Below are 56,262 nucleotides of genomic sequence, written 5' to 3'. Positions count from 1 at the left end.
CAGGCGCTTGATGTAGCCAGCCTGGTTGAAGTCGCCCTGGGCGTTGAAGTCGGTGACCGGGAAAGACAGCAGGCCGTGGGAGAGGATGGATTTCAGTTCTTGTGGAGTCATTGTTGTAGGCATCCTGTGGCGCTTGGGTGAAGGGTGTTGTTCTGCGTTGGAGGTAAGTTATCGTACAACATGTACGATGACTAGTCCCCTTTGCAGAAATTTTTGCGGGATTCCATGGGGTACGGATCGGGATGTGTGTGGGTGCGCATACCGCGCCGCCCGCGCGGCGCATCGCGGATATATCCGCTCCTACATCTGTTTCGGGCCAATCACGCCTGTGGGGTCAGCGCTGTCCGCCTTGTTTGTAGGGCTTAAGACATGCGCCAAGGCAGGCGACCATGGCGTAACAGGTTCGGCACGTTGCAACAAATGTAGGAGCGGATTTATCCGCGATGCGCCGCGCGGGCGGCGCTCGATCTCACAGGCGCAGAAAAACCTACGACAACCACTCCGCAGTCATCGTATCTCTAAAGGGGAAAGGAAAAAAAGATCGCGGAGACAGGCACAAGCCCGCCGCCCGCTTCCACGGGAAGTGTTCTGGGACCAGCAGAGGGTGACCGGGGAAGCGGGGGCGGCCTTGCGCCGCCCCGCGATCAAAGCTAACGAAGCTGAAACCGAGTGTCAGGCGGCCTGTTGGCGCTTGATCTGGCTTTTGCGCACCTGGGCGCGGCAGGCATCGCCGAAGGCCTGGAAGATCTTGATCGAATCAGGGTTCTTCGCCGCTTGCCATTCCGGGTGCCACTGCACGGCAAACAGGAACGGCGAGATGCTTGGGGCGTGGATCGCCTCGACCAGGCCGTCTTCGGCGTGGGCGATCGGCTCGATGCCAGCGCCGAGGTTGCGCAGGCCCTGGCCGTGCAGCGAGTTCACACGGATCTCGTCGGTGCCCAGGGTTTCACGCAGCCAGCTGCCTGGCTTGATCTTCACGCCATGCACCTGGGCGTACTGCACATCGACCGGATCTTCCGGGTTTTCCCGGTGGTCGTTGAAGCCAGGCTCGGCGTAGACCTTCTGGTAGATGTCGCCGCCCAGGGCAACGTTGATTTCCTGCATGCCACGGCAAATGCCGAAGATCGGCAGGCCGCGCTTGAGCGCTGCCTTGACCAGCGGGATGTCGAACAGGTCGCGGTTCTTGTCCTGGCCCTTGCCGGGAGTCTCGTTTTCCTGGCCGTACAGGGTCGGGTCGATGTTGCTGCCGGCACCGGTCAGGTACACGCCGTCGGCCATGTCCAGATAGGTCTCGAGGTCTTCGATGCCACAGCAGGTAGGCACCAGTACCGGGACGCAATCGGCGAAGTCGACCAGCGGGGTGATGTATTTGTGGGTCATGACCTGATAGTCATGGCCTTTGCGCTCTTGGCTGCCCATGGTCATCAGGACGACGGGTTTGCGCAGGGAAGGTTGCTTGTTGCCAATGTTGCTGTTGGACATATGTCACCTTATGACAGGGCTCTGCCTGTCGTTGTTGTGCAGGTGCACGGCACGTGGCCTGGATGTGCTACCTGAAGTCCCGAGCACTGCCGGCTCATCACTGGACGATTCCGGTCGGGGCTTGTAGATAGCTTGCCAGAGCCGTTCGATATGTCAAACGAGCAAAAGGCGGTTAAGGCGCCGAATTACGGGGCCTGAACCCTTGCGAGCCTGAGCCGGCAAGGGTTTGGCAGGGGGTAAGGTCAATTATATTTAACGACGCAGTTGGATCATTGCAGCGCTGCAATGATCGACCGCTCAGTGCAGTATCTGCGCCAGGAAGGCCTTGGCCCGCGCTGTGCGCGGCTGGTTGAAGAACACCTGGGGCGGGCTGTCCTCGATGATCTGCCCACCTTCGAGGAACAGCACCCGTTCCGCCACCTGCCGGGCAAAGCCCATCTCATGGGTGACGCAGAGCATGGTCATGCCAGTGCCGGCCAGTTGCACCAGTACGTCCAGCACTTCGGCAACCATCTCCGGGTCGAGCGCCGAGGTCGGCTCGTCGAACAGCATGATGCGTGGCTTCATGCACAGCGCCCGGGCGATCGCCACGCGCTGCTGCTGGCCGCCGGACAACTGGCTGGGGTACTTGTGTGCCTGGCTCTCGATGCCGACCTTGCTCAGGTACAGGCGCGCCCGTTCCTCGGCGTCCTTGCGCGACAGGCCGCGCACGCTGGTGGGGGCGAGCAGGCAGTTGTCGAGCACGCTCATGTGCGGGAACAGGTTGAAGTGCTGGAACACCATGCCGATCTCGCTGCGCACCTGGACTGCCTGGCGGGTGTTGGCGGCCAGGTCGGTGCCGGCGACCCGGATGCTGCCTTGCTGGGCGATCTCCAGGCGGTTGATGCAGCGGATCAGCGTCGATTTGCCCGAGCCGGACGGGCCGCAGAGGACAATGCGTTCGCCCTCGCGCACCTGCAGGTCGATGTCGCGCAGCACATGGAAGGCGCCATAGTGCTTGTTCAGGCCCTCGATGCGGATCAGCTCCGGGCGAGGGTCAGGTTCGGGGGCAAGGCTGGCAACGCTCATGGGGGCGGTCATGTTGTTGTTCTCCCGCTGGATGTCAGTCGAAACGTGCCGCGCTGTAGGGCGCAGGGTCGGTGAAAGGGTGTTCGCCGGTGAGCATCTCGGCCACCAGGCGGCCGCTGACCGGGCCGAGGGTGAGGCCGTGGTGGGCGTGGCCGAAGTTGAACCACAGGCCTTTGTGCCGGGGCGCCGGGCCGATCACCGGGCGCATGTCGGGCAGGCACGGGCGGCGGCCGAGCCACGGTTTCTCATCAAGGCGCTCGCCCAGGGCCGGGAACAGCTTGCGGGCCAGGGCTTCGCAGCGTTTAAGCTGGATTTCGTTGCCCGGCGCGCCGCTGGCCGCAAACTCGATGCCGGTGGTCAGGCGCACGCCGCGGGCCATGGGCGCCAGTACATAGCCGCCCTGGGTGTCGCAGATCGAATGCTGCAGCTGTGCGCCGTCGCGGGTGCCGTAGTGCATGTGGTAACCACGCTTGATGCCCAGCGGAATCCGGTAGCCCAGGCGCTCGAAGAGGTCGCCCGACTGCGGGCCCAGGCAGGCCACCACTTCGTCCGCGGTAATCGGCCCACGCTGGCTGTCGACCTGCCATTGGCTGCCAGCCTGGCGCAGGCTGCGCGCATCGCCATGCAGGAACTGCCCGCCTCGCTGCACGAACAGCGCGGCGTAGCCACGGGTGAGGGCGCCTGGGTTGTTGACGGTCTTCGGGTCGAGCCAGTGGATGCCGCCGACCACCGCACTGTCGAGCTGATGCTCGCGTGCCTGCAGTTGCCCACGCTCGAGGATTTCGTATTGCAGGCCATAGCGGGCCAGGCCCTTGAGCTCGGCCTTGGCCTGTTCGAACAGCGCCGGGTCGCGATAGACCTCGATCCAGCCTTTGGCCTGGACCAGCCCTTCAAGGCCGGCTGCGTGGATCAGCGCGTCGTGTTCCTCGACGCTGCGCTGCACCAGCGGCAGCATGTCGGCCGCCGCCCCGGCCAGGCGCCCAGGCGCCGACTGCTGCCAGTAGCGCAGCAGCCACGGTGCCGCCTTGGGCAGGTGCAGCAAGCTGTAGCGCACGTCTGGCTGGCGGTTCAGGCCATAACGCAGCAAGGCGCCAAGCTGCCGGGGGAAGGCATAGGGGATCACGCTGGAGCGCTCGATCAGCCCGGCGTTGCCATGGCTGGTGCCGTTGCCGGGGTCGTCACGGTCGATCAGGATCACCTGGCGCCCTCGGGCCTGCAGGTGCAGTGCGGTACTGACGCCGACGATGCCGGCGCCGAGAACAAGGGTCTGGCAATGCATGGATGTATCCTTCGGTCAGTTCAGGTGGCGGCCCAGGCGGGCTTCCAGGTGTTTGAGCAAGCGCCGGACCAGTTCGACGATCACCAGGTAGAGCACTGCGGCCCACAGGTAGATCTGGAAGTCGAAACTGCGCGAGAACGCCAGTTTGGTCACGCCCATCAGGTCGTAGATGGTCACCAGCGAAGCGATGGCGCTGGCCTTGATCATCAGGATCAGCTCGTTGCCCAGCGGGCCGATGGCCACCAGCAACGATTGCGGCAGGATCACCTTGAAGAAGGTGGTCGAGCGCTTCAGGTTCAGCGCGCGTGCCGCTTCGTACTGGCCTGGCGCCACTGCCATCAGGCTGCCGCGGAAGATCTCGGCCTGGTAGGCGGCGGTGTTCAGGGTGAACGCCAGCAAGGTGCAGAACCAGGCTTCGCGGAAGAACCACCAGAGGCCGACGTCCTGCCAGAAGCCCTTGAGCGAACCCAGGCCGTAATACAGCAGAAACAGCTGTGCCAGCAGCGGCGAGCCGCGGAAGAAGTAGATGTAGCCCGCCGCCATACGCTGCAGCAGCAGGTGCCGCGACATGCGCGCCAGGGCCAGCAGCAGGCCGAGCACGGCGCCCAGGCTGAAGGAGATCGCCACCAGCTTGGCGGTCACCAGCAGGCCATCGACGAAACGCGGGCCGTAGCGTTCCAGCAGGTCCGGGTCCAGCACCAGGCCCAGCAGTTGTTCGGCACTCATGCGCGTGCTCCTTGCAGGTGGCGGTTGCTGCGCCGCTCGATATAGGCGAATACCCGTCCCGAGACGGCCGAGAACAGCAGGTAACCCAGGCAGGCCACGCCATAGAAGAACATCGGCTCCTTGGTCACGCTGACCGCCAGGTTGGTCTGGCGCATCAGGTCGACCAGCGAGATGGTCGACACCAGCGAGGTGTCCTTGAGCAGGGACAGCCAGTTGTTCGACAGGCCCGGCAGGGCGATGCGGGTCAGTTGCGGCAGCACCACCTTGAAGAACCCGGTGCGCTTGCTCAGGCCCAGCGCCGAGCAGGCCTCCAGCTGCCCTTTGGGCAGGGTCTTGAACGCGGCCAGCCAGATTTCGCTGGAGAACGCTGCGAATACCAGGCTGAAGGCGATCATTGCGGCGAGGAAGGTGTTGATCAGGAACTCGCCTTCATAACCCATCGCCGCCAGCAGCTTCTGCGCGGCGATCTGGCAGCCGTAATAGATGATCAGCAAGGTCAGCAGCTCGGGCAGGCCGCGGAACACCGTGGAGAAGGTCGTGGCCCAGGCCCGTGGCAGGCGTTTGCGCGAACGTGCCGCCAGGGCCACGGCCAGGCCCAACGGCAGGCCGACAGGCAGGCAGGCGAGGGCCAGGGAAACGGTAACCAGCGCGCCGGCCAGCAACGCCTGGCCCCAGCCTCCGCTGGCGAAGGACAGCAAGGACAATTGATCGAGCATGACGAACCCCTTGGATGGGCTGCGCGGCTTCTGTGTAGGAGCGGCCTTGCCGAGGCGTCGGATCGGTCGGAAAAGGCTGCGTAGCGGCCCCAGGATTTATGCAACAGCACAGATTGCTGGGGGCCGCTCTGCGGCCCTTTCCGACCGGTCCGACGCCTCGGCAAGGCCACTCCTACAGCGATAGCGCAGTTTCCGAAGATCAGTTGTAGATATCGAAGGCAAAGTACTTGCTGGCGATCTTCTGGTAGGTGCCGTTGGCAACGATCTCGGCCAGTGCGGTGTTCAGCCGCTGGCGCAGGGCATCGTCGTCCTTGCGCACGGCAATGGCAGCGTCGGCCTTGGTGTTGGCAACGTCGCCGAGGATCTTGCAGCAGTCCTGGCCGTTCTTGTTCATCCACTCATGCAGCGGGAACTTGTCGGCAATCACCCCGTCCAGGCGGCCGGCGGCGAGGTCGGCATTGGCCTCGTCCATGGTCGGGTACAGCTTCACGTCGGCGCCAGCCTTGGCGTACACGTCTTCGGCATAGATGGCCTGGGTCGAGGACGACTGGGCGCCGACGGTATAGCCGTCGAAGCGGGTCTGGGCGTCGCTGATCTTGCTGTCCTTGGCCACGGCGACGGTCAGCGGGGTGCGGTAGTAGTGGTCGGTGAAGGCGATCTTCTTGCGCCGTTCCTCGGTGTCGATCATCGACGCCACCACGGCATCGTACTTGCGCGCCATCAGCGCCGGGATGATGCCCTCCCAGTCCTGGGCGACCAGGGTGCACTCGACCTTCATCTGTTCGCACAGGGCGTGGGTGATGTCGATGTCGAAGCCGTGCAGCTGGTTATCGGCATCGACATAATTGAAGGGCGGGTAGGCACCTTCGGTGGCGAAGCGCAGGGTCTCGGCACTGGCGTTACCTGCCAGCAGCAGGGCACACGCACCCAGCAAAGCCATGGTCTTGTTCATCTCGCACCTCTTGCACTCTTGCTATTGTTGTTTGTTGGCCGGCCACGAGGTGTAGCCGACGAACTCGTTATGTAGAGCGGCAGTTGCTTCCAAGCGTTTTTCAACATCAGGCCCGAGCTTCTTGCAGACCTCGTTGACCATCAGGTGCACCCACGACAGCATGGTCGCGGTGGATTCCCAGAACAGATTGAATTCGGTGGGGATGCGGAACACTTCGTCGGCATGGGCATCGGCCCAGTCGCAGAAGGTATCGGTCACCAGCGTGACCGGGATGCCGGCGGCGCGTGCCTTCTGGCACAGCAGCAGGGCATGGCGCGAATAGCGGCGGGCCTCGAACACCACCAGCGTGGTGGCCTCGCTGCGGCCGAGCAGCACGTCGCCGAAGTGCCCGGCGCTGCCATCGACCAGTTGCACGCCGTCGCGCAGGTATTGCAACAGGTGGCTCATGCACATGGCGATGCCACGCTCGGTCTGGAAGCCGGCGATGCATACCCGCGGCTTTTCTGCCAGGCGCTGTGCCACGGCGTGCCAGGCGTCGCTCTGGCGGTATTCGTGGACGCGGACCAGGGCTGCCATTTCCAGCTCCAGGCTGCCGGCGTTGTCGCTGACGTCCTCATTCTGGCGATATTCTTGCAGGCGATCCCCCATCAGCCACGGCCCGTCGCCGAGGTCGCTCTGCAGGTCTTGCTTGAGCGCCTTTAGATGGGCATAACCGAGGGAACGGCAGAAGCGCCCGACGCTGGATTCGCTGACGCCCAGCTTGGCGGCAATGCTGGCCGAGGTCTGGAACGGCAGTTCGTGCAGGTTGGCAAGCATGTAGCTGGCGATCTTGCGGCCCGAGGCAGCGGCCCCTTGCAGGCTGTTTTCCAGGCGTTGCTTGATCGGTTGGCTCATGCTGCTGCTCCAGGCGAGGCGTGGAATAGAAAATGGCTGTTTTCTGTCATCTCGTCAACGTTTGACAGATAGCTGTCACTTATCGGAAAGTTTTTGTCGTTGCACACGCTGTTGCCATTCCAATTCCAAGAAAGGAGCTACAGATGTCCGCACCTTCCACCAGCCCGCTCGTGCGCGTGCCCTTCGTCGAACTGCAGGGGCTGTTGCAAGCGATCTTCCAGCGTCACGGCTGCAGCGAGGCAGTGGCCGCCGTGCTTGCCCACAACTGCACCAGTGCCCAGCGCGATGGCGCCCACAGCCACGGCGTGTTTCGTATCCCCGGTTACGTTTCGACCCTGGCCAGCGGCTGGGTCGATGGCCGTGCCACGCCGCAGGTGACCGATGTGGCGCCCGGCTACGTGCGCGTGGATGCCGCCGGTGGCTTCGCCCAGCCTGCCCTGGCTGCGGCGCGTGGGTTGCTGGTGGAAAAGGCCCGCAGCGCCGGCATTGCCGTGCTGGCGATCCACAATTCGCACCATTTCGCCGCGCTGTGGCCCGATGTCGAGCCGTTCGCAGAGGAAGGCCTGGTGGCCCTTAGCGTGGTCAACAGCATGACCTGCGTGGTGCCGCACGGTGCGCGCAAACCGTTGTTCGGCACCAACCCGATCGCCTTCGCCGCGCCGTGCGCGGGGCATGATCCGATCGTCTTCGACATGGCCACCAGCGCCATGGCCCACGGCGACGTGCAGATCGCTGCGCGTGCCGGCCAGGCATTGCCCGAAGGCATGGGCGTGGATGCCCAGGGCCAGCCGACCACCGACCCAAAGGCCATTCTCGAAGGCGGCGCGCTGTTGCCGTTTGGCGGGCACAAGGGCTCGGCACTGTCGATGATGGTCGAGTTGCTGGCAGCGGCGCTGACCGGTGGGCATTTCTCCTGGGAGTTCGACTGGTCAGGGCACCCGGGAGCGAAGACGCCGTGGACCGGGCAATTGATCATCGTCATTGACCCGAGCAAGGCCGAGGGTGAGCGGTTTGCCCAGCGCAGCCGCGAGCTGGTCGAGCACATGCAAGCCGCGGGGTTATCGCGGATGCCGGGCGAGCGGCGCTACCGCGAGCGGGAGCAGGCCGAGCGGGAAGGGGTGGCGGTGACCGAACAAGAGTTGCAAGGCCTGAAGGAATTGCTCGGCTGAACCGGCCCTTTCGCGGGTAACCCGCTCCCACAGGTGCAGCGCAGGGCTCAAGGTGGGTGCGGCCCCTGTGGGAGCGGGTTTACCCGCGAAGCATCCAGTGCAAATCTTCCCTGTGCAAAGTTGCATAGACAACCTTGCACTTATGTGATGTTCCTTGGGCCCGACTCCGGGTATCCTCAGGGCAGTCTTTCCGAACTGTCCTGATCCAAGGAGCTGCACGCTGTGTTCAAACATGTCGATGCCTATGCCGGCGACCCGATCCTCTCGTTGATGGAAACCTTCAAGGCCGACCCGCGCGCCGACAAGGTCAACCTGAGTATCGGCCTGTATTACGATGAGGCCGGTGTGGTGCCGCAGCTGGCAGCGGTGGATGCGGTGGAAAAACGCATCGCAGGCCAAGCCCATGAAGCCTCGCTGTACCTGCCGATGGAAGGCCTGGCCAGCTACCGCCAGGCGATCCAGGCGCTGCTGTTCGGTGCCGACCACCCGGCCGTGACCGGCAAGCGCGTGGCCACCGTGCAGACCGTTGGCGGTTCCGGTGCGCTGAAAGTCGGCGCCGACTTCCTCAAGCGCTACTTCCCGCAGTCGGAAGTCTGGGTCAGCAACCCGACCTGGGACAACCACCGCGCCATCTTCGAAGGTGCCGGGTTCAAGGTGCACACCTACCCGTACTTCGACCAGGCCAGCCGTGGCGTCGACTTCGACGGCATGTTGCAGGCCCTGCAGGCCCTGCCAGCCAACAGCATCGTGCTGCTGCACCCGTGCTGCCACAACCCCACCGGTGCCGACCTCGAGCAGGGCCAATGGCAACAAGTGGTGGAAGTGGTCAAGGCACGCCAACTGATTCCGTTCCTCGACATCGCCTACCAGGGCTTCGGCGAAGGCCTGGTGGAAGACGCCTACGCCATCCGCGAAATGGCCCGTGCCGGCGTGCCGTGCCTGGTCAGCAACTCGTTCTCCAAGATCTTCTCGCTGTACGGCGAGCGGGTAGGGGGCCTGTCGGTGGTCTGTGACGACGAAGCCACCACCCAGAGCGTGCTCGGCCAGCTCAAGGCCACCGTGCGCCGCAACTACTCCAGCCCACCTAACTTCGGTGCCCAGCTGGTGGCTGGCGTGCTCGGCGATGCCGAACTCAATGCCCAGTGGGCGGCAGAAGTGGAAGTGATGCGCAAGCGTATCCTCGACATGCGCCAGGCACTGGTCGATGCTTTGGCGGTACTGCTGCCAGGCCAGGACTTCCAGTTCTTCCTGCGCCAGCGCGGCATGTTCAGCTACACCGGTTTCAGCGTCGAGCAGGTGCGCCGCCTGCGTGACGAGTTCGGTGTGTACCTGATCGACAGCGGCCGGGTGTGCATGTCCGGCTTGCGTCCGGCCAACCTGCAACGGGTTGCCGAAGCCTTCGCCGCCGTTCAGAAGTAAGGCCGCACGGGGCCGCTTTGCGGCCCATCGCCGCGGTTCGTCGCCACGACAAGCGCGGCTCCCTCAGGCACAGCGCACGCCTCAAGTTCTGCTCAGTGGGTGTGGGAGCCGGCTTGCCGGCGAATGGGCTGCAACGCAGCCCCTGGGCACAACCTGCTTGTAAAGACAAGTGCAACCGCTCCTCGGAAAGGGGCTTCGCAAGTGCAACCTTTCCGTGCACAATCGCGCCCCTCTTCCCCGGTTGAGTTGGGCGAAACGTCTATTTCGCCATTCTCAGCCTGTTGCAGTCTTGCGAGTGGAGCTTCACCCGGAATGAATGAGCAGGCCCCAAGCGTTGAACAACGCTTTGTAGAATCGACCCCCGCCACCCTCGGCAGCTGGTCGCGTAACGACACTACCTGGATGCTGGGCCTGTTCGGCACAGCCATCGGCGCAGGCACCTTGTTCCTGCCGATCAACGCCGGCCTCGGCGGCTTCTGGCCGCTGCTGATCCTGGCCGCGCTGGCGTTCCCGATGACCTATTTCTCCCACCGTGGCCTGACTCGCTTCGTGCTGTCCGGGCGCAGCGGCGGCGACATCACCGAAGTGGTCGAAGAGCATTTCGGTATCAAGGCCGGTGCGTTGATCACTGTGCTGTACTTCTTCGCGATCTTCCCGATCCTGCTTATCTATAGCGTGGCCCTGACCAACACCGTCAGCAGCTTCATGGAGCACCAGCTGCACATGGTGCCTCCACCCCGCGCGATCCTGTCGTTCGTGCTGATCCTCGGCCTGCTGGCGATCGTGCGCTGCGGCGAGCAGGCCACGGTCAAGGTCATGAGCCTGCTGGTGTACCCGTTCATCGTTGCCCTGGGCCTGCTCGGCCTGTACCTGATCCCGCACTGGACCGGTGGCATCCTCGACAGCGCCGCCCAGGTGCCGTCGGGCTCGGCGTTCCTGCACACCCTGTGGCTGGCGATCCCGGTGATGGTGTTCTCGTTCAACCATTCGCCGATCATTTCGGCCTTCGCCGTCGACCAGAAGCGCAGCTATGGCGAGCACGCCGACGAGCGCAGTGGCCAGATCCTGCGCCGTGCCCACCTGTTGATGGTGGTGATGGTGCTGTTCTTCGTGTTCAGCTGCGTGCTCACCCTGAGCAGCGCCCAGCTGGCCGAAGCCAAGGCGCAGAACCTGTCGATCCTGTCGTACCTGGCCAACCACTTCAGCAACCCGACCATTGCCTTTGCCGCGCCGCTGATCGCCTTCATCGCCATTGCCAAGTCGTTCCTCGGCCACTACATCGGTGCCAGTGAAGGCCTCAAGGGCATCATCGCCAAGACCGGCGCACGCCCGGGTGCCAAAGCCCTGGACCGCCTGGTCGCCGCACTGATGCTGGTGGTCTGCTGGATCGTCGCCACCCTCAACCCAAGCATCCTCGGCATGATCGAATCGCTCGGCGGCCCGATCCTCGCCGTGCTGCTGTTCCTGATGCCGATGTACGCCATCCGTCGCGTGCCATCGATGCGCAAGTACAGCGGTGCACTGTCGAACGTGTTCGTCGTGGTGATCGGCCTGGTTGCGCTGACCTCGGTGGTGTATGGCCTGATCAGCTGATTCATTGCCCGCAATAGGAAAAGCCCGGAGCGTTTGTCGCCATCCGGGCTTTTTTTTGTCCACAGGAATTGTCAGGTAATAGAACAATTTCAATGTACCCATAGGCACCCGACCGCCTTCATGATTAACTCAGTGTCCTTTTCAAAACCCCGCATAAGGATTTCGTCATGGCTCAAGTGACTCTCAAAGGCAACCCGGTTCAGGTCAAAGGCAACCTGCCACAGGCCGGCGCCCAGGCTCCGGCTTTCTCCCTGGTCGGTGAAGGCCTGGCTGACAAGTCGCTGAAGGACTACGCCGGCAAGCGCAAGGTGCTGAACATCTTCCCAAGCGTCGACACCCCGACTTGCGCCACGTCCGTGCGCAAGTTCAACGCCCAGGCCAACGACGTGGCCAACACCGTGGTGCTGTGCATCTCGGCCGACCTGCCATTCGCCCAGGCGCGCTTCTGCGGTGCCGAAGGCCTGGACAACGTGAAGAACCTGTCGACCCTGCGTGGTCGCGAGTTCCTCGAGAACTACGGCGTCGCCATCGCCGACGGCCCGCTGGCCGGCCTGGCTGCCCGTGCCGTGGTGGTGCTGGACGAGAACGACAAGGTGCTGCACAGCGAGCTGGTTGGCGAAATCGCTGACGAGCCTAACTACGATGCAGCCCTGGCTGTACTGAAGTAAGGATTGCGTGGAGCAGGGGCGGCTGTTTCAGCCTGTTCCGGCCCTTTCGCGGGTAAACCCGCTTCCACAGGTACGGCGCAGCCCTTGAAAGCTGTGATACCCCTGTGGGAGCGGGTTTACCCACGATAGGTCCGGGGCAGGTGAAGGAACTCTTCTGCCTGGCTCCTCTCCAAGCAACACCCTGTAACGGCCCGGAACGCTTTCCGGGCCGTTTTCATTTAAAGTTCAACCTTTTGGCAACGTCAGGCAAAGGTAAACCTCTGGTAAAGAGCCTTTGCTATAACGATGCCAGTGCTTATCGTTCAACCTCCCAAGCCGCCATTTCTGAACAAGGTTCGTTCAACCCATGCAAGTGTCCAATTCCCGATCCCCTCGTCGCTGGCTCGTCGGCCTGCTGATCCTGCTGCTGGTGGCCCTGCTGGCCTGGTGGCTGTGGCCCGCGGCAACGCCTGCCCACAAAGCGGCCGGTGGAGGGCGTGGCGGCAAAGGCATGGGCATGGGAATGGGCGGCCGGCCTGGTTTCGGCGGTTCCACCGACCCGGTGCCGGTGCGCGTCGAGCCGGTGCGCGTGGGTGACTTCCCGCTTTACTACAAGGCGCTGGGCACGGTCACTGCGACCAACACGGTGAATGTGCGCAGCCGTGTGGCAGGCGAGCTGGTGAAGATCCTCTTCAAGGAGGGCCAGCAGGTCAAGGCCGGCGACCTGCTCGCCGAAATCGACCCACGTCCTTACCGCATCGCCCTGCAGCAGGCCGAAGGCACCCTGGCGCAGAACCAGGCGCAACTGAAGAACGCCCAGGTCGACCTGGCGCGTTACAAGGGCCTGTACGCCCAGGACAGCATCGCCAAACAGACCCTCGACACCGCAGAAGCCCAGGTCGCGCAGTTCCAGGGGCTGGTCAAGACCAACCAGGCCCAGGTCAACGATGCCCGCCTGAACCTCGACTTCACCCAGATCCGAGCGCCGATCAACGGCCGCGTGGGCCTGCGCCAGCTCGACCTGGGTAACCTGGTGGCGGCCAACGACACTACCGCCCTGGTGGTGATCACCCAGACCGAGCCGATCACTGTTGCCTTCACCTTGCCCGAAACCGAGCTGAACACCGTGCTCGACCGTTACCGCAGCGGCGCCAGCCTGCCCGTCGAGGCCTGGGACCGCACCGACAGCAAGCTGCAGTCGACCGGCGTGCTGGGCAGCATCGACAACCAGATCGACACCACCACCGGCACCCTCAAGTTCAAGGGCCGCTTCGAGAACAAGGACCATGCGCTGTTCCCCAACCAGTTCGTCAACGTGCGCCTGCTGGCCGACACCCTCAAGCAGGTGGTGATGGCTCCGGCAGCGGCCGTGCAGTTCGGCAACGACGGCACCTTCGCCTATGTGGTCAACGAGCAGAGCACGGTCAATATCCGCAAGCTCAAGGTCGGCGCCAGCGATGGCCAGAACAGCGTCATCCTCGACGGGCTCAAGGCAGGCGAGCGCCTGGTGCTGGAAGGCACCGACCGCCTGCGCGAAGGCACCAAGGTCGAAGTGGTCGAAGACAGCTCGCAAGTGCCGACCACCCCAGGCCAGCACCTGCAGGGCCAGGACGCCAAGGGTTCGGCCCAGGCCGATGAAGCGCCTTCCGGCAAAACGGCAGCCAAGGCGGGCGCATGAACCTGTCGCGCCTGTTCATCCTCCGCCCGGTCGCTACCACGCTGACCATGCTGGCCATCGTTCTGGCCGGCCTGATCGCCTACAAGCTGCTGCCGGTGTCGGCCTTGCCTCAGGTCGACTACCCGACCATCCGCGTCATGACCTTGTACCCAGGCGCCAGCCCGCAGGTGATGACCAGCGCGGTGACCGCCCCGCTGGAGCGCCAGTTCGGCCAGATGCCGGGCCTGGAACAGATGGCCTCGACCAGCTCCGGCGGCGCCTCGGTACTGACCCTGCGCTTCAGCCTGGACATGAATATGGACGTCGCCGAGCAACAGGTGCAGGCCGCGATCAACGCCGCCAGCAACCTGCTGCCCAGCGACTTGCCGGCGCCGCCGGTGTACAACAAGGTCAACCCGGCAGACACCCCGGTGCTGACCCTGGCCATTTCCAGCAAGACCCTGCCGCTGCCCAAGCTCAACGACCTGGTCGACACCCGCGTGGCGCAGAAGCTCGCGCAGATCAGCGGCGTGGGCATGGTCAGCATCGCCGGCGGCCAGCGCCAGGCAGTGCGGATCAAGGTCAACGTCGATGCGCTGGCCGCCAACGGCCTCAACCTGGAGGACGTGCGCACCCTGATCGGCGCGTCCAACGTCAACCAGCCGAAGGGCAACTTCGATGGCCCGACCCGGGTGTCGATGCTCGACGCCAACGACCAGCTGCGCTCGCCCGAGGAATACGCCAACCTCATCCTCGCCTACAACAATGGCGCGCCGCTACGCCTGAAGGACGTCGCCGAAATCGTCGACGGTACCGAAAACGAACGCCTGGCCGCCTGGGCCAACCAGAACCAGGCCGTGCTGCTGAACATCCAGCGCCAGCCCGGTGCCAACGTCATCGAGGTGGTCGACCGCATCAAGCAGTTGCTGCCATCGATCACCGACAACCTGCCGGCTGGCCTCGATGTGTCGGTGCTCACCGACCGCACCCAGACCATCCGCGCTGCGGTCAAGGACGTGCAGCATGAACTGCTGATCGCCATCGTGCTGGTGGTGATGGTCACGTTCGTGTTCCTGCGCCGCTTCAGCGCCACCATCATCCCCTCGATCGCCGTACCGCTGTCGCTGATCGGCACCTTCGGCGTGATGTACCTGGCCGGCTTCTCGGTCAACAACCTGACGCTGATGGCCCTGACCATCGCCACCGGCTTCGTGGTCGACGATGCCATCGTCATGCTCGAGAACATCTCGCGCCACATCGAGGAAGGCGAGACGCCGCTGCAGGCGGCACTCAAGGGCGCCAAGCAGATCGGCTTCACCCTGATCTCGCTGACGTTCTCGCTGATCGCCGTACTGATCCCGTTGCTGTTCATGGCCGACGTGGTTGGCCGGTTGTTCCGCGAATTCGCCATCACCCTGGCGGTGGCGATCCTGATTTCCCTGGTGGTGTCGCTGACCCTGACGCCGATGATGTGCGCGCGCCTGCTCAAGCGTGAGCCCAAGGAAGACGAGCAGGGCCGCTTCTACCGCGCCAGCGGTGCCTGGATCGACTGGATGATCGAGCACTACGGCCGCGGCCTGCAGTGGGTGCTCAAGCACCAGCCGCTGACCTTGCTGGTGGCCGTGGCCACCTTGGCGCTCACCGTGCTGCTGTACCTGGTGGTGCCCAAGGGCTTCTTCCCGGTGCAGGACACCGGGGTGATCCAGGGTATTTCCGAGGCGCCGCAGTCCACCTCGTTCGCCGCCATGAGCGAGCGCCAGCAGGCCCTGAGCAAGGTCATCCTGCAGGACCCGGCGGTGCAGAGTCTGTCGTCCTACATCGGTGTCGACGGCGACAACGCCACGCTCAACAGCGGCCGCCTGCTGATCAATCTCAAGCCCCATGGCGAGCGGGATGTCACCGCCGGTGAGGTGATCAGCCGCCTGCAGCCGCAACTCGACAAGCTGGTCGGCATCCGCCTGTTCATGCAGCCGGTGCAGGACCTGAGCATCGAGGACCGGGTCAGCCGCACCCAATACCAGTTCAGCCTGTCGTCGCCCGATGCCGACCTGCTGGCGCAGTGGAGCGGCAAGCTGGTGCATGCCCTGCAGCAGCGCCCGGAGTTGCAGGACGTGGCCAGCGACCTGCAGGACAAGGGCCTGCAGGTGTACCTGGTGATCGACCGTGACATGGCCAGCCGCCTGGGCATCAGTGTGTCGCAGATCACCAACGCCCTGTACGACGCCTTCGGCCAGCGGCAGATTTCCACCATCTACACCCAAGCCAGCCAGTACCGCGTGGTGCTGCAGTCGCAGGATGCGGCAGTGATCGGCCCGCAGGCGCTGGAGTCGATCCACGTCAAGGCCACCGACGGCGGCCAGGTGCGGCTGTCGGCGCTGGCGCGCATCGAGCAGCGCCAGGCGCAGCTGGCCATTTCCCACATCGGTCAGTTCCCGGCGGTAACCTTGTCGTTCAACCTGGCCCATGGCGCGTCGCTGGGCGAGGCGGTCAAGGTGATCGAGCAGGTGCAGCAGGACATCGGCATGCCGCTCGGCGTGCAGACCCGCTTCCAGGGCGCCGCCGAAGCCTTCCAGGCCTCGCTGTCGAGCACCTTGCTGCTGATCCTGGCGGCGGTGGTGACCATGTATATCGTGCTGGGCGTGCTCTACGAGAGCTACATCCACCCGGTGACCATCCTCTCGACCTTGCCGTCGGCGGCGGTCGGCGCCTTGCTGGCGTTGATCCTCAGCGGCAACGACCTGGGCATGATCGCCATCATCGGCATCATCCTGCTGATCGGCATCGTCAAGAAGAACGCGATCATGATGATCGACTTCGCCCTCGAGGCCGAGCGTAACCAGGGCATGAGCCCGCAGGATGCGATCTACCAGGCAGCGCTGCTGCGCTTCCGGCCGATCCTGATGACCACCTTGGCCGCGCTGTTCGGCGCCGTGCCGTTGATGCTGGCCACCGGCTCCGGTGCCGAGCTGCGTCAGCCGCTGGGCCTGGTGATGGTCGGCGGCCTGCTGGTCAGCCAGGTGCTGACGCTGTTCACCACGCCGGTCATCTACCTGTACTTCGACCGCCTGGCGCGCCGCTGGCGCCCGGCCGCTGACGCGCAGCAGGCCGAGGCATGAACCTGTCCGGACCTTTCATTCGCAGGCCCGTGGCGACCATGCTGCTGAGCCTGGCGATCATGCTGCTCGGCGGCGTCAGCTTCGGCCTGCTGCCGGTGTCGCCATTGCCGCAGATGGACTTCCCGGTGATCGTCGTGCAAGCCAACCTGTCCGGGGCCAGCCCCGAGGTCATGGCCGCTACCGTGGCCACGCCGCTGGAGCGCAAGCTCGGCAGCATCGCCGGCGTCACCACCCTGACCAGCAGCTCCAACCAGGGCTCGACGCGGGTGATCATCGGCTTCGAGATGGGCCGTGACATCGACGGCGCCGCGCGCGAGGTGCAGGCGGCGATCAACGCCACGCGCAACCTGCTGCCCAGCGGCATGCGCAGCATGCCCACCTACAAGAAGATCAACCCGTCGCAGGCGCCGATCATGGTGCTCTCGCTGACGTCCAGCGTGTTGCAGAAGGGCCAGCTGTACGACCTGGCCGACACCATCCTGTCGCAGAGCCTGGCCCAGGTCAGCGGGGTAGGGGAAGTGCAGATCGGTGGCAGCTCGCTGCCGGCGGTGCGCATCGCCGTCGAGCCGCAGCTGCTCAACCAGTACAGCCTGTCGCTGGACGAGGTGCGCACGGCGGTGGCCAACGCCAACCAGCGCCGCCCCATGGGCTTTGTCGAGGACGCCCAGCGCAACTGGCAGGTGCGCGCCAACGACCAGCTGGAAACCGCCAAGGACTACGAGCCGATCGTGATCCGCCAGTCGAACGGCACGATCCTGCGCCTGTCGGACGTGGCCACCGTCACCGATGGTGTCGAAAACCGCTACAACAGCGGCTTTTTCAACGACCAGAGCGCCGTGTTGCTGGTGGTCAACCGCCAGACCGGCGCCAACATCATCCAGACCGTCGACCAGATCAAGGCCCAGCTCCCGGCCCTGCAGTCGCTGCTGCCGGCCAACGTGCAACTGAACGTGGCCATGGACCGCTCGCCGGTGATCAAGGCCACCCTCAAGGAGGCCGAACACACCCTGCTGATCGCCGTGGTGCTGGTGATCCTGGTGGTCTACCTGTTCCTCGGCAGCCTGCGCGCCTCGCTGATCCCCAGCCTGGCGGTACCGGTGTCGCTGGTGGGCACCTTCGCGGTGATGTACCTGTGCGGCTTCTCGCTGAACAACCTGTCGCTGATGGCGTTGATCCTGGCCACCGGCCTGGTGGTGGACGATGCCATCGTGGTGCTGGAGAACATCTCGCGGCACATCGAGGACGGCCAGCCGCCGATGCGCGCGGCGTTTCTCGGCGCCAAGGAGGTCGGTTTCACCTTGCTGTCGATGAACGTCTCGCTGGTGGCGGTGTTCGTCTCGATCCTGTTCATGGGCGGCATCGTGCGCAACCTGTTCCAGGAGTTCTCGATCACCCTGGCGGCGGCGATCATCGTCTCGCTGGTGGTGTCGCTGACCCTCACGCCGATGCTCTGCGCCCGCTGGCTCAAGCCCCATCGCGCCGAGCAGACACGCCTGCAACGCTGGAGCGACAAGGCTCACCAGCGCATGGTCGATGCCTACGACCGCAGCCTTGGCTGGGCCCTGCGCCACAAGCGCCTGACGCTGATCAGCCTGCTGGCGACCATCGGCCTGAACATCGCCCTGTACGTGGTGGTGCCCAAGACCTTGATGCCGCAACAGGACACCGGCCAGTTGCAAGGTTTCATCCGCGGCGACGATGGCTTGTCATTCAGCGTCATGCAGCCAAAGATGGAAATCTACCGTCGCGCGCTACTGGCCGACCCGGCAGTGGAGAGCGTGGCCGGCTTCATCGGCGGTAACAGCGGCACCAACAACGCTTTTGTGCTGGTACGCCTGAAGCCCATCGCCGAGCGCAAGCTCGATGCGCAGAAAGTCATCGAGCGCCTGCGCAAGGAAATGCCCAAGGTGCCGGGCGGGCGGCTGTTCCTGATGGCCGACCAGGACCTGCAACTGGGCGGCGGTGGCCGTGACCAGACCTCCTCGCAGTACCTGTATACCCTGCAAAGTGGTGACTTGGCGGCCCTTCGCCAGTGGTTCCCCAAAGTGGTCGCGGCATTGCGCGCGCTCCCCGAGCTGACGGCCATCGACGCCCGTGACGGCTCCGGCACCCAGCAGGTGACGCTGGTGGTCGACCGTGACCAGGCCAAGCGCCTGGGCATCGACATGGACATGATCACCGCCGTGCTGAACAACGCCTACAGCCAGCGGCAGATCTCGACCATCTACGACAGCCTCAACCAGTATCAGGTGGTGCTGGAGATCAACCCGAAATACGCCTGGGACCCAAGCACCCTGGAACAGGTGCAGGTGATCACCAGTGACGGTGCGCGGGTGCCGCTGTCGACCATCGCCCACTATGAGAACAGCCTGGCCAATGACCGGGTCAGCCACGAAGGCCAGTTCGCCTCCGAAGACATCGCCTTCGACGTTGCCGAAGGCTACAGTCCCGACCAGGCCATGGCCGCGGTCGAGCGGGAAGTGGCCAAGCTTGGCCTGCCCGAGGAAGTGATCGCCAAGCTCGGTGGTACGGCCAGTGCGTTCGCCAAGACCCAGGAAGGGCAGCCGTTCATGATCCTCGGTGCCCTGGTGCTGGTGTACCTGGTGCTGGGCATCCTCTACGAAAGCTACATCCACCCGCTGACCATCCTGTCGACCTTGCCCTCGGCCGGTGTCGGCGCCTTGCTGGCGTTGTATGCCACTGGCGGCGAGTTCAGCCTGATCTCGTTGCTGGGCCTGTTCCTGCTGATCGGCGTGGTGAAGAAGAACGCCATCCTGATGATCGACCTGGCCCTGCAGCTGGAGCGCCACCAGGGCCTGAGCCCGGAGGAGTCGATCCGCCGCGCCTGCCTGCTGCGCCTGCGGCCGATCCTGATGACCACCCTGGCCGCCATCCTGGGCGCCTTGCCGCTGCTGATCAGCCGCGCCGAAGGTGCCGAAATGCGCCAGCCGCTGGGCCTGACCATCATTGGCGGCCTGGTCGTCAGCCAGCTGCTGACCCTTTACACGACGCCGGTGGTGTACCTGTACCTGGACCGCCTGCGCCACCGATTCAACCATTGGCGCGGTGTACGCACCGACGCCGCCCTGGACACGCCGCTATGAACTTCGCCCAGACTCCGCTTCACCGTGCCTTGCAGCTGCTGACCCGTGGCCGTGGCTCGCGCCTGGCCGGCGCCGGGCTGTGCGTGGCCATGCTCAGTGCCTGTACCCTGAGCCCGGACTACCACCGCCCGGCGCTGAGTACACCGGCGCAGTACAAGCAGGCCGAGGGCTGGACCCAGGCCAACCCGTCCGATGCCATCGCCCGTGGTGCCTGGTGGGAAATCTACGGCGATGCCGGGTTGAATGCGCTGGTCGAGGAACTCAACCGCAGCAACCAGACCGTTGCGCAATCGGAAGCCCAGTACCGCCAGGCCCAGGCCTTGGTACGCAGCAGCCGGGCGTCGCTGTTCCCCAGCCTGGACTTGAGCGCCAGCAAGAACCGCTCGGCACAAGGCACCGGCAGTTCCAGTTCGAGCCTGTCCAACAACAGCAGCGGTATCCGCAACACCTACAACGCGCAGCTCGGCGTCAGCTGGGAAGTCGACCTGTGGGGCAAGCTGCGCGAGACCCTGAACGCCAACGAGGCCAGCGCCGAAGCGAGCTTCGCCGACCTGGCCGCGATTCGCCTCAGCCAGCAGTCCGAGCTGGTGCAGAACTACCTGCAGTTGCGGGTGATCGACGAGCAGAAGCGCTTGCTGGAGGCGACCGTCGCGACCTATGAGCGATCGCTGCGGATGAACGAAAACCAGTACCGCGCTGGTGTCGCCGGCCCGGATGCGGTGGCCCAGGCGCGTACCCAGCTCAAGTCCACCCAGGCCGACCTGATCGACCTGATCTGGCAGCGTGCGCAGTTCGAGAATGCCATCGCGGTGTTGCTGGGCAAGGCCCCGGCGGATTTTTCCCTGGCCGACAGCGGGCGCATTCCGGCGCTACCGCAAATCCCGGTGGCGTTGCCGTCGCAACTGCTCGAACGGCGCCCGGACATCGCCTCGGCCGAGCGCAACGTGATCGCCGCCAACGCCAACATTGGCGTGGCGCGTGCCGCATACTTCCCGGACTTGAGCCTGAGCATGAGTGGTGGCTACTCCAGCAGCAGCTTCAGCAACTGGATCGAGCTGCCCAACCGCTACTGGTCGGTGGGGCCGCAACTGGCGCTGACCTTGTTCGACGCCGGCAAGCGCAGCGCCGAGGTTGACCGCACCCGGGCGGTGTATGACCAGACCGTGGCGCAGTACCGCCAGACCGTGCTCGACGGCTTCAAGGAGGTGGAGAACTTCCTGGTGCAGTTGAAGGTGTACGCCGACGAGGCGGTGGTGCGCCAGGAAGCGCTGGAAGCTGCACGCGAGTCGTTGCGCCTGACTGAAAACCAGTACCGCGCCGGTCTGATCGGCTACCTGGATGTGGTCAATGTGCAGACCACCGCGCTGAGTAACGAGCGCAGTGCACTGACGTTGTTGGAAGGGCGCCTGGTCGCCAGCGTGCAGCTGATCGCTGCGCTTGGCGGCGGTTGGGATGCCGAGCAGGCGTTTGCCCAGCAGGAGTAAGTATTCCTGCAAGCAGGCTCCGTTTACTGTGGGACTGTCTTGCTCTGCTTCTCAAAGCTGCCGCGATTCTGGTGGGAGCCGCGCTTGTCGTGGCGACGAACCGCGTCGATGGGCCGCGAAGCGGCCCCCCGATTTCAAGGTTGTTGCATAAATTGCCGGGGCCGCCTTGCGGCCCATCGACGCGGTTCGTCGCCACGACAAGCGCGGCTCCCACAGAAAAGCGCGGTGGCCCGACAAGTGGCAATTTGCCTTCATTTGGTTTGAAATTGCTCTAAATCAGGTTGTTCAGCGGTTTTTCGTGTTCGTTGGATCCATTCCCATTCGCACAAACCCCGTGCGTTTCGCCAAAGCTTGAGTACAATCGTCAGTTTTTTCCGGGCCCCCTGTCCCGAGCTGGATTTTCCAATGCTGAACGGTAGTTACTCCTCCGCGCTGGTGCTTATCTCACTCTGCGTGGCTATCCTCGCTTCCTACACCGCACTCGACCTGACTGGCCGTATCGCCACGGCCAAGGGCCGTGCCGTGCATCTTTGGATGGGCGGGGGCGCGCTGGCCATGGGCATCGGCGTGTGGTCGATGCACTTCATCGGCATGCTCGCCTTCAGCCTGCCCATCGCCCTGGGCTATGACATCGGCCTGACCGTGTTATCACTGCTGATTGCCGTGCTGTCTTCCGGTTTCGCCTTGTGGCTGGTGAGCCAGCCAAGCCTGCCCAAGCAGCAGCTGGCGTTCGGCGCGCTGATCATGGGCTCCGGCATCGCCTTCATGCACTACACCGGCATGGCGGCGCTGCGCATGCTGCCCGGCATCGATTATGACCCGGCCTTGTTCGGCGCCTCACTGGCCATTGCGGTGGGCGCATCGGCAGCCGCCTTGTGGATTGCCTTCCGCCTGCGCCAGCACACCCCCTACGTGCGCCAGGTCCGCGGCCTGGCGGCCATGGTGATGGGGGTTGCCATCGTCGGCATGCACTACACCGGCATGGCTGCGGCAAACTTCCCCGAGGGCAGCTACTGCGGCGCGCTGACCAGCGGGTTGCAGGGCGATGGCCTGGTCTACCTGGTGCTGATCACCACCCTGGCGGTGCTGGCCGTGGCCTTGCTCACCTCGGTGCTGGATGCACGCCTGGAGGCGCGTACCGCAGCACTGGCCCACTCGCTGACCCTGGCCAACCAGGAGCTGACCCAGCTGGCCTTGCACGACACCTTGACCGGGCTGCCCAACCGCACGCTGTTGTCCGACCGCATCGATCAGGCGATTGGCAAGGTGGCGGAGCAGGGCGGCTGCTTTGCCTTGATGTTCATCGACCTGGACGGTTTCAAACCGGTCAACGACGCCTTTGGCCACCATGTCGGCGACCTGCTGCTCAAGGCCGTGGCAGCCCGCCTGCGTGGCCATCTGCACAGCCAGGACACCCTGGCGCGGATCGGCGGTGACGAGTTCGTGTTGCTGGTGGAACTGCAGGAGCCGGAAGACGCCATGGATGTAGCGGTCAAGCAGGTCAACCTGGTGTCACGCGCGTTCCGCGTCGCCGAGCATGACCTGCAACTGACTGCCAGCCTGGGCATCGTGCTGTACCCCGGCAACGGCCACGACCAGCTGGAACTGCTGCGCAACGCCGATGCGGCCATGTACCACGCCAAGAGCGCCGGCAAGAACGGCTACAGCTTCTTCGACGCATCGATGAACAGCAACGCCCGTCAGCAGTTGCAATTGTTGCAAGACCTGCGCATGGCCCTGGAGCAGGGCCAGTTCCGCTTGCACTACCAGCCTAAGTTCGACGCTCAGGCCCGCGCACCGATCGGTGCCGAAGCCTTGCTGCGCTGGGAGCACCCACAGCACGGCCTGATGTTGCCGGACCGCTTCATCGGCCTGGCGGAAAAGACCGGCCTGATCATCCCCATCGGCGAGTGGGTGCTGGATGAAGCTTGCCGGCAGATGCGCCAGTGGGTCGAACAGGGCCATACGGACTGGCGCATGGCGGTCAACCTGTCGGCCATCCAGTTCTGCCACGCCGGCCTGGTGGACAGCGTCGCCCGGGCCCTGCAGGAGAACGGCCTGGCAGCCAACCGCCTGACCCTGGAGATCACCGAAACCACCGCCATGCACGATGCCGATGCCAGCATGGCGGTGCTGCAGCGGCTGTCGGACATGGGCGTGGACCTGTCCATCGACGACTTCGGTACTGGCTATTCGAGCCTGATGTACCTCAAGCGGCTGCCGGCCAACGAACTGAAGATCGACCGTGGTTTCGTGCGTGACCTGGAGCAGGACAGCGACGACGCGGCGATTGTTTCGGCGATCGTCGCCCTGGGCCAGGCGCTGGGCCTGCGCATCGTTGCCGAAGGGGTGGAGACCAACCGCCAGCAGGACTTCCTGACCCGCCTGGGCTGTGATTCGCTGCAAGGCTACTTGCTCGGTCAGCCGGTGCCGGCCGAGCAGTTCATGGGCAGGTTGCAGGTGTTGCGCGAGGAAAGCGAGGCGGCGGTCTAGCCCGCATCAAGCAAGGTAAAGGGGGGCGAGAACGCTTCCATCTCGGCCTCCACGGCCTCGATGATACGTTCGACATCCGCTGCGGCCATGATCGCCGTGCAGGGGATACCGGCGATGGCCAGCAGGGTCTCGCCGGTGGCGCGGTCGAACAGCCGTGCAACCATGCTGCGCGGTGCATCCATGCTGGCCTCGAAGCCCAGCGGATGGAAATGCCAGCGCATCACCTGGCAGGCGTTGGGGAACGTCATCTTGTTCAAGCCAGCCTCCTTGTCCTTGCCTGGACGCGGTGATCGGTTGCCGTTCGCTCGGCTGCCGGGAACCTAACCATAGCATCTGTCACAGGCCATGTTCGGTGCAAAACAAGACAAATGTATTAATACATGACAGCGTTCACAGAGCCATCAGGACAACCGTCTTACGGCAAATGGCCACGCAAACGTTTTCTCTGCATGATGGCAGCATGGTTGTCGTTTTGCTCTGCTAGTTTTAACGTCATTCGGCGCACAGCGTTTTCGGACGAGCGGTGCGAGCTGGGCAGACAGGGAGACAGTCATGCGCTATTCCACGCTCACTCACCGCATTGCCAGCGACGCCGGTGCGGCGTGGGATATTCACTACCAGGCCCAGGCATTGCGCCGCGCGGGGCGCGAGATCTTCCTGCTGTCGATGGGGGACCCGGATTTCGACACGCCAGCGCCGGTGGTCGACGCAGCGATAGCCAGCCTGCAGCGCGGTGAAACCCATTACAGCGACGTGCACGGTAGCCTGGCGCTGCGCCAGGCGATTGCCCGGCGCACGGGGGCGCAAGTCTCGGCCGACCAGGTGATGGTCCTGGCCGGTGCCCAGTGCGCGCTGTACGCGGTTTGCCAGTGCCTGTTCGAAAGCGGTGACGAGGTGATCGTTGCCGAGCCCATGTATGTCACCTATCAAGGTGTGCTTGCAGCCAGTGGCGCACAGCCGGTGCAGGTACCGATCAGTCCGGAGCAGGGTTTTCGCCTTGACCCGCTGGCAGTGGCCCGGGCGATAACCCCGCGTACCCGTGGCCTGTTGCTGAATACCCCGCATAACCCGACGGGCGCTGCCATCTCGCCGCAGGACATGGCGCGGCTGGGGCAGCTGTGCCGGGAACATGACCTGTGGCTGGTGTGCGATCAGGTGTACAGCGGCTTGCTGTTCGACGGCGAACCGGCAGACCCGATGAATTCGCCGGGCATGGCCGAGCGCTGTGTGCTGATCGACAGCGTGTCCAAGTCCCACGCCATGAGCGGTTGGCGGGTGGGTTGGGTGGTCGGCCCGCAGCCCTTGATTGCACACCTCGCCACCTTGGCCATGGTGATGCTGTTCGGCCTGCCGGAATTTGTCATGGCTGCTGTTTGCATGGCGCTGGAGCAGGATCTGCCGGCCGTACGGGAGATGCGCGAGGCTTATCGGCAGCGGCGCGATCGGGTCTGTGCTGCCCTGGCAGATTGCCCCGGGCTGCTCGCCCATCGGCCGGCGGGCGGCATGTTCGTCATGCTCGATATCCGTGCCACTGGGCTCAGCGCCCAGGCCTTCGCTCAGCGCCTGCTGCTGGAGGAGGGCGTAGCACTTTTGCCTGGGGATGCGTTCGGCCCCAGTGCGGCGGGCCATGTGCGCATGGGGCTGGTGCTCGATGCCGAGCGCCTGGAGCAAGCCTGTCGGCGCATCGTTGCCTGTGCCGGGCGCGTGCTAGCCGAGCAGGCCTGCCGCAATGTTGATGGTAAAGCCCAGAATCGCCGTGTTGAACACAAAGCCTACCAGTGAATGCGCCAGCACCACCCGGCGCATGCCACGCCCGCTGACGCCGACATCGGAAGTCTGCACGGCAACACTGATGGTGAACGAAAAGTAATGGAAGTCCCAGTAATCCGGGTTGCACTCACCGTCCGGGAAGCGCAGCGCCGGCGCATTGCGCTCGCCGGTATAGAACAGGCGGGCGTAGTGCAGGCTGAAGATGCAGCCGATCAGCAGCCACGAGCCGGCTACGGTGAGCCCGGTATACAGGTAGTGCAGGGCCAATGCGCTGCCTTGCAGCCCGCGGCTCGAAACCAGCTGCAGAGTGACGGCGGCCAGGCTGGCGATGGCCGCGACACACACGGTGAACAGCACCAGGCCGGCGTTTTCGTCCTCGACCCTGGCGACCTTGCGCACTTTGTCGGGGCTGGCACGCCAGGTCAGCCACAGGACCAGCAGCAGGTACAGCCATACGCCCAGATTCCAGCCAGCAAGGATGCGCTGCACGGTGTCGTCGGCAGGGATCAGCCAGGCGCCGAGCATGCCGGCCAGGGCGGCGATGCTCAGGCGGGGGTGAGTACGGGTAAGGCGGTGGAAAACCATGGGCGCTCGCGTGTGGATGCTCGGTCTGAACTCTAGACCACAGATCACCTGCCACGGTATGGGTTCGATCAAGTTACTGGGTTTGCGGTACCATTGCGCGCCGTTGCTTCGATTCGCTTCAGGATTCACGTTTTGTCCGACCTTTCGCAAAATCCACTGCTGCAATACCTGGCCCGGCTGGCACCGTCCAGCCAGCAGACCATGCGTTACATCCTCCAGGATGCCGCCGACCGGCTCGGTTTCGTCGACTGCAACCTCGTCGATGTGCCGTGGCACCGGCTGGACCCTGGCCATGTGATTGCGCTGGTGGCGGCATTGCGCGCCGATGGTTATGCGCCGAACAGCTCCTCGCTCTATGTCAACGCCGTGCGCGGGGTGATGAACGAGGCGTGGCGCCAAGGCCTGATCGACCATGAGCAGTTGCTGCGCATCCGTGAAGTGAAGCCGGCGTCCGGCAGCCGCCTGCCGCCCGGGCGCAACCTGCGGCGCAGCCTGATTCGCGAGCTGATGGACCTGTGCGAGGCCGACCCACGGCCGCAGGGGGTGCGCGACGCCGCCATCATCGCCTTGCTCTACGGTACTGGCATGCGCAAGTCCGAATCGGTGGATATCGACCTCAGCCAGGTCGACTTCGAGGCGCGCAGCCTGCAGGTCACGGGCAAGGGTAACCGGCAGTTGATCAAGTATGCCCCGGCCTGGGCATTCGAAAAGCTGCAGGCCTGGCTGGACCTGCGCCGGCAGGCGCTGCCCGAAGGGGCGTCGGACGACCCGTTCCTGTTCAACCGTATCCGCCGTGGCAACCACATCACCCGGGCACGCATCACCAAGCATGCGATCTATTACATCGCCCGCCAGCGCGGCGCCCAGGTGGGGGTTAAGATCATGCCCCATGATTTTCGCCGGGCGTTCATCACCCGGGTGATCGAAGAGCATGACCTGTCGATTGCGCAGAAGCTGGCGCATCATGCCAACATCCAGACCACTGCCAGTTATGACCGGCGTGATGACAACGAACGGCGGCGCGCGGTGGACCGCTTCGACTACTGATTCGCTTGCACCAGCCCTTTCGCGGGGCAAGCCCGCTCCCACAAAAACACCAAAGGCTCGAATTCAGTGAAGTTCTGTGGGAGCAACTGTCTTGCTCAGTTTCTAGAATCTGGCGCGATCCCTGTGGGAGCGGGCTTGTCCCGCGAAGAGGCCCTGACAAGCTAATGAATGCTCGAAGCCAGGTCGAAGATCGGCATGTACATCAGGATCACGATCCCGCCGATCAGTAGCCCGATGAAGGTCATCAGCAGCGGTTCGAACAGCTTCACGAACCACTCTACCCAGCGGCCGATTTCCTGATCATGGAAATCGGCGCAGCGTTCGAGCATTTCCCCCAGGTTCCCCGATTGTTCCCCCGCCCGCAGCAGCCGCAGCGATACGGGGGTGACCAACTGGCCGGCCTCCAGTGCGTCCGATAACGGCAGCCCTTCACCCACGCGCCGGCTGGCCTGCTCAAGGCCTTGCGCCGAAGCGCTGCCGAGCAGCCCATGGGCCATGCCCATGGCGGTGAGAATCGGAATACCGCCCTGCAGCAGGATCCCCAGCGAGCGATAGAAACGCGCCAGCTCATACATCACCAGGCGCTGATGCAAGGCGGGCAAACGCCGCAGTTGCCGCGATGCAAAGCGCCGTACCAACGGGTTGCGGCGCAGTACCACCAGCGCACCGATGCCGCCCGCGACCGCCAGGGCCAGCGGCAGCTGCTGGGCATGCAGGAACAGGCCGACATCCATCAGTACCCGGGACAACCAGGGCAGTTCGCTGCCCATGCCCTCGAACACCAGGCTGAAGCGCGGTACTACATAGCCGAGCAGGAACAGCACCACACCGCCCCCCACCAGCAACAGCAGCAATGGGTAGACCGATGCGCCCACCAGTTTCTGCCGGACCAGGTCCAGGCGCTGGCGATAGCCGATGTAGCGGGCCAAGGCGTCCCCCAGCGCGCCGGTGCGTTCGCTGGACTGCACCAGCGCCACGTACAGTGGCGGAAACACCCGTGGCTGCTGTGCCAGCGACTGGGACAGCGAGCGGCCTTCATAGAGCTGACGCACCAGCTCGGTCAGGACCTTGCGCGTAGCCCCGACGGGGGACTTTTCCGCCAGGCTCTCCAAGGCATCGATCAGCGGCAGGCCGGCGTGCAGCAGGGTGGTCAGTTCCTGGCTGAACAGCACCAGGTCGAATGTCGCCGCACGGCGCCAGGCCAGGCCACCCAGGGCTTTACCCTGGCCGCGCACGCTGACCACCCGCAACCCTTGGTGCTCGGCCTGGCGACGCGCGTGTTCGGCGTCTTCGGCGTCGACCTGTATCTGCACGATGCCCTGTCTGCCGAGGGCCTTGAGGCTATAGCGCATGTCCGTTCTCCTCATTGCCAGCTGGTGATTTCAGCGTTTTCGCCATCGCCGCCGGGCTGGCCGTCCTTGCCCATCGACAGCAGGTCGTACTCACCCCCGTTTTCGCCGGGCTGACGGTAGATGTAGGGGCGGCCCCAGGGGTCCTGCGGCACCGCCTTCTGCAGGTAGGGCCCCGACCAGCGCGCCTCGCCACTGGGGGCTGTGACCAGCGCCTGCAGGCCCTGCTCGCTGCTGGGGTAATGGCCCACTTCCAGGCGGTACAGGTCCAGGGCCTTGCCCAGGCCTTCGATCTGCGCCTTCGCCACCTTGGCTTCCGAGCGACCGAGCTGGCTGAAGTACTTGGGCGCGACGATGCCGGCCAGTAAACCGAGCACCACCAGGACTACCAGGAGTTCAAGCAGGGTGAAGCCCCGTTGGGGGTTGGATTTGCGCTGCATGGTGAAGCCCTCCGCTGGATGGGGACACGCTTTTCCAAGCCACATGCAACAGCCGTGCACGTCTGCCTCGGGGCCTTGCGCCATGCGCCATGGCAAGCGGCACGGTGCTTGCGTCGTTGCACAAAAGCCCGGGTTTTCCGGGGCATTTCCCCCATATCGGGGGGCACGGCGGGGAGGCGACCGACATGCGAGTGGTGATCCTGGTAGTGACCTGGCTGGTGGCGGCATTCGCCCAGGCCGACATGTACATTTCCGTCGATGCCAATGGCGGCTATGTACTGAGCAACGTCCACCGGCCAGGACGCCATTACCAGCGGGTGATCAGCGAACCCCTCGCCCAGGCAGGCCCGGCCGATGCGCAGTTGATCACCGGGCGGCCCTATGCCGAACTGGTGGCGGCGGCTGCCCGCGACTACGATGTGCCGCTGGCGCTGCTGCATGCGCTGATCAAGGCCGAGTCAGGCTACAACCCGAAGGCCCGCTCGGCGGCTGGGGCGGTGGGGCTGATGCAGCTGATGCCGGACACGGCCAAGGAGATGGGGGTGGAGAATATCCTCGACCCCGAAGACAACGTGCAGGGCGGCGCGCGCTACCTCAAACGCATGCTGACCCTGTTCGACAATGACATCACCCTGGCCGTAGCCGCCTACAACGCTGGCCCCGATGCCGTGCGGCGGCGCGGTGCGGTACCACCGTTCGCCGAGACCCGCCGCTACGTGCCAACCGTGCTGCGCGAATACCGCAAGCTGCAGGGGCTGGCCGATGACTCGCCGCTCTGAACGGACCTTGCGTCGCACAAGTGGCGCAATTCGTCCCCAATCAATCCCATGGTCACCCAACTCTGGGCTATAACCTTTGAACAGGTGCCCTGCAGTGGAGTCCGCCATGGACGTCGCCCCCCGTACCGAAGCAATTGAGGCGCCTGCGGGTAGCGAAGCCGCTGCGGCGCGCCGGCCCTTCAATTTGCTGCGCTGGTACGCCTGGGTGAGCCTGGCGATCATCCTGTCGGTGGCTGCGGGTCTGGGGCTGATTTCCAGCCGTTTCATCATCGATGAGAGCATCGAGCGCGACGCTTTGCTCACCGCGCAGTTCATCACCTCGATCGCCGATGCCGAAGTGCGCCATGTGTCGATCCCCAATGTGCGCACCATGGGTGAATTGCTCGATCCACGCGCCGATCACACGGTCTTGCCCGATGTCGACCCGGAAGCGCGGCGCAAGGCCCGCGGTGAGTTCCTCGACCATATCGCCCATCTGCCGGACATGCTGCTGGCCAACATCTATGCCCCGGACCGGACGGTGATCTGGTCGACCAACCCGGCGCTGATGGGCAAGCTGATCGCCGGTGATGAAGACCTGGATCGGGCCTTCGAGTACAAGATGCGGGTCTCGGCCAGTTACCACAATTTCGAGCAGGCACGCATCGAGCAGAAGTTCGTGGTCCCGCCGGAACAGCTGTTCATCGAAAACTACATCCCCTTGTTCGATGCCGATGGCGATACCGTCACGGCGATGGTGGAAATCTACAAGGAGCCGCGCGACCTGATCGTGCGCATCGAGCATGGGCTGATTCTCATCTGGCTGGCCATCACCGTCGGTGCTGCGCTGGTCTATATCGGCCTGTACGGCATCATGCGCCGCGCCGCGCGAGTGATGGCGGTGCAACAGAAGCGCCTGATCAGCAGTGAGACCTACGTGGCCCTTGGCGAGGTGTCGTCGGCGGTGGCTCACAGCCTGCGCAACCCGTTGGCCAGCATCCGCTCCAGCGCCGAACTGGCCCAGGCCTTCGATGAAGGCCCGGCACAACGCAACATCAATGACATCATCAGCCAGGTCGACCGCATGTCGCAGTGGATTCGCCAACTGCTGCAATCCTTGCGGCCGCTGAACGACGAAGCGGTGCCGGTCGACTTGCCCCAGGTTCTGCAGGAAAGCCTGCAGAGTTTTGCCGTGCCGCTGGCGCGCAGCGAGGTGACGCTGGATCTGCAACCAATACCGTCGGTGCAGGTGCTTGGCCACCCGGCGCTGCTGGGGCAGATCTTCAACAGCCTGATTGCCAATGCCCTGGAGTCGATGGAGCAGGGTGGGCGCTTGCGTATCGAGGTGGTCAAGCGGGACCGGCGCAGCCTGACCTTGCGCCTTGCCGATACCGGCAAGGGCATGAACGAGCAGCAGCAGCGCCTGGCGTTCAGGCCATTTTTCAGTACCAAGCAAGGTGGCCTGGGTGTGGGGTTGGTACTGGTCAAGCGCATCATGGAACGCTTTGGTGGTTCGGTCCGCCTGAGTAGCAGCGCAGGCCATGGCACGCGGGTCTCGCTCAATTTCCGGCTGGTCTGTTCATCACAAAAAGCTTCATAAATATGTCTTAACCTATTGAAATAAAAGTATTTTATCAGTTTTGGGTAAAGGGTACCCAATAATGGGGAATCACTTTCGAAGCAGCATCATGAATACCTCATAACTATATGATTTATATAGATAAGACGATTGGTTAGAAGGTGTGGCTGAGTTCTTGCAGGTTCTCGTAGCAGGTAACGCGCGACAAATGGCGGTGGCAACCGCCCTGGTGGGGTGACATCAATTTGCTACTATCGGTAGCAATGCGCTGACCACCTTCTGAACGGACTCCCTGTACGGGAACGACGCGATGCAGATGCTGGATGAAGAGGTTCCCGCAAAGCCCGCCGCACTGCCCAGCAGCAGCGGCCTGGCTGTGCCGCTTCGCGAGTTCAACCTGCTGCGCTGGTTCTCGGTGATCAGCTTGCTGATCATCGCCTCGGTGGCAGGTGGCCTGGGTTATGTGTCGACCCGCTTCGTGGTGCGCGACAGCGTCCAGCGGGATGCCATGCTCACAGCCCAGTTCATCCAGTCCCTGGCCGTGGCCGAAGTGCGTCATTCGCAGCTGCCGCCCGGCACCACCATGGGCGAACTGCTCAACCCGCGCCTGGACCAACAGCACCTGCAGGTCAGCCCGGCCTTGGCCGAGGCGACTCGGGTCGAGTTTCTTGACCACGTCGAGCACTTGCCGGATACCTTGCTGGCCATTGCCTATGCCCGTGACCACAGCATCGTCTGGTCCACCAACCCCGAGCTGATCGGCAAGCGCATAGAAGGCGACGGCGAGCTGGAGCGCGCGTTTCGTTCGCGCAAGGCGGTATCGGCCAGTTACCACAAGGCCGATGAAGACCGCGAAGAGCAGAAATTCCTGCGCGAGCCCCAATACCTGTTCATCGAAAACTACATTCCCCTGTTCGACAGCCAGGGCGACCAGGCCATGGCCATGGTCGAGATCTACAAGGAGCCCCAGGACCTGGTGCGGCGTATCCAGCGTGGTTATGTGCTGATCTGGGCCTCGACCCTGGTGGGTGGGGCGCTGATCTACTTTGGCCTGTTCTGGATCGTGCGCCGCGCCGCGTACATGCTGCAGCAGCAACAGGACCGGCTGGTGGCCAGCGAAACCTATGTGGCGCTCGGCGAGATGTCGTCCGCCGTGGCCCACAGCTTGCGCAACCCGCTGGCCAACATCCGTTCCAGCGCCGAGCTGGCAGAGGAAATAGCCAGCCCGCAGGCGCAGAAGAACATCAGTGACATCATCAGCCAGGTCGATCGCATGTCGCGCTGGGTGCGCGAGCTGCTGGTGTCGCTGCGCCCGGCCAGCGATAGCGCCGAGGCAGTAGACCTGGTCGCGGCGATCGAAGATACCCACCTGGCCTTTGCCCAGCAGATCGAGCGCAACGGCGTACGTTTCAGCTTCGAAGGGCCGCAGACGCAGTGGGTGGCCAGCCAGCCGCTGCAGTTGACGCAGATTCTCAACAGCCTGTTTTCCAATGCCCTGGAAGCCATGCCCAAGGGTGGCGTCCTGCATGCGCAGGTCACCGTGCAGGAGGGCCAGCGCGCGCAGCTGCTGCTCAGCGACACCGGCAAGGGCATGAGCCAGCAGCAGGAAAGAATGGTGTTCAAGCCTTTCTACACCACCAAGCAGGGCGGCCTTGGCGTAGGCCTGGCCCTGGTCAAGCGGATCATGGAACGGTTTGGCGGCTCGGTCAGCCTGAGTAGCCGTGAAGAGGAAGGAACCCGCGTCAGCCTCACTTTCAATATCGCAGCGGGAGGGGACCATGGAGCACAGCATCCTGGTAGTTGAGGATGATGAAATCCTCGGCGACAACATTCGCACCTATCTGAGCCTCAAGGGCTTCGAGGTGACGCTCTGCCACAGTGCGGAGCTGGCGCTGGAACAGATCAAGCGGGCCCAGCCCGATGCGGTACTGACCGACAACTCTCTGCCGGGCATGAGCGGGCACGACCTGCTGCGCACCCTGGTGTCGCAGGCGCCGGACCTGAAGGTGATCATGATGACCGGTTACGGCAATGTCGAAGACGCCGTGCAGGCCATGAAGGAGGGCGCGTTCCACTACCTGACCAAACCGGTGGTGCTGGCCGAGCTCAAGCTGACCCTGGAAAAGGCCTTGGCTGCCGAACGCATGGAGCGCACCCTGTCGTTCTACCAGGAACGCGAAGCGCAGAAGTCCGGGTTGCAGGCGTTGATCGGTGAGTCGCCAGCAATGCTCACCCTCAAGCACACCCTGCAGCAGGTGCTCGACGCCGAGCGGCGCATGGCAATGGACGACCTGCCACCGGTATTGATCGAAGGCGAGACCGGTACCGGCAAGGAGCTGGTGGCCCGCGCGCTGCATTTCGACGGCTCGCGCAGCAAGGGGCCATTCATCGAGTTCAACTGTGCCTCGATCCCGGCCAATCTGCTGGAGGCCGAGCTGTTCGGTCATGAGAAGGGCGCATTCACGGATGCCAAGGAGCGCCGCGTGGGCCTGGTGGAAGCGGCCGATGGCGGCACGCTGTTCCTCGACGAGATCGGCGAGATGGACCTGGTACTGCAGGCCAAGCTGCTCAAGCTGCTGGAAGATCGCAGCATCCGCCGCATCGGTGCGGTCAAGGAACGCAAGGTCGACCTGCGGGTGATCAGTGCCACCAACTGCAACCTTGAGCAGATGGTACAGCAGGGCAAGTTCCGTCGTGACTTGTTCTTCCGTTTGCGCATCATCGCCCTGAAGGTGCCGCGGTTGTATGCCCGAGGCCAGGATGTGCTGTTGTTGGCCCGGCATTTCCTGGCGCATCACGGGCGCCGCTACGGCAAGCCGAACCTGCGTTTCAGTGCCGAGGCCGAAGCCTTGATGTTGAGCTACAGCTGGCCGGGCAATGTGCGTGAGCTGCGTAACATGCTGGAGCAGACAGTGTTGCTGGCTCCCAACGAAGTGGTGCAGGCACACCAGTTGAACCTGTGCATGGCCTTGATCGACGAGCCTGTGGTGGCTCAGCCCACCGCGACCGTATACGAAATGCCAAGGCATGAGCCCGAGCCGGGCACCAGCCTGCCGGACATGGAGCGTGATTTGGTGTGCAAGACGCTGGATCGTACTGACTGGAATGTCACCAAGTCTGCACGGATGCTCGGCTTGTCACGCGACATGCTGCGTTACCGCATCGAGAAACTGGGGCTCACCCGGCCTGACAAGCGCCAGTGGTAGACCGCAAACTCGCTTGTACTGGCGAACGAATACCCTGTGGGAGCGGGTTTACCCGCGAAAGCGATGAAAGACTCACCGTCGCATTCGCGGGTAAACCCGCTCCCACAGGTCGTTTGGCTGGCGAATAATGGGGTATCAACGCTGACTGCCACTGCTTCCATCAGCGCCTTGGCTCCCGGTCCCTTCCGAGCCGCTGCCATCCATCCCCGGCAGGTCGCGGTTGTCATTCTGCCTGGCTGGCGGGCTTTGCGGGTCATTGCCTTGAATGCGCGGGTCGGTATCCCGAGGCATTGGCTTCTCGATCGGGTTCAGGGTGCTGTCGACACCCGGCTGGGGGGCCGGGTTATGCGGGTCATCGGGATAAGTGGGCCCGGTGCCGACCGCCAGGGCCAGCGGTGAGGTGAGCAGGGCGAGCAGCAGCAGGGTCGAGCGGGGCATGGCAGGCTCCTTTGCGTAGGGTAGGGCTCATACCTGTGTTGGGCCCTACCCGAGCAGCTCTGGTGCCATCCCCCCGATCAGCGGTCACACCACCGTCGACAGCGCCATGATGAAGATGATGCCGACGATCGACAGGATCGTCTCCATCATGCTCCAGGTCTTGAAGGTTTCCGCCACGGTCATGTTGAAGTACTGCTTCACCAGCCAGAACCCGGCGTCGTTGACGTGGGACAGGATCAGCGAGCCGGCGCCGGTGGCCAGCACCAGCAGTTCACGGTTGACCCCGGGCACCAGGTCGATCACCGGGGCGACGATGCCGGCGCCGGTAATGGTCGCCACGGTCGCCGAACCTGTGGCGATGCGGATCACCGCCGCCACCAGCCAGGCCAGCATGATCGGTGATATCTGGGCCTGCACGGCCATCTGCCCGATCACGTTACCCACGCCGGTATCCACCAGCATCTGCTTGAAGCCGCCACCAGCGCCGACGATCAGCACGATGGCCGCCGTCGGTGCCAGGCTCTGGTCGAGCATCTTCATGATCTGCTGGCGGTTGAAGCCGCGGGCCGAACCGAAGGTGTAGAAGGCCAGCAACAGGGCGGCGAGCAGCGCGGTGATCGGGTGGCCGATCAGGTCCATCCACTGGCGGAAGATGTGCTCGGCCGGCAGTACCACGTCGGCGAAGGTCTTGAGCAGCATCAGCGCCACGGGCAGCAGCACGGTGACCAGGGTGATGGTGAAACTTGGCAGGTTGTTCTGGTCCGACTCCTTGGCAATCTGGTCCATCAGCTCCTGCGACGGGTTGCCCGGGATGTAACGGGCAATGAAGTTGCCGAACAGCGGGCCGGCGATGACCGCCGTGGGCAGCGCAACCAGCAGGCCGTAGAAGATGGTCTTGCCGATGTCGGCGTGGAAGATGCCGATCGCCAGCAGCGGGCCCGGGTGTGGCGGGACCAGGCCATGTACCACCGAAAGCCCGGCCAGCAACGGAATGCCGATCTTGATCAGCGACACCCCCGAGCGCCGGGCGACGATGAACACCAGCGGGATCAGCAGCACGAAGCCGATCTCGAAGAACAGCGGGATGCCGACCAGGAAGGCGGCGAACATCATTGCCCAATGCACGTTCTTCTTGCCGAAGGCGCGGATCAGGGTTTGCGCGATCTGGTCGGCGCCACCGGAGTCGGCCATCAGCTTGCCGAGCATCGTGCCCAGGGCGAGGACGATGCCGACGAAGCCGAGCACACCACCGAAACCGTCCTGGAACGATTTCATGACCTTGGCCACCGGCATGCCGGAGGTCAGGCCGAGGAAACCGGCAGCCAGGGTCAGGGCGACGAAGGGGTGGACCTTGAAATGGGTGATCAGCAGGATCAGCCCGACGATGGTGACCAGCGCGTCGAGCAGCAGGTAGGTATCTGTAGCCAGTCCGAACATGGTTTTGATGCCTCGGTCTTATCGTTGTTTTGGGCGTAGCTTTTATGGAACGTCCGTCGCCTTGAGGCGCCGGGACAGCGCTATCTTTGGTGAGCCGGGAAAACCGCCGGTTCAGGCAGTCCGCGCCAGCTTCCGGTCACCGCAGGGCTTTAGCCAGGCATCGACCGTTTCAGCGAGCACCGCAATCGGTTGAGTGGCGTCCAGCGGCAGGGTCAGCGGCTCGCCATGGGGCGGCTCGAGGGCAGCGAACTGGCTGTCGATGAGGCTGGCCGGCATGAAGTGGCCGGGGCGGGCGAGCACGCGTTTTTCCGCCTCGGCGGGGGTCAGTTCGAGGAACACGAACACCAGCTCTGGCATTGCCGCGCGCAGCGTGTCGCGGTAACGACGCTTGAGCGCGGAGCAGGTGAGAATTGGCCGTTCGCCAGCTTTCACCGTCGCTTGCAGCTCTTGGCCCAGGCGCACCAGCCAACCGGCACGGTCGTCGTCGTCCAGAGGGATGCCAGCGCTCATCTTGCGGATGTTTTCGGCAGGGTGGAATGCGTCGCCTTCAATGAGGCGACCGCCGCTTCGCTTGGCAATGGCCTCACCGACGCAGCTTTTGCCGCAACCGGCCACGCCCATCACCACGATGGCGGACAGGGGAGAATTCATCAGTACCTCCTGCGGGGTGAGACAGCGCTGTCTCGTCATGGACGAAACGCCACCTCCCCGGTGTTATTGATCTTGTCCTTACGCAGTATGGACGCTTGGCAGCGTGCTGCAGTGGCCACTACCAAAGATTACATTGCCTGCGTCCTGAGACAGCGCTACCTTAGTGGCCGTTCCCCATTCCTGCAAGTAGTAAAATTACAACATTCATGTCTCGCTCAGGCTCTCGCACCACAGGTCGTCCCACGCTGGCTGAAGTCGCCAGGCTTTCCGGGGTTTCCCCAATTACCGCTTCGCGCGCCTTGCGCGGCGTGAGTACGGTCGCCCCGGAACTGGTGGAAAAGGTCATGGCCGCCGCCGCGTCCCTGGGCTACGTCGCCAACCCTGCGGCCCGGGCGTTGGCCTCGGCGCGCAGCCAGTCGGTGGTGGTGTTGATCCCGTCGTTGTCCAACCAGCTGTTCATCGACACCCTCGAGGCCATCCACGAGGTCATGCGCCCGCGTGGGCTCGAAGTGCTGATTGGCAACTATCACTACGACATCGACGAAGAAGAAAACCTGATCCGCAATTACCTGGCCTATCAGCCCTGCGGCATGCTGCTCACCGGTTTCGATCGCAGCGACGCCTCGCGGCAGATGCTGGCAGCCAGCGGCGTGCCCTGCGTGCACATGATGGAGCTGGGCGGTCAGGCGGGCGCGTTGTCGGTGGGCTTTTCCCAGCAGCAGGCCGGGCGGGCCGCAGCAACGCACCTGATCGCGCGTGGCCGGCGGCGCCTGGCGTTCATTGCCGCGCAGCTCGACCCACGGGTGATGCAGCGTGCCGAAGGCTTCCGCCAGGCCCTTGCCGAAGCCGGCATGCAGGCCACCGAGCTGGAGATCCTGGCGCCGCAACCGTCGTCCATTGCCTTGGGCAGCGAACTGTTCAGCCAACTGTTGGCCCAGGCGCCCGATGTGGATGGCATTTTCTTCTGCAACGACGACCTGGCCCAGGGCGCGGTGTTGCAGGCGTTGCGCCAAGGCATCGAGGTGCCGCGCCAGGTGGCCATGGTCGGCTTCAACGACTTGCCGGCTTCGGCGCACATGGTGCCGCGCCTGACCTCCATCCGCACCCCACGGGCCGCCGTTGGTCGGGGGGCCGCCCAGGCACTGCTGGCATTGCTCGATGGCAAGCGGGTAGCGACCGAACAGCAGGACCTGGGCTTTGAACTGATGGTGCGCGAGAGCTCGTAAGGTTACTCAGGAACCTTCGCTAACTAATTAATTGCAAAGTGATATCAAACTGCTTGCGCGGCAACAATGCCGATCTATGCTCAGAAAACCCTGGGCATCAAAGGATCCTGGCGCCATGTTCGACTTCCACCGCAAGTCAGATTTGCTCGAAATCCAGAGCACCCGCAAGGCCTTGGCCGAGACCCAGGCCAAGCTCGCCGCGATCAGCCGCTGCATGGCGATGATCGAGTTCGCACCCGACGGCACCATTATCGATGCCAATGCCCAGTTCTGTCAGGCCATGGGTTACAGCAGTGAAGAACTGCGCGGCAAACACCACCGCCTGTTCTGTGACCCAGGCTATGCCAAGAGCGCCGAGTACCAGTTGCTGTGGCATGAATTGGGGCAGGGCAAGGCCATTAGCGGTACCTTCGAACGCATTGACAAGGCCGGCCGTGAAGTGTGGCTGGAGGCCAGCTACATGCCGGTGCTCGACGAGCAACAGCAGGTCACCAGCGTGATCAAGGTGGCGGCTGATATCAGTCAGCGGATCAAGGACGAGCACGAAAGCGAAAGCCTGCTCAAGGCCATTGGCCGGTCCATGGCCGTGGTCGAGTTCACCCCGCAAGGGCGGGTGATCAAAGCCAACCGCAACTTCCTCGAAACCATGGGCTATTCCCTGGAAGAAGTGCAAGGCCGTCACCATGGGCTGTTCTGCCTGGCCCATGAGCGCGAATCCGGCGCATACCGCGAGTTCTGGGCTTCGCTCAATCGCGGCGAATATCACTCGCACCGCTTCGAACGGGTCAACAAGCAAGGCCAGACGGTGTACCTGGAGGCTTCGTACAACCCGATCTTCGACAGCAAGGGCCGCTTGTACAAGGTAGTCAAGTTTGCCAGCGACATCACCGCACAGGTCAATACCCAGCAGAGCGCCGCCACGGCGGCCCATGCCAGTTCGGTGCAGACCGATGCCTGTGCGCGCAAGGGCAGCGAAGTGGTGCAGCAGACCGTGGAGGTCATCGAGCAGATTTCCCAGGAGCTCAATGACGCCGCGCGCAGCATTGATGCGGTGAGCAAGCAGTCGGATGTGATCGGGCAGATCGTGCTGACCATCCGCGGCATCGCCGACCAGACCAACCTGCTGGCCTTGAACGCGGCCATTGAAGCGGCCCGGGCCGGTGAGCATGGTCGCGGCTTTGCCGTGGTGGCCGACGAGGTGCGCAGCCTGGCGGCGCGCACCAGCAAGGCAACGCTGGAGATCGTCGATGTGGTGCGGCAGAACCACGACCTGTCACTGACCGCCGTGGCCAGCATGCAGTCGAGCCTGTCACGGACCGGGCGGGGTGTTGCCCTGGCCAACGAGGCGGGAACGGTGATCATGGAAATCCAGCAGGGTTCTCGCCACGTGGTCGACGCCATCAGCCAGATCAGCTCGACGCTGCAATTGAACTGAGGGTGTCGCCCAGCTCCCGCAACAACGCCTGCAGGCTCGCTTCCAGCTGCAGGCGCAATGCCTCTGTCGGCAGCCCTTGGGCATGTGCCAGTTCAATGGCATCGCACGCCTTGACTACCCCGTGTACCCGCAGCATCTTGGCGCCCCCTTTGATGCGATGGGCGAGGGCGCGCAACGCCTCGTGGTCAGCGGGGGTACCCAGCGCTTGCAGGGCGGCAAGGTCTTCGTCGGCACTTTGCGTGAGTTGTTCGAGCAGGCGCCTGGTCAACGCCTGGTCATCCTGGGTCAGGTGACGCAGCTCATTGAGGTTGAAGCCGCTCGCCCTGGCGGCCGACACCGGTGTGCGGGTGCGCCCGTGCGGCAGGTGAGCCTTCAAGGTCCGCAGGCCGATGGGTTTGAACAGGCAATCGTCCATACCACTTTCCAGGCAGCGTTGACGCTCCTCGGCCTGGGCATTGGCGGTAACCCCGAGCATGCTGCAGGCGGGCTGCCCACGTTCTTGCTCCAGCTGCCGAATCCTGCGGGCCAGTTCATGGCCATCCATTACCGGCATGCTGCAGTCAGTGATGACCAAATCGAATATGTGCGCTTGCCACAAGGCCAGCGCCGTTTCGCCATTGTCGGCCAGCGTCACCTCGTGGCCGAGGCTGTTGAGCTGTTTTTCCAGCAGCATCAGGTTGGCAGGGTAGTCGTCGACCACCAGCACATTCAGAGGCCCGCTGTCGGTTTCGTCGGCGGCCTCGTCGTGCTCCACTGGCGCGGGTGGACTGCTCAGTGCAAGCGGCAACTGGACGAGCACGCGGGTGCCGACGTCTTCCACGCTTTGCAGGTCCAGCCTGCCCCCCATCAGTTCGGCCAGGTTCCGGCTGATCACCAGGCCCAGGCCAGCGCCCTGGCTGGCCCGTGGGCCTGAGGCCTGGGTGAAGGTGTTGAACAGCCGCGCCTGATCCTGTTTGGCAATACCGATGCCGGTGTCGCTCACGCCCAGCTCGACCAGCGCGGTGTCGCCCGCTGGCGAGGGTTTGAAGGCAAGGCGGGTCATTACGTCGCCACGATCGGTGAACTTGATGGCATTGCTCAGCAGGTTGGAGAGGATCTGCTTGAGCCGCAACGGATCAGCCAGGACCCAGAGCGGTTCGTCTGGCAGTTCGCCTTGCAGGCGCAGGCCTTTTATCCGTGCATTGCCCTCGAACACACGCAGCGTGCTGCGTACCAGGTCGACCAGGTCGGTCGCCACCGGCTGCAGGGTCATGTGCCCGGTTTCAATGCGCGAGATGTCCAGAATGTCGCCGATCAGCCCAAGCAGGCCGATGGCGGAGTCGTGAGCGGTTTGCAGGGTCTGGGTGTCGCAGTGACCCGCACGGTTGTCCTGCAAAGCCAGTTCCAACAGGCCGATCACCGCGTTCATCGGGGTACGGATCTCATGGCTCATGGTCGCCAGGAACGAACTTTTGGTCTTGCTGGCCTGTTCAGCTTCGTCCTTGGCCTGGCGCAGCTGCTCCAGCAGCCCGCGGCTGAAGGCCAGTTGTGTCTGCAGCGCGCGTTGAGCTTCGGTGCGCTGGTGGATCAGTTTGCGCAAGTAGCTGTTCCAGAACACCACGCCCGCCAGCAGCAGGGCAGACAGCACCAGCACTTGCAATGCCAGTGTGCGGTAATTGCGCCAAGGGCTGTCGCTGACCAAGGTGCTGGTGCGCCAACGGTTTATCAGCTGATCCAGCTCTTCGGGGGGGATGCTCATCAATGCCTTGTCGAGGATGGCCTGCAGTTGCGGCTGGTCAGGCGCCACGGCAAAGGCGGCGGCAGCCGGCTCGTCGCCCATGACACTGGCGATACGCAGCTGCCCGTTGAACACGTGGTTGATGTAGTACGAGGCATTGATGTAGCTGCTGTAGGCGACGTCGGCATCGCCATTGGCCACGGCTTCCATGAGGCCAAGTGAGTTGTTGACCATGACCAGTTTCGCCTGCGGAAAGCGGCGCTGTACTTCGGCGCGCAGGTGGGAGCCATGGAGCAGGGCGATGCGCTGCCCGTCGAGGTTTCTGGCTTGCAGTGGCCAGGGCGTCTGGCTGCGGGTCACCAGCACCCTTGGGCTGACCAGATAGGGGCGGGTATAGCGCAGCTGCGCCGCGCGTTCTGTGCCGTAGCCCAGTGCCCCGATCATTTGCGCCTTGCCGCGTGCGACTTGTTCGACCATCTGCTGCACGGTGGCCTGTTCGACGAACTCGAACTGCAGGCCGGTGCGCAGGGTGATCTGTTTGAGCAGGTCAATGGTGATACCGCTGACATGCTGGTGGGCGTCGTTGAAGGTCAGGGGGGCGAGGGCCGTATCGACCAGCACACTCACGGTCGGGTGGCTGGCTATCCAGTGTTTCTCTTCGTCAGACAGTGCTGACAGGTGGCGCTCCAGCAACAGGCTGGTATTGCCACTGCTCCAGCGGCGCAGGATGTTCAGGCGTTCGCTTTCGGTGATCCTGGCCATGGCCCCATCGACGAGCTTGCGCAGCCGCAGGTTGTCGTTAGCGAACGCGAAGGCAAACTTTCCGGGAGCCGCCTGGCTGAAATGGTCGATCTTCATCATGCCCTGGTAACTTTTGCCAATCAGGTAATCGGTGCTGATGGCGTCCCCCAGATAGGCGTCTACCTCACCCAGCTCGACCGCTGCCAACCCCGCCAGGGTCGAGCGATAAAGGCTCAGTTGTGCGCTGGGATAGAGCGCACGGACCGTCTCGCCGGGCAGGTAGTGGTCGACCATCGCCAGGCGCAGCCCCGCCAGGTCCTTGCCATGCTGCAAGCTGGTGTTCTGGCGAGTCACGATGACCGGCAGGTCATCGGCATAGGGCTGGCTCAGGCTGAGCTGGGCATCGGCAGCCTCGAAGCCGTTGGAACTGCCGAGCATGTCGATCTTGCCTGTGCGCAACGCGGCAATCGCCTCGTAGCGGCTGGCGAACCGCCTGACTTCGATCGGAGTGCCCAGCTGTTCGGCGATCAACCCGGCATAGTCGGCACTTAGGCCCTCGTAATCGGCCAGGCTGACGTTTATCTCGAAGGGTGGGTAATCCGGCCGTGAAGTCCCCAGCAACAACGTACCGCGCTGCTGCAGCCACTGGCGGTCTGCTTCATCCATTTGCAATGTTTGCGTGGCACTGGTGGCGCGAGCCAGCAAATGCCGTGGCTCACCGTCGGCGAGTACCACGCGCGGGAAGCAGACCAGGCTGACGATCAGGAGCAAGCTGGCCAGTACAGGTTTCATGTTCACCGTGGCGCTCAGTTGACGTGGTTGCGTTTGGCCAGGTCAACCATTTCCACCAGTGATTCGGTCTTGAGCTTCTCCATGATGCGGCCACGGTAGGTGCTGATGGTCTTGGCACTGAGGTTCATGCAGGCGCCGATGCTCTTGTTGTTTTCACCGCGGCTCAAGCGCCGCAGCACTTCCATCTCCCGGTTGGACAGGCTGCCCAGGCGTTCTGGCTCGCTCTCCAGGGTGTTGCTGTTCACCGACATTTGCGGAAAGGTGGAGTAGCCCTTGATCAGGGCCTTGATGGCGAACACCACGGCCTCGAGGTCTTCGCCTTTGGTGACGAATGCACCGATGCCGGCATCCAGGCAGCGGCGCACATAAAGATCAGTGGCTTGCCCGGTATACACCATGATTTTCGGTACCGGCCTCGGCACAGGTCCGGGCTCCGGTTCCAGCTGCTTCAGGCGCTTGATGACTTCCATGCCGTCCAGGCCGGGGAGCCCGATGTCGAGTACCACTACATCCGGGCGCAATTTGCGCACGTAATCCATCACTTCACTGCCATTGCAGACCTCGCCGACAATACGAAAGCGCTCACGCTCGAGCAACGTTTTCAAGGAAAAGCGGACGATGGCGTGATCATCAACGATCAGCACGGTTGTCATGTTACTGGCTCCTGTCGGAATGTGGTCGGTTCCCTGCAGCAATCAGGAAGACGTCTGCAAGCTTTTTCTGCTGTGCGGCACGATACGACCATTCCGGCTCCCTGGTAATGGCGAGTATAGATGTGTTGAACAAGCGAGCCGGTATTGTAGAAATTTCCTACAAAACAGCCGTTACAGGCACCGCCAGAGACGGCGATGCCTGTGCTGGGGAGGGATCAGGCGCAGGTGGGGTGAGGCTTGAGGATGCGCTGGGTCGAGGCGGGGTTGTTGCTCAACGCCTGGCCCACCCGCGTAGGACGGGCCAGCAACTGGCCACCGCAGTTCGGGCAGCGCCCCTGCAAGCGGCTGTCGGCGCAGTGGCGACAGAAGGTGCATTCGAACGAGCAGATCATGGCGTCAGGGCTATCGCCCGGCAGATCGGCATCACAGCATTCGCAATTAGGGCGCAGCTCCAGCATGGGGTATCCCTCCGGTCTGGTGAAATGCGCAGTCTGCTCCGCCTTTCGTCGCCTTGGCAATGCTAGTCACCAGGGCGGTACAGGTGGGCGTGGCCGGCACGGTACAACGCCGACTCGGCGAACGGCGCATCGCCGAGCACATGGCCAACCAGGATCAGGGCGGTGCGCCGGAAGCCTTTGCTGGCGACCTGTTCGACAATATCGGCTAGCGTGGCGCGTACCCAGTCCTGGTCTGGCCAGGTGGCGCGATGAACCACCGCGACCGGGCAGTCGGGGCCATAGTGGGGCAGCAATTCTGCAACGATGCGTGGCAGGTGCTTGACCCCGAGGTGAATGGCCAGGGTGCTGCCGTGACGGGCCAGGTCGCTGAGCTGTTCGCCTGCGGGCATGGGCGAGCTGTCGCCGTAGCGGGTGAGAATGACCGTCTGCGCCACTTCAGGCAGGGTCAGTTCACAGCCGAGCAGCGCCGCGCTGGCGGCGGTGGCCGTGACCCCTGGGATGATCTGGTAGTCGATGCCCAGTTCGCGAAGGTGGCGGATTTGCTCGCCGATGGCACCGTACAGGCTGGGGTCGCCACTGTGCACGCGGGCCACGTCCAGGCCCTTGGCATGTGCGGCGCGGATGGCGTCGATGATCTGCTCCAGGTGCAGTTCGGCGCTGTTGATGACAGTCTCGGCCTGGTGGCCTTCGAGTACCGCTGCCGGTACCAGGGAGCCTGCGTAGATGATCACCGGGCACTGGCGGATCAGGCGCTGACCCTTGACCGTGATCAGTTCCGGGTCGCCGGGGCCGGCGCCGATGAAGTAGACCGTCATGGCAAATCCTTGAATAGATGAAGGCGGCGATTATCTGCCGCAGGCCAGCGCCAGGGTAGCCGGGCCGAGCACCTGCCGGGCCACCTTGAGGGTGGCGTTTGCGTGGTTGAGGCTGGCCAGGGCCAGCGCCGTGCTCTCCGCCACGCCCCAGCAGCCGCTGTGAGCGTAGGCGGTTGGGGAACGGTGACTGAGTTGTGGCTCGAACGCCTGCAGTTGCTCGGCAGCGAAAACCACCAATGGCAGGGCGTGACGTGCGGCGAGTTGTTGCAGGCCCGGTTCATCGGCTTTGCCGGCGACGCTGGCAATGCCGCGAAGTGCTGTGGCACAGAGGCCATGACGTTCCAGCACTTCATGCAACAAGCGGTCGAGGACCGCCACTGGGCAGCCACGGCGGCAACCGAAGCCGGCGTACAGCGCCGGCATGGGCGGGTCGACGGTCATCAGGCGTGGCTGGAGCGGCGATAGAGCCAGGCGCTGAGCAGGCCCAGGGCCACCCAGAATGCCGCGTTGGTCAGCCAGGAAGCGATCTTGAACTGGGTCTCCAGAGCTTGCGGGGCCAGGCTTTCGTGGACCTCCGGCTGCGGAGCGCCGATCACGTGGGGTACCACCAGCAACACCGCGCCCAGCACCTTGAGCAAGCCGTGGCGGGCGAACACCAGCAGCGCCAGGCCCAGTGCAGTCGCGGCGGCGGTGCCGATCCACCAGCTCTGGCGCTGACCGAGGTCGGCGGCGGCGGTGCCTGGCAGCTCTGGTGGCAAGCCCAGGGTCGGGGCCAGGCAGAACACGGCGAAGCCGGCCAGCCCCCACAGTGCGCCAGTGCTGGTACGGCCCGGTTCACGCAGGCTGTACAGGGCGGCGAGGATCAGGGCGAAGCCGACGGCGACCACCAGGTTGCCGCCGGTGGTCGACAGGATGCGCTGCCAGCCATCTTCTGGCGCCCAGGCTTCTTCGCTGTGAGTGTGGCCAGCGCCGGCCTCTTCGCCGTGGCTGTGGTGCTCGGCAGCGGGGGCGGCCGATTCATAGGTTTCCGCCTGGAGGATCAGCGGTGCGACCCAGAAGCTTTGCAACAGGGTCAGCAGCAGGGCGGCGAGCAGGCCGCTGAACCCGGCAGTGCGGGCAATGCGCTTGATCATGGCAGCCTCAGTGGCAAGGGAAGGCGGCGCTGTGGCGGGTGTCGTGCGCGGCGTTGTGCACGGCTTCGATGTGCGAGAAGCCGGCAAAGTAGACCAGGCACAGTCCGAGCAGGCTGGCGCCGATGGCGATGACCAGGCGCTGGCTGAGGGTGACGGGAGTGGCGATGCTGTGTTTGGCACTGGTGACGGGCATGACGCGATCCTCTGCTTTGCTTATTGAAAAACAATGGGGCAACGGACAGGCGCGGCAGCCCCGGGTGCGAGGCGCCCGAGGGAATGCGACAGCGCCCGCCCACCGCGGGGTGTTCATGAACGCCAGGCCGGTCTCCGGGCTTGCGAGGAGGAGCAGGGCTCCTTGAAAAGCATCACCTTCCCATGCCGGACTGCGTGGCACAGTGGTCTGGACGCTTCGCTCGCTTACCGTTGCGGGGGCAGCACCGGATTTGCCCGGCCCTGGCGAGGACCTGCGACGCACCGATTTCCCGTTTCACCCCCAGTGGGGGCACCTGACGCAAGGCGTAAGGAGAGCACGCGGCGCGGGTGGCGTCAAATGCAATGCAGCCAGCAGGGGAGATTGAGCAGGGGCTGGCAGGTGCTTGCCGATGGGATTGCAGTGTCTGTGAGATCGAGCGCCGCCCGCGCGGCGCTCGATCTCCCAGGCGCTGCAAAACTATCGGCAAGCACGTAGCTCACCCCGAAGGGTGATGGTCTCCCCCCCGTCCCCATGCAAGAATCCCAACCACAACAACCCCGGCATGGGACCACGACAATGAGCAGAGACCGGCTGAAATCGCCCGACTGGTACGCGCAGATGGCCCGTGTCGTCGACGCCCAGTGCTCGCCGGGCTTCGTCGAGGCGCTGTTCGCCGCGCTCAAGCTGATTGCACCATGCCAGGCCATCACCGTGTTTCTCTACCCGCGCAAAGGCCTGCCCTCGGCGCTGTTCGAAAAGGACGAAGAAGGGCCCTGGCTGCCGGAAGGCAATATCCAGAAGTACCTCGAAGGCTACTACCTGCTGTGCCCGTTCTACCGTGCCTGCATGGACGGCATCGCTCCCGGTTGTTACCGCCTCAGCGACGTCGCCCCCGACCACTTCAAGCGTAGCGAGTACTACCTGGCGTTCTACCAGCACGCCCACCTGGAAGACGAACTCAACTTCATCGTGCCACTCGACGAGCACCTGACCATCGCCGTGGCCCTGGCCAGTACCCGCCGCCTCGACCGGCAACAGGTCAATGACCTCAAGTGCGTGGCCCCGTGGGTCGTGGCCACGGTGCGGCGGCAGTGGAGCCACCTTGATGTCGACGCCCTCGGCGGGCGATTCGAAAGCGCCTTGGGCCGGCAGATCAACGCCGCTCTGAACAACTTCGGCTCTTCCTTGCTCACCGAGCGCGAGTGCCGCATCGCCCAGTACCTGCTGCGTGGCCATTCGACCCGTTCCCTGGCCGAGCGCCTGGGCATCAGCGAGGACACGGTCAAGACCCACCGCAAGAACCTCTATACCAAGCTCGATATCGCCAAGCAGTCCGAACTGTTTTCGCTGTTCATCGACTCGCTGGCCCAGGCCCAGGAAGGCCTGAGCAAGGACCCGCTGGAAAGCTACCTGCGAAGGCGCTGAACGCGCCGTTTCACCCCATCTGTTTTTACTGTCAGCGGTCTGGCAGGGACAACTGCACGCCGCGTTTTACCCCGGAGAACAACAATGAACGCACCGTTCCAAGCCAAGCTGCAAACCCAGCGCGATACCCGTGACTACCAGGCTGGTGACGCCGCCCACCACATCCATGCCTTCCTCGACCAGAAGGCGCTGAACGCCGAAGGCCCTCGGGTGATGGTGGGTGGCGAGCGCCTGCACCTGTGGGACAGCGACGGCAAGCGCTACCTGGACGGCATGTCGGGCCTGTGGTGCACCCAGCTTGGCTACGGCCGCAAGGACCTGACCGCCGCGGCCGCAGCGCAGATGGATCAGTTGGCCTACTACAACATGTTCTTCCACACCACCCACCCAGCGGTGATCGAACTGTCCGAGCTGCTGTTCAGCCTGCTGCCGGGCCACTACAGCCATGCCATCTACACCAACTCCGGCTCCGAGGCCAACGAGGTGTTGATCCGTACCGTGCGCCGCTACTGGCAGGTGGTCGGCCAGCCGAGCAAGAAGATCATGATCGGCCGCTGGAACGGCTACCACGGCTCGACCCTGGCAGCCACCGCCCTGGGCGGCATGAAATTCATGCACGAGATGGGCGGCATGATCCCGGATGTCGCGCACATCGACGAGCCATACTGGTACGCCGCCGGCGGTGACCTGACCCCGGCCGAGTTTGGCCGCCGCTGTGCCCTGCAACTGGAAGAAAAGATCCTCGAACTGGGTGCCGAGAACGTTGCCGGTTTCATCGCCGAGCCGTTCCAGGGAGCTGGTGGCATGATCTTCCCGCCGGAAAGCTACTGGCCGGAAATCCAGCGCATTTGCCGTCAGTACGACGTGCTGCTGTGTGCCGATGAGGTGATCGGTGGCTTTGGCCGCACCGGCGAGTGGTTCGCCCACGAATACTTCGGTTTCGAACCGGACACCCTGTCGATCGCCAAGGGCCTGACGTCGGGTTACGTGCCGATGGGCGGCCTGGTGCTGAGCAAGCGCATTGCCGAGGCGCTGGTCGAGCGTGGCGGGGTGTTTGCCCACGGCCTGACCTATTCCGGGCACCCGGTGGCGGCAGCAGTGGCCATTGCCAACCTCAAGGCGCTGCGTGATGAAGGCATCGTGCGCCAGGTGAAGGAAGACACCGGGCCCTACCTGCAGCGCATCCTGCGCGAGGTGTTCGCCAACCACCCGCTGATTGGCCAGGTGCAAGGCGCCGGCCTGGTGGCGGCGTTGCAGTTCGCCGAGGACAAGGGCAGCCGCAAGCGCTATGCCAATGAAAACGACCTGGCCTGGCAGTGCCGCACCTATGGCTTCGAGGAAGGGGTGATCATCCGTTCGACCCTGGGGCGGATGATCATGGCGCCGGCCCTGGTGGCCAACCACAGCGAGCTGGATGAACTGGTGGAGAAGACGCGGATTGCGGTGGACCGCACGGCGCGGGGGCTGGGCATTCTCTAGTGTTGAAAGCGGGGCCGCCTTGCGGCCCATTCGCGGGCAAGCCCGCTCCCACAGGGTATGTGCTGCCTTACAGGCCGGCGCGGTGCCTGTGGGAGCGGGCTTGCCCGCGAATGGCCGTTACAGGCTGACGATCAATGAGGCCCGCGTGGAATGGTCTTGAGCAGGTCTTCCGGGCTGATGTGGCCAACCACCTGAGCCACCGCGCTACCTGGCGTCGGCAGGTCGATGATGTGGTTCTTCATCTTGCCGATCACATGCATCTCGCACGGCTTGCAGTCGAACTTCAGGGTCAACACTTCATCGCCCTGGATCAGCTGCATCGGCGCCACCTTGGTGCGCACGCCGGTCACGCCCTTGGCCTGCTTGGGGCACAGGTTGAACGAGAAGCGCAGGCAGTGCTTGGTGATCATCACCGGCACTTCGCCGTGTTCCTCGTGGGCCTCGTACGCCGCGTCGATCAGTTGTACGCCATGGCGGTGGTAGAAGTCGCGGGCCTTCTGGTTGTAGACGTTGGCCAGGAACGACAGGTGCGACTCCGGATACACCGGTGGTGGCGTGGTCTCGGCCTTGCGCCCGCCGCGTGGGTGCGCCTGCACACGCGCGGCGGTCAGCGCCTCGATGGCTTCACGGCGCAAGGCCTTGAGCTGCGAGTTGGGGATGAAGAACGCCTGCGGTGCATCCAGCTCGATGCGGTTGGCGTGGTACATCGTGGTGCCCAGCTGGCCGAGCAGGTCGTGCAACTGGTCCAATGCCTGCTGTGGCTTGTTGGCCGCGCCGAACGGGCCGTCTAGGGCCACCTGCACGCTGACGCCTTCCTCACTGCTGACGGTCAGCATCAGGCGCTGCTCGCGCAGCACCGCATGCCACTCCACGCCAACCCGGCGCTCGGCCGAGGTGCGCAGCAGGGCCTGCTGCCAGTTGTGGTCGAGGTTGCGCGACAGCGGGTGGTTGGGCCGCAGCTTGTGCAGGCCTTCTGGCATTTCGTTGGGTTCGACGCGGTAGCGGTAGCGCTTCTGGCCGTCTTCCTCGAACTCGCCACGTGGCTCGGCGATGTTGGCGCGGAAACCCACCACCTCACGCTTGACCAGCACGTTGAGGCCGTCGCCGTTGGTCAGCGGCACCTCGGTGACCACCTGCAGGTCACGCTTGCCGACTTTCTCTACCACGCCGACCGCAAGGCCAGTGAAGGTCGGCGAGTCGAAGGCGCCGATGTCGACCTTGCGGTCGGTGACGAAGTAGTCGGTGCTGCCGCGGTGGAAGGTCTTGTCCGGGTCGGGCAGGAAGAAGTGCTCGGTACGGCCGCTTGAGGCGCGAGCCAGTTCCGGGCGGCCTTCGAGGATGGCGTCGAGTTCCTTGCGGTAGTGGGCGGTGATGTTCTTCACGTAGCCCATGTCCTTGTAGCGACCCTCGATCTTGAACGAGCGGACGCCGGCATCGACCAGGTCAGCCAGGTTGGCGGTCTGGTTGTTGTCCTTCATCGACAGCAGGTGTTTCTCGAACGCCACCACGCGGCCCTGGTCATCCTTCAAGGTGTACGGCAGGCGGCAGGCCTGGGAGCAGTCGCCGCGGTTGGCGCTGCGCCCGGTCTGGGCGTGGGAGATGTTGCACTGGCCCGAGAAAGCCACGCACAGCGCACCGTGGATGAAGAACTCGATGGCCGCATCGGTTTCGCTGGCGATGGCGCGGATCTGCTGCAGGTTCAGCTCGCGAGCCAGTACCAGCTGGGAGAAACCGGCCTGGTCGAGGAACTTGGCCCGCTCCAGGGTGCGGATGTCGGTCTGGGTGCTGGCGTGCAGCTCGATCGGCGGGATGTCCAGCTCCATCACCCCCAGGTCCTGCACGATCAGCGCGTCGACACCGGCGTCATAGAGCTGGTGGATCAGCTTGCGCGCAGGTTCCAGCTCGTTGTCGTGGAGGATGGTGTTGATGGTGGTGAACACGCGTGCATGGTAGCGATGGGCGAACTCGACCAGTTCGGCGATATCGCTGACTTCGTTGCAGGCGTTGTGGCGCGCGCCGAAGCTGGGGCCGCCGATGTAGATGGCATCAGCGCCGTGCAGGATCGCCTCGCGGGCGATGGCCACGTCACGGGCAGGGCTGAGCAGTTCCAGGTGATTCTTTGGAAGGGACATGTCGTTATAGGTTCGGGCTGTCACGGTTTAGGGCGGCATTGTAGCGGTGAATTGGGCTGGTGGCATCTTTGAGTGCCCAGAGGTGTGCTGGCTGTACCGGTCCTTTCGCGGGTGAACCCGCTCCCACAAGCTAATCGATCCCTGTGGGAGCGGGTTCACCCGCGAAGAGGCCTCTGGATCAGAACTGGTATTCCAGCCCAGCCCCGGCATACCAGGACCGGCCTGGCGCCGCCTCGTAATAGCGGCCATTGCCATCGCCGACAATCACCGACCCTACATACTGGCGGTCGAGCAGGTTGTCCAGGCGCACCAGCTGGTGAAACGTCCAGGGCCCAACCTGCTGCTGGAACTGCGTGCGCCAGTTGAACACCGCATAACCCGGCGCCGCATGCTGGTCATTGGTGTCCTCGACATACACCTTGCTCCGGTACTGCCCCTCGAGCCCCATGCTGATACCGTCACGCGGCTTCCACACCAGCTCGCCGAACAGGCTGCTGCGCGGCACGCCCGGCAACTGGTTGCCCTTGTCGATGATGTTGCTGCCCTGGGTAAAGGCCTCGTCATACGTGGCATCGAGCAGGGTATAGGCGAGGTTTGCCTGCCAGTGCTCATTCAGCTCACGCTGCAGGCTCAGCTCGAAGCCACGACGCAGGGTCTTGCCGGCGTTGCGGTAGCTGGTGCGGCCGTCGGTCGAGGCAGCGACCACGATCTCGTCTTTGGTACGGATCTCGAACACCGCCGCGTTGATCCGCGTGCGTTCATCCGGGCGCATTTTCAGGCCCAGCTCGTACTGGGTGCTGGTGGCCGGTTCCAGGCCGAAGTTGAAGCCTTCCAGTGCCCCGGGGGCGTAGGCCATCTCGGCCTGGGTCGGCGTCTCGAAGGCCTTGCCAGTGCTGATGTAACCATGCAGGTCGGGGGTGAAGGCATACATGACCGACAGGGTCGGCGTGGTGCGCTGGTACTTCTTGGAGCCGCTGGCATCGCCGTTGGCCAGGAAGCGGTCATCCACTTCCATCTCCATGCTGCTGTGGCGCAGGCCGGCATCCACGGTCCAGCGGTTCAGTTCCCAGTGCGCTTGCACATAGGGATCGAAACTGGTGGCGGTGTCCTTTTCATCGCGGCGCAGCTCGCCTTTCACGCCCAGGGTGTCGCCGTTGAAGTTCTGGAAACCACGGCGGTCGTCGCGGCTGCGGTCATAGTCGGCACCGAAGGTCAGGGTCAGGTTGCCGGGGGCGGCGCTGACCGGCTGGACCCAGCGCAGGGTGCCACCGTGGAATTCACGGTCGAAGTCGACCACACCGCCGCCACGGTTGTTCGCGGGCGTGCCCTTGGGGATCGACAGGTACTGGATGACGCTGCGCTTGCCGCCATACAGGTTGAACTGCAGGGTCGCCTCGCCGAAGTAGCGTTCGTAGTTCATGCCCACCTGCTGGTGGTGGATGCTTTTGCGCGTGTTGTACTCCTCGGCGCGCGCCGCCACCGAGCGCGGGTCGTGCTGGTAGGCATCCCAGGTCTGGCCGAGCGGGTCTTGCGTGCCGTTCTGCTCCAGGGTGCTGACGATCAGCGCCAGGCGGCTGTCTTCGTCCGGCTTGACGTGCAGCTTGGCGAAGGTCTGGTCGCGGCGCGCGGCGCTGTGGTCGCGGTAGCCGTCGGTGTCCATGCGCGAGGCATCGACCAGGAAACCGGCCTGCTCGCTGCCGCCCTCGCTGTAGACGTGGTTCTTGTTGAAGCCATCGCTGCCGAAGGTGGTTTGGGCACCGACCTTCGGTGGCCCCGAACCGTCGCGGGAGAACATCTGGATCACGCCGCCGGCATTGCTGCCGTAGAGGGCGGATGCTGGGCCGCGCAACACCTCGATGCGGTCAGCCACGTCCAGGTTCAGCGAGGCCGCCTGGCCCTGGCCATCCGGGGTGCTGGCCGGGATGCCATCGCTGAGCAGCTTGATACCGCGGATGCCGAAGGCCGAACGGGCGCCATAGCCACGCGAGGAAATCTGCAGGTCCTGGGCGTAGTTCTGGCGGTTCTGCACCACCAGGCCGGGTACGCGGTTGAGTGCTTCCGACAGGTTGACACCCAGTTGGCCATCGGTGATCTGCTGGCGGTCGACGGTGTCGATGGAGTAGGGCAGGTCGAAGCTTGGGTTGGGTGTGTAGGTGCCAGTGACCACCACCGGTTCCAGCAGGTTGAAGGTGGTGGGTTCGGCCTGGGCCAGCGGGCACAGGCCGGGCAGCAAGGCGAACAGGGCCTTGCGATGAAACGGAGGGAATTGCATGCAGCGTCCTGCGTTGAAGGTTGGAACCGCTGGGGCCGCGTTGCAGCCCCAGGGCCCAACCACAGATCCAATCGGGTTAGCGTTTTGCAGCCATCGCAGTGACTTCCACGCGCATCTCAGGGAAGGCCAGCGCTGCAACGCCAACGGCGGCACGCACGGGCCACGGCTTGCTGAAGAAGCGCTGGTAGACCTCATTGAACGCGGCGCGGTCGGCCATGTCGGTGAGGTAGATGGTCAGGTGCATGACCCGGTCCATGCCGCTGCCAGCTTTCTCCAGCGCGTCCTTCAGGGCCTGCAGGGTGCTCTCGCTCTGCTGGGTGATGTCGGCGTCGAGATCGGCCGGAATCTGGGTAGTCACCAGGATGCCGTTGTATTCGGCGACGTCGGAGGAAATCGACTCGACGTCGGAGTCCGGTGTGTAGATGAGCTCTGCCATGGGTGTTTGCCTTGCAACGGAAGGAAACAGGCAAGCCTACGCGAGCAGGGCGCAAGGGTCGAGCCGTTGGGCTCGTTTGCATTGAAATGCCGCGCCCTGGCGGTCAGAATCGCCGCCGATTGTTAACCAAGGGGCTGGCGTTGAACGAACAGACACTATCGATGCGCCTGGAGCGTGTGGCGGCGCACGTGCCACAGGGCGCACGCCTGGCCGATATCGGCTCGGACCACGGCTACCTGCCGGTGGCACTGGCACTGCGCGGCGTGATCGAAGCCGGGGTGGCCGGGGAAGTGGCGCAGACGCCCTATGCCTCAGCCCAGCGCAACGTGCGCCGCAATGGCCTGACGGAGACCGTGACTGTGCGCCTGGCCGACGGCCTGGAGGCCATCGAGCCCGACGACCGCATCACGGCCATCAGCCTGTGCGGCATGGGGGGCAAGACCATGTGCGAGATTCTCGAGCGCGGCAGGGCACGCCTGAACGGCAACGAGCGCCTGATCCTGCAGCCCAATGGCGACGAGCGTGAACTGCGCGGTTGGCTGATGGACAACGGCTACCGGATCGTCAGCGAAGAGCTGCTGCGGGAAAACCGTTTCGACTACGAGATCATTGTGGCCGAACCCGCCGAGGCGGTGGCCTACAGTGCCGAAGAGCTGTATTTCGGCCCTTTGCTGATGCGTGAGAAAAGCCCGGCGTTTCAGACCAAGTGGCAGCGCATGCTGCGTCAGAAACAGCAGAGCTTGGCCAACTTCGAGCGTGCCCGCGACGCCATCCCGCAGGAAAAACTGCGTGACTTCGCTCGGCAGATTGGCTGGATCAACGCGGTCCTGGGTTGAATCACTGCTGCGAGCAGTTGCCCATTTCGCGGTAGTCGATTTCGCGTTTCTGGCCTTGATGGTCGACATACACCATGTGTGCGGTACCGATCTGGCAGTCGGCGGCGTTGCTGGGCGGGGTGATCGAGATGACCTTGGCCACATCCAGTGGCATCCCGTACTCATAGTTGCTGGTGGCCGGCTGGCTGGCGGGTGCATCGGCCAAGGCAGCGAACGAGGCAAGGGCGGCAGACAGGGCGACAAAAGCAATCGAACGTTTCATGGCAGGCTCCTTTTTCAATGTTTTACCAATGATGTATTCATTGGTGATCCTCAATAAATGGGCTAAGTCGTGATAGATTCCTGCCTGGAACGTACGAATAAGACAGATCAAGGAGCCCAGCCCTCATGGACATGCTGCACGCCATGCGTACCTTTGCCCGGGTGGTGGAGTGCGGCAGCTTTGCTGCAGCCGCCAATGCCCTCGACATTTCCGCCGCGCAGGTGTCGCGGATCGTTGCGGAGCTTGAGAACCAGCTGCAGACCCGCCTGCTGCACCGCACCACCCGGCGCTTGCGGATGAGCGAGGCGGGCGAGCGTTTTCTGGAGCGGGCGCGGCAGATCATGGCGCTGACCGACGAGGCCATGGACGAAGCGCGCGGTGCGCACCTCACTCCGCGTGGCCGCCTGCGCCTGCATTGCCCGCATGGCCTGGGCATGTTGCTGATGCCGCTGGTGGCCGGCTATAACGCCCTGTGCCCGGAAGTGGCCATCGAGCTGACGCTGTCCCAGCGCAACCCCGACCCGCTGGCCGAGGGGCATGATGTGGTGATCACTGTGGATGAGGCGTTGCCCGATTCGCAGCTGATTGCCGTGCCGTTGGGCACCATCTTCAGCATCCCCTGTGCGGCGCCCAGCTACCTTGAGGCCCATGGCGTGCCCGAGCGCCCGGAAGACTTGCACGAGCACCGTTGCCTGCGCATGTCCTATCCCATGCATGAAGGCGATTGGGTGTTTCCACAGGGGGTCGACCACTGCGTGATCGCGCCGCGCGACAGCTTCCTGACCAACGTTGCCGATGCCATGCTGGTGGCCAGTGAACTGGGTATGGGCATTGGCCTGCTGCCGTTCTACACCGCCAGCCAGGCCATCGAGCAGGGGCGTTTGCGGCGCTTGCTGGCGCCGTACCGGTTACGAGAGAGCGCGCTGTATGCGATCTACCCGTCGCGGCATTATCTGGATGCCAAGGTGCGGACCTGGATCGACTACCTCAAGGAACAGCTGCCGGGGTTGTTTGCCAGCCATGAACGGCTCGTCGATGACGCGCGTTACTGGCGATAAGCGGTGTTGGTTTCTTCGCGGGGCAAGCCCGCTCCCACACGATTATCGCCAGCTTCCAGGCGTGCGCCGTACTTGTGGGAGCCGCGCTTGCCGGCGATGGGCCGCGAAGCGGCCCCAACATTCTTGCGTTTGACATGGGT

At 64.0% G+C, this 56,262-nt stretch carries 47 protein-coding genes, 1 pseudogene and 1 riboswitch (1 of these 49 only partly in view); of the genes and pseudogenes, 22 read left to right on the top strand and 26 right to left on the bottom strand.

Annotated elements, in window-relative coordinates; all coding sequences use genetic code 11:
• The 8 genes from kdgD to ACIPZ5_RS24425 form a co-directional block, all read right to left on the bottom strand.
• Nucleotides 1–111 carry the 5' end (the start) of a 5-dehydro-4-deoxyglucarate dehydratase gene (gene kdgD / locus ACIPZ5_RS24460; RefSeq protein ID WP_400811078.1) on the bottom strand. It extends 801 nt beyond the left edge of the window, so only the first 111 of its 912 coding nucleotides appear in the window; the start codon lies at nucleotides 109–111; the stop codon falls past the left edge of the window.
• Between the two features lie 561 nt (nucleotides 112–672).
• On the bottom strand, nucleotides 673–1,482 hold the full coding sequence (locus ACIPZ5_RS24455) for a gamma-glutamyl-gamma-aminobutyrate hydrolase family protein (RefSeq protein WP_110638090.1): 810 nt from the start codon (nucleotides 1,480–1,482) through the stop codon (nucleotides 673–675).
• A 297-nt stretch (nucleotides 1,483–1,779) separates the two neighbouring features.
• A complete protein-coding gene (locus ACIPZ5_RS24450; RefSeq protein ID WP_400811076.1) occupies nucleotides 1,780–2,562 on the bottom strand; it encodes an amino acid ABC transporter ATP-binding protein in 783 nt (260 codons plus the stop codon).
• A 22-nt stretch (nucleotides 2,563–2,584) separates the two neighbouring features.
• Complete coding sequence (locus tag ACIPZ5_RS24445; protein WP_261944073.1) at nucleotides 2,585–3,829, bottom strand: FAD-binding oxidoreductase; 1,245 nt, start codon at nucleotides 3,827–3,829, stop codon at nucleotides 2,585–2,587.
• A 15-nt stretch (nucleotides 3,830–3,844) separates the two neighbouring features.
• Complete coding sequence (locus ACIPZ5_RS24440; RefSeq protein WP_400811074.1) at nucleotides 3,845–4,555, bottom strand: ABC transporter permease; 711 nt, start codon at nucleotides 4,553–4,555, stop codon at nucleotides 3,845–3,847.
• Nucleotides 4,552–5,271, bottom strand: coding sequence for an ABC transporter permease (locus ACIPZ5_RS24435; protein ID WP_400811072.1), 720 nt, complete (start codon nucleotides 5,269–5,271; stop codon nucleotides 4,552–4,554). Before ACIPZ5_RS24435 ends, ACIPZ5_RS24440 begins: the two co-directional genes overlap by 4 nt.
• A 199-nt stretch (nucleotides 5,272–5,470) precedes the next feature.
• Nucleotides 5,471–6,223 (bottom strand): transporter substrate-binding domain-containing protein, encoded by a 753-nt coding sequence (locus tag ACIPZ5_RS24430; RefSeq protein ID WP_261944076.1) that lies wholly within the window; start codon nucleotides 6,221–6,223, stop codon nucleotides 5,471–5,473.
• Nucleotides 6,224–6,244: 21 nt separating this feature from the next.
• Nucleotides 6,245–7,117: a MurR/RpiR family transcriptional regulator gene (locus ACIPZ5_RS24425; protein WP_085678850.1), complete on the bottom strand. Its 873-nt coding sequence runs from the start codon at nucleotides 7,115–7,117 to the stop codon at nucleotides 6,245–6,247.
• A gap of 143 nt (nucleotides 7,118–7,260) precedes the next feature.
• Between ACIPZ5_RS24425 and ACIPZ5_RS24420 the strand changes: the two genes are divergently transcribed.
• The 9 genes from ACIPZ5_RS24420 (at nucleotide 7,261) to ACIPZ5_RS24380 (ending at nucleotide 23,799) form a co-directional block, all read left to right on the top strand.
• Nucleotides 7,261–8,286, top strand: a complete 1,026-nt coding sequence (locus ACIPZ5_RS24420) for an Ldh family oxidoreductase (protein ID WP_400811069.1) — start codon at nucleotides 7,261–7,263, stop codon at nucleotides 8,284–8,286.
• A 222-nt stretch (nucleotides 8,287–8,508) separates the two neighbouring features.
• A complete protein-coding gene (locus ACIPZ5_RS24415) occupies nucleotides 8,509–9,705 on the top strand; it encodes an amino acid aminotransferase (protein WP_261944078.1) in 1,197 nt (398 codons plus the stop codon).
• Nucleotides 9,706–10,017: 312 nt separating this feature from the next.
• Nucleotides 10,018–11,298: a serine/threonine transporter gene (locus tag ACIPZ5_RS24410; RefSeq protein ID WP_400811068.1), complete on the top strand. Its 1,281-nt coding sequence runs from the start codon at nucleotides 10,018–10,020 to the stop codon at nucleotides 11,296–11,298.
• A 167-nt stretch (nucleotides 11,299–11,465) separates the two neighbouring features.
• Nucleotides 11,466–11,966 (top strand): thiol peroxidase, encoded by a 501-nt coding sequence (gene tpx / locus ACIPZ5_RS24405; RefSeq protein ID WP_261944080.1) that lies wholly within the window; start codon nucleotides 11,466–11,468, stop codon nucleotides 11,964–11,966.
• A gap of 346 nt (nucleotides 11,967–12,312) precedes the next feature.
• Nucleotides 12,313–13,623, top strand: coding sequence for an MdtA/MuxA family multidrug efflux RND transporter periplasmic adaptor subunit (locus ACIPZ5_RS24400; protein WP_400811067.1), 1,311 nt, complete (start codon nucleotides 12,313–12,315; stop codon nucleotides 13,621–13,623).
• The gene (locus ACIPZ5_RS24395; protein ID WP_400811065.1) at nucleotides 13,620–16,718 is read left to right on the top strand and encodes an MdtB/MuxB family multidrug efflux RND transporter permease subunit; all 3,099 of its coding nucleotides are present in this window, start codon (nucleotides 13,620–13,622) and stop codon (nucleotides 16,716–16,718) included. The genes ACIPZ5_RS24400 and ACIPZ5_RS24395 overlap by 4 nt, the downstream gene beginning before the upstream one ends.
• Nucleotides 16,715–19,822 carry an efflux RND transporter permease subunit gene (locus tag ACIPZ5_RS24390; protein ID WP_400811063.1) on the top strand — a complete coding sequence of 1,036 codons (3,108 nt, stop codon included), beginning with the start codon at nucleotides 16,715–16,717 and terminating at the stop codon, nucleotides 19,820–19,822. The genes ACIPZ5_RS24395 and ACIPZ5_RS24390 overlap by 4 nt, the downstream gene beginning before the upstream one ends.
• Complete coding sequence (locus tag ACIPZ5_RS24385) at nucleotides 19,819–21,306, top strand: efflux transporter outer membrane subunit (RefSeq protein WP_313711630.1); 1,488 nt, start codon at nucleotides 19,819–19,821, stop codon at nucleotides 21,304–21,306. Before ACIPZ5_RS24390 ends, ACIPZ5_RS24385 begins: the two co-directional genes overlap by 4 nt.
• 405 nt (nucleotides 21,307–21,711) lie before the next feature.
• Nucleotides 21,712–23,799, top strand: coding sequence for a putative bifunctional diguanylate cyclase/phosphodiesterase (locus ACIPZ5_RS24380; RefSeq protein ID WP_400811060.1), 2,088 nt, complete (start codon nucleotides 21,712–21,714; stop codon nucleotides 23,797–23,799).
• On the opposite strand, the gene ACIPZ5_RS24375 is transcribed toward ACIPZ5_RS24380, so the two are convergent.
• Nucleotides 23,796–24,056: a DUF1652 domain-containing protein gene (locus tag ACIPZ5_RS24375; RefSeq protein WP_261944086.1), complete on the bottom strand. Its 261-nt coding sequence runs from the start codon at nucleotides 24,054–24,056 to the stop codon at nucleotides 23,796–23,798. The genes ACIPZ5_RS24380 and ACIPZ5_RS24375 overlap by 4 nt on opposite strands.
• 295 nt (nucleotides 24,057–24,351) lie before the next feature.
• Here ACIPZ5_RS24375 and ACIPZ5_RS24370 point away from each other — a divergent pair, with 295 nt between their 5' ends.
• The gene (locus ACIPZ5_RS24370; RefSeq protein ID WP_400811058.1) at nucleotides 24,352–25,581 is read left to right on the top strand and encodes a pyridoxal phosphate-dependent aminotransferase; all 1,230 of its coding nucleotides are present in this window, start codon (nucleotides 24,352–24,354) and stop codon (nucleotides 25,579–25,581) included.
• On the opposite strand, the gene ACIPZ5_RS24365 is transcribed toward ACIPZ5_RS24370, so the two are convergent.
• The gene (locus ACIPZ5_RS24365) at nucleotides 25,507–26,154 is read right to left on the bottom strand and encodes a DUF1345 domain-containing protein (RefSeq protein ID WP_261944088.1); all 648 of its coding nucleotides are present in this window, start codon (nucleotides 26,152–26,154) and stop codon (nucleotides 25,507–25,509) included. The two genes, ACIPZ5_RS24370 and ACIPZ5_RS24365, sit on opposite strands and share 75 nt — an antisense overlap.
• Nucleotides 26,155–26,286: 132 nt before the next feature.
• On the opposite strand from ACIPZ5_RS24365, the gene xerC reads away from it, so the two are divergent.
• Nucleotides 26,287–27,201 (top strand): tyrosine recombinase XerC, encoded by a 915-nt coding sequence (gene xerC / locus ACIPZ5_RS24360; RefSeq protein ID WP_261944089.1) that lies wholly within the window; start codon nucleotides 26,287–26,289, stop codon nucleotides 27,199–27,201.
• Nucleotides 27,202–27,362: 161 nt separating this feature from the next.
• On the opposite strand, the gene ACIPZ5_RS24355 is transcribed toward xerC, so the two are convergent.
• Nucleotides 27,363–28,553: a type II secretion system F family protein gene (locus ACIPZ5_RS24355; protein WP_400811056.1), complete on the bottom strand. Its 1,191-nt coding sequence runs from the start codon at nucleotides 28,551–28,553 to the stop codon at nucleotides 27,363–27,365.
• Between the two features lie 11 nt (nucleotides 28,554–28,564).
• Nucleotides 28,565–28,990: a type II secretion system major pseudopilin GspG gene (gspG, locus tag ACIPZ5_RS24350; protein ID WP_085678895.1), complete on the bottom strand. Its 426-nt coding sequence runs from the start codon at nucleotides 28,988–28,990 to the stop codon at nucleotides 28,565–28,567.
• 185 nt (nucleotides 28,991–29,175) lie between these two features.
• Here gspG and ACIPZ5_RS24345 point away from each other — a divergent pair, with 185 nt between their 5' ends.
• From ACIPZ5_RS24345 to ACIPZ5_RS24330, 4 genes are all read left to right on the top strand, one after another.
• Nucleotides 29,176–29,769 carry a lytic transglycosylase domain-containing protein gene (locus ACIPZ5_RS24345; protein ID WP_400811054.1) on the top strand — a complete coding sequence of 198 codons (594 nt, stop codon included), beginning with the start codon at nucleotides 29,176–29,178 and terminating at the stop codon, nucleotides 29,767–29,769.
• Between the two features lie 106 nt (nucleotides 29,770–29,875).
• Complete coding sequence (locus ACIPZ5_RS24340; RefSeq protein ID WP_400811052.1) at nucleotides 29,876–31,348, top strand: sensor histidine kinase; 1,473 nt, start codon at nucleotides 29,876–29,878, stop codon at nucleotides 31,346–31,348.
• Between the two features lie 289 nt (nucleotides 31,349–31,637).
• The gene (locus ACIPZ5_RS24335) at nucleotides 31,638–33,131 is read left to right on the top strand and encodes a sensor histidine kinase (RefSeq protein WP_400811050.1); all 1,494 of its coding nucleotides are present in this window, start codon (nucleotides 31,638–31,640) and stop codon (nucleotides 33,129–33,131) included.
• Complete coding sequence (locus tag ACIPZ5_RS24330; RefSeq protein WP_400811048.1) at nucleotides 33,106–34,533, top strand: sigma-54-dependent transcriptional regulator; 1,428 nt, start codon at nucleotides 33,106–33,108, stop codon at nucleotides 34,531–34,533. The genes ACIPZ5_RS24335 and ACIPZ5_RS24330 overlap by 26 nt, the downstream gene beginning before the upstream one ends.
• Nucleotides 34,534–34,668: 135 nt before the next feature.
• Here ACIPZ5_RS24330 and ACIPZ5_RS24325 read toward each other — a convergent pair whose 3' ends face one another.
• From ACIPZ5_RS24325 to ACIPZ5_RS24315, 3 genes are all read right to left on the bottom strand, one after another.
• The gene (locus ACIPZ5_RS24325) at nucleotides 34,669–34,971 is read right to left on the bottom strand and encodes a hypothetical protein (RefSeq protein WP_400811046.1); all 303 of its coding nucleotides are present in this window, start codon (nucleotides 34,969–34,971) and stop codon (nucleotides 34,669–34,671) included.
• Between the two features lie 84 nt (nucleotides 34,972–35,055).
• The gene (locus ACIPZ5_RS24320; RefSeq protein ID WP_400811044.1) at nucleotides 35,056–36,408 is read right to left on the bottom strand and encodes a GntP family permease; all 1,353 of its coding nucleotides are present in this window, start codon (nucleotides 36,406–36,408) and stop codon (nucleotides 35,056–35,058) included.
• 111 nt (nucleotides 36,409–36,519) lie between these two features.
• Nucleotides 36,520–37,059, bottom strand: coding sequence for a gluconokinase (locus ACIPZ5_RS24315; RefSeq protein WP_313711644.1), 540 nt, complete (start codon nucleotides 37,057–37,059; stop codon nucleotides 36,520–36,522).
• A gap of 206 nt (nucleotides 37,060–37,265) precedes the next feature.
• On the opposite strand from ACIPZ5_RS24315, the gene ACIPZ5_RS24310 reads away from it, so the two are divergent.
• The 3 genes and pseudogenes from ACIPZ5_RS24310 (at nucleotide 37,266) to ACIPZ5_RS24300 (ending at nucleotide 39,720) form a co-directional block, all read left to right on the top strand.
• The gene (locus ACIPZ5_RS24310) at nucleotides 37,266–38,285 is read left to right on the top strand and encodes a LacI family DNA-binding transcriptional regulator (protein ID WP_400811042.1); all 1,020 of its coding nucleotides are present in this window, start codon (nucleotides 37,266–37,268) and stop codon (nucleotides 38,283–38,285) included.
• Nucleotides 38,286–38,361: 76 nt separating this feature from the next.
• Nucleotides 38,362–39,183, top strand: a pseudogene (locus tag ACIPZ5_RS24305) (PAS domain-containing protein); the annotation flags it as partial.
• Between the two features lie 42 nt (nucleotides 39,184–39,225).
• Nucleotides 39,226–39,720 carry a methyl-accepting chemotaxis protein gene (locus tag ACIPZ5_RS24300; protein ID WP_400811140.1) on the top strand — a complete coding sequence of 165 codons (495 nt, stop codon included), beginning with the start codon at nucleotides 39,226–39,228 and terminating at the stop codon, nucleotides 39,718–39,720.
• Here the strand turns inward: ACIPZ5_RS24300 and ACIPZ5_RS24295 are convergent.
• From ACIPZ5_RS24295 to ACIPZ5_RS24265, 7 genes are all read right to left on the bottom strand, one after another.
• A complete protein-coding gene (locus ACIPZ5_RS24295) occupies nucleotides 39,695–42,970 on the bottom strand; it encodes a transporter substrate-binding domain-containing protein (protein ID WP_400811138.1) in 3,276 nt (1,091 codons plus the stop codon). The two genes, ACIPZ5_RS24300 and ACIPZ5_RS24295, sit on opposite strands and share 26 nt — an antisense overlap.
• A 14-nt stretch (nucleotides 42,971–42,984) precedes the next feature.
• On the bottom strand, nucleotides 42,985–43,623 hold the full coding sequence (locus tag ACIPZ5_RS24290) for a response regulator (protein WP_400811040.1): 639 nt from the start codon (nucleotides 43,621–43,623) through the stop codon (nucleotides 42,985–42,987).
• Between the two features lie 215 nt (nucleotides 43,624–43,838).
• Nucleotides 43,839–44,081, bottom strand: a complete 243-nt coding sequence (locus ACIPZ5_RS24285; RefSeq protein ID WP_400811038.1) for a DUF1272 domain-containing protein — start codon at nucleotides 44,079–44,081, stop codon at nucleotides 43,839–43,841.
• Nucleotides 44,082–44,143: 62 nt separating this feature from the next.
• Nucleotides 44,144–44,896: a precorrin-4 C(11)-methyltransferase gene (cobM, locus tag ACIPZ5_RS24280; RefSeq protein WP_400811036.1), complete on the bottom strand. Its 753-nt coding sequence runs from the start codon at nucleotides 44,894–44,896 to the stop codon at nucleotides 44,144–44,146.
• 30 nt (nucleotides 44,897–44,926) lie between these two features.
• Nucleotides 44,927–45,319, bottom strand: a complete 393-nt coding sequence (locus ACIPZ5_RS24275) for a cobalamin biosynthesis protein (RefSeq protein WP_400811136.1) — start codon at nucleotides 45,317–45,319, stop codon at nucleotides 44,927–44,929.
• 17 nt (nucleotides 45,320–45,336) lie between these two features.
• Complete coding sequence (locus ACIPZ5_RS24270; protein WP_400811034.1) at nucleotides 45,337–46,029, bottom strand: CbtA family protein; 693 nt, start codon at nucleotides 46,027–46,029, stop codon at nucleotides 45,337–45,339.
• A 7-nt stretch (nucleotides 46,030–46,036) separates the two neighbouring features.
• The gene (locus ACIPZ5_RS24265; protein WP_313711653.1) at nucleotides 46,037–46,222 is read right to left on the bottom strand and encodes a CbtB domain-containing protein; all 186 of its coding nucleotides are present in this window, start codon (nucleotides 46,220–46,222) and stop codon (nucleotides 46,037–46,039) included.
• Between the two features lie 107 nt (nucleotides 46,223–46,329).
• Nucleotides 46,330–46,554: riboswitch (cobalamin riboswitch) on the bottom strand.
• A 244-nt stretch (nucleotides 46,555–46,798) separates the two neighbouring features.
• Here ACIPZ5_RS24265 and ACIPZ5_RS24260 point away from each other — a divergent pair.
• Nucleotides 46,799–47,647, top strand: a complete 849-nt coding sequence (locus ACIPZ5_RS24260) for a LuxR C-terminal-related transcriptional regulator (RefSeq protein WP_400811032.1) — start codon at nucleotides 46,799–46,801, stop codon at nucleotides 47,645–47,647.
• A gap of 84 nt (nucleotides 47,648–47,731) precedes the next feature.
• Entirely contained in the window at nucleotides 47,732–49,126 is a 1,395-nt protein-coding gene (locus tag ACIPZ5_RS24255; protein ID WP_313711655.1) for an aspartate aminotransferase family protein, read from the top strand.
• A gap of 131 nt (nucleotides 49,127–49,257) precedes the next feature.
• Here the strand turns inward: ACIPZ5_RS24255 and ACIPZ5_RS24250 are convergent, their stop codons facing one another.
• From ACIPZ5_RS24250 to ACIPZ5_RS24240, 3 genes are all read right to left on the bottom strand, one after another.
• Nucleotides 49,258–51,258 (bottom strand): U32 family peptidase, encoded by a 2,001-nt coding sequence (locus ACIPZ5_RS24250; protein WP_261944106.1) that lies wholly within the window; start codon nucleotides 51,256–51,258, stop codon nucleotides 49,258–49,260.
• A gap of 178 nt (nucleotides 51,259–51,436) precedes the next feature.
• Nucleotides 51,437–53,530 carry a TonB-dependent receptor family protein gene (locus tag ACIPZ5_RS24245; protein WP_400811029.1) on the bottom strand — a complete coding sequence of 698 codons (2,094 nt, stop codon included), beginning with the start codon at nucleotides 53,528–53,530 and terminating at the stop codon, nucleotides 51,437–51,439.
• A gap of 76 nt (nucleotides 53,531–53,606) precedes the next feature.
• Entirely contained in the window at nucleotides 53,607–53,966 is a 360-nt protein-coding gene (locus ACIPZ5_RS24240; protein ID WP_261944108.1) for a RidA family protein, read from the bottom strand.
• Nucleotides 53,967–54,106: 140 nt separating this feature from the next.
• On the opposite strand from ACIPZ5_RS24240, the gene ACIPZ5_RS24235 reads away from it, so the two are divergent.
• The gene (locus tag ACIPZ5_RS24235) at nucleotides 54,107–54,802 is read left to right on the top strand and encodes a tRNA (adenine(22)-N(1))-methyltransferase (RefSeq protein ID WP_400811027.1); all 696 of its coding nucleotides are present in this window, start codon (nucleotides 54,107–54,109) and stop codon (nucleotides 54,800–54,802) included.
• 1 nt (nucleotide 54,803) lies between these two features.
• Here ACIPZ5_RS24235 and ACIPZ5_RS24230 read toward each other — a convergent pair whose 3' ends face one another.
• Nucleotides 54,804–55,064, bottom strand: coding sequence for a DUF2790 domain-containing protein (locus tag ACIPZ5_RS24230; protein ID WP_400811025.1), 261 nt, complete (start codon nucleotides 55,062–55,064; stop codon nucleotides 54,804–54,806).
• A 125-nt stretch (nucleotides 55,065–55,189) separates the two neighbouring features.
• Here ACIPZ5_RS24230 and ACIPZ5_RS24225 point away from each other — a divergent pair, with 125 nt between their 5' ends.
• Nucleotides 55,190–56,122, top strand: a complete 933-nt coding sequence (locus tag ACIPZ5_RS24225; RefSeq protein WP_261944111.1) for a LysR family transcriptional regulator — start codon at nucleotides 55,190–55,192, stop codon at nucleotides 56,120–56,122.
• Nucleotides 56,123–56,262 lie beyond the last annotated feature (140 nt).

It is taken from the genome of Pseudomonas sp. NPDC089428, from assembly GCF_044749325.1.
GTDB lineage: Bacteria > Pseudomonadota > Gammaproteobacteria > Pseudomonadales > Pseudomonadaceae > Aquipseudomonas.
Note: the sequence above shows the minus strand (reverse complement) of the source record. Positions and strands in the feature narration are given on the sequence as shown.

What these genes read in the sequence shown, in the direction of transcription:
- ACIPZ5_RS24455 (WP_110638090.1), bottom strand. Translation starts at nt 1,482, where the DNA reads ATGTCCAACAGCAACATTGGCAACAAGCAACCTTCCCTGCGCAAACCC.
- ACIPZ5_RS24450 (WP_400811076.1), bottom strand. Translation starts at nt 2,562, where the DNA reads ATGACCGCCCCCATGAGCGTTGCCAGCCTTGCCCCCGAACCTGACCCT.
- ACIPZ5_RS24445 (WP_261944073.1), bottom strand. Translation starts at nt 3,829, where the DNA reads ATGCATTGCCAGACCCTTGTTCTCGGCGCCGGCATCGTCGGCGTCAGT.
- ACIPZ5_RS24440 (WP_400811074.1), bottom strand. Translation starts at nt 4,555, where the DNA reads ATGAGTGCCGAACAACTGCTGGGCCTGGTGCTGGACCCGGACCTGCTG.
- ACIPZ5_RS24435 (WP_400811072.1), bottom strand. Translation starts at nt 5,271, where the DNA reads ATGCTCGATCAATTGTCCTTGCTGTCCTTCGCCAGCGGAGGCTGGGGC.
- ACIPZ5_RS24430 (WP_261944076.1), bottom strand. Translation starts at nt 6,223, where the DNA reads ATGAACAAGACCATGGCTTTGCTGGGTGCGTGTGCCCTGCTGCTGGCA.
- ACIPZ5_RS24425 (WP_085678850.1), bottom strand. Translation starts at nt 7,117, where the DNA reads ATGAGCCAACCGATCAAGCAACGCCTGGAAAACAGCCTGCAAGGGGCC.
- ACIPZ5_RS24420 (WP_400811069.1), top strand. Translation starts at nt 7,261, where the DNA reads ATGTCCGCACCTTCCACCAGCCCGCTCGTGCGCGTGCCCTTCGTCGAA.
- ACIPZ5_RS24410 (WP_400811068.1), top strand. Translation starts at nt 10,018, where the DNA reads ATGAATGAGCAGGCCCCAAGCGTTGAACAACGCTTTGTAGAATCGACC.
- tpx (WP_261944080.1), top strand. Translation starts at nt 11,466, where the DNA reads ATGGCTCAAGTGACTCTCAAAGGCAACCCGGTTCAGGTCAAAGGCAAC.
- ACIPZ5_RS24400 (WP_400811067.1), top strand. Translation starts at nt 12,313, where the DNA reads ATGCAAGTGTCCAATTCCCGATCCCCTCGTCGCTGGCTCGTCGGCCTG.
- ACIPZ5_RS24395 (WP_400811065.1), top strand. Translation starts at nt 13,620, where the DNA reads ATGAACCTGTCGCGCCTGTTCATCCTCCGCCCGGTCGCTACCACGCTG.
- ACIPZ5_RS24390 (WP_400811063.1), top strand. Translation starts at nt 16,715, where the DNA reads ATGAACCTGTCCGGACCTTTCATTCGCAGGCCCGTGGCGACCATGCTG.
- ACIPZ5_RS24385 (WP_313711630.1), top strand. Translation starts at nt 19,819, where the DNA reads ATGAACTTCGCCCAGACTCCGCTTCACCGTGCCTTGCAGCTGCTGACC.
- ACIPZ5_RS24380 (WP_400811060.1), top strand. Translation starts at nt 21,712, where the DNA reads ATGCTGAACGGTAGTTACTCCTCCGCGCTGGTGCTTATCTCACTCTGC.
- ACIPZ5_RS24370 (WP_400811058.1), top strand. Translation starts at nt 24,352, where the DNA reads ATGCGCTATTCCACGCTCACTCACCGCATTGCCAGCGACGCCGGTGCG.
- ACIPZ5_RS24365 (WP_261944088.1), bottom strand. Translation starts at nt 26,154, where the DNA reads ATGGTTTTCCACCGCCTTACCCGTACTCACCCCCGCCTGAGCATCGCC.
- ACIPZ5_RS24355 (WP_400811056.1), bottom strand. Translation starts at nt 28,553, where the DNA reads ATGCGCTATAGCCTCAAGGCCCTCGGCAGACAGGGCATCGTGCAGATA.
- gspG (WP_085678895.1), bottom strand. Translation starts at nt 28,990, where the DNA reads ATGCAGCGCAAATCCAACCCCCAACGGGGCTTCACCCTGCTTGAACTC.
- ACIPZ5_RS24345 (WP_400811054.1), top strand. Translation starts at nt 29,176, where the DNA reads ATGCGAGTGGTGATCCTGGTAGTGACCTGGCTGGTGGCGGCATTCGCC.
- ACIPZ5_RS24340 (WP_400811052.1), top strand. Translation starts at nt 29,876, where the DNA reads ATGGACGTCGCCCCCCGTACCGAAGCAATTGAGGCGCCTGCGGGTAGC.
- ACIPZ5_RS24335 (WP_400811050.1), top strand. Translation starts at nt 31,638, where the DNA reads ATGCAGATGCTGGATGAAGAGGTTCCCGCAAAGCCCGCCGCACTGCCC.
- ACIPZ5_RS24330 (WP_400811048.1), top strand. Translation starts at nt 33,106, where the DNA reads ATGGAGCACAGCATCCTGGTAGTTGAGGATGATGAAATCCTCGGCGAC.
- ACIPZ5_RS24325 (WP_400811046.1), bottom strand. Translation starts at nt 34,971, where the DNA reads ATGCCCCGCTCGACCCTGCTGCTGCTCGCCCTGCTCACCTCACCGCTG.
- ACIPZ5_RS24320 (WP_400811044.1), bottom strand. Translation starts at nt 36,408, where the DNA reads ATGTTCGGACTGGCTACAGATACCTACCTGCTGCTCGACGCGCTGGTC.
- ACIPZ5_RS24315 (WP_313711644.1), bottom strand. Translation starts at nt 37,059, where the DNA reads ATGAATTCTCCCCTGTCCGCCATCGTGGTGATGGGCGTGGCCGGTTGC.
- ACIPZ5_RS24310 (WP_400811042.1), top strand. Translation starts at nt 37,266, where the DNA reads ATGTCTCGCTCAGGCTCTCGCACCACAGGTCGTCCCACGCTGGCTGAA.
- ACIPZ5_RS24295 (WP_400811138.1), bottom strand. Translation starts at nt 42,970, where the DNA reads ATGAAACCTGTACTGGCCAGCTTGCTCCTGATCGTCAGCCTGGTCTGC.
- ACIPZ5_RS24290 (WP_400811040.1), bottom strand. Translation starts at nt 43,623, where the DNA reads ATGACAACCGTGCTGATCGTTGATGATCACGCCATCGTCCGCTTTTCC.
- ACIPZ5_RS24285 (WP_400811038.1), bottom strand. Translation starts at nt 44,081, where the DNA reads ATGCTGGAGCTGCGCCCTAATTGCGAATGCTGTGATGCCGATCTGCCG.
- cobM (WP_400811036.1), bottom strand. Translation starts at nt 44,896, where the DNA reads ATGACGGTCTACTTCATCGGCGCCGGCCCCGGCGACCCGGAACTGATC.
- ACIPZ5_RS24275 (WP_400811136.1), bottom strand. Translation starts at nt 45,319, where the DNA reads ATGCCGGCGCTGTACGCCGGCTTCGGTTGCCGCCGTGGCTGCCCAGTG.
- ACIPZ5_RS24270 (WP_400811034.1), bottom strand. Translation starts at nt 46,029, where the DNA reads ATGATCAAGCGCATTGCCCGCACTGCCGGGTTCAGCGGCCTGCTCGCC.
- ACIPZ5_RS24265 (WP_313711653.1), bottom strand. Translation starts at nt 46,222, where the DNA reads ATGCCCGTCACCAGTGCCAAACACAGCATCGCCACTCCCGTCACCCTC.
- ACIPZ5_RS24260 (WP_400811032.1), top strand. Translation starts at nt 46,799, where the DNA reads ATGAGCAGAGACCGGCTGAAATCGCCCGACTGGTACGCGCAGATGGCC.
- ACIPZ5_RS24255 (WP_313711655.1), top strand. Translation starts at nt 47,732, where the DNA reads ATGAACGCACCGTTCCAAGCCAAGCTGCAAACCCAGCGCGATACCCGT.
- ACIPZ5_RS24250 (WP_261944106.1), bottom strand. Translation starts at nt 51,258, where the DNA reads ATGTCCCTTCCAAAGAATCACCTGGAACTGCTCAGCCCTGCCCGTGAC.
- ACIPZ5_RS24245 (WP_400811029.1), bottom strand. Translation starts at nt 53,530, where the DNA reads ATGCAATTCCCTCCGTTTCATCGCAAGGCCCTGTTCGCCTTGCTGCCC.
- ACIPZ5_RS24240 (WP_261944108.1), bottom strand. Translation starts at nt 53,966, where the DNA reads ATGGCAGAGCTCATCTACACACCGGACTCCGACGTCGAGTCGATTTCC.
- ACIPZ5_RS24230 (WP_400811025.1), bottom strand. Translation starts at nt 55,064, where the DNA reads ATGAAACGTTCGATTGCTTTTGTCGCCCTGTCTGCCGCCCTTGCCTCG.
- ACIPZ5_RS24225 (WP_261944111.1), top strand. Translation starts at nt 55,190, where the DNA reads ATGGACATGCTGCACGCCATGCGTACCTTTGCCCGGGTGGTGGAGTGC.